The organism is Burkholderia sp. MSh2, assembly GCF_000731655.1.
Taxonomy (GTDB): domain Bacteria; phylum Pseudomonadota; class Gammaproteobacteria; order Burkholderiales; family Burkholderiaceae; genus Burkholderia; species Burkholderia paludis.
In genome coordinates this window covers 1-57,671 of record NZ_JPGM01000054.1, presented here as the reverse complement: position 1 = coordinate 57,671, position 57,671 = coordinate 1, and the positions used below count along the sequence as shown (strand labels likewise).

The window sequence follows — 57,671 nt, the reverse complement described above, 5'->3', positions numbered from 1 at the left end:
TTCGACGGGATGCAGCCGACGTTCAGGCAGGTGCCGCCGAGCTTCAGCGCGCCGGCCGGATTCTTCCACTTCTCGATACAGGCAACGGTCTTGCCCAGCTGCGCGGCGCGAATCGCGGCGATGTAGCCGCCGGGGCCGGCGCCGATCACGACGACGTCAAATTCCTTGGACATGGCAATCCTTTCTACTTGTGCGCCCGCACGGGCGCGCGTGTCGCGCGCCCGTGCGGAACGGGTCAATGCGGTGAAACTCGGCTTACAGGTCGAGCAGCAGGCGTGCCGGATCTTCCAGCGCATCCTTCATCGCGACGAGCGACAGCACGGCTTCGCGGCCGTCGATGATGCGGTGGTCGTACGACAGCGCGAGGTAGTTGATCGGACGGATCACGATCTGGCCGTTTTCCACGACCGGACGCTCCTTCGTCGCGTGCACGCCGAGGATGGCCGACTGCGGCGGGTTGATGATCGGGGTCGACAGCATCGAGCCGAACACGCCGCCGTTCGAGATCGAGAACGTACCGCCCGTCATTTCCTCGATCGACAGCTTGCCGTCCTTCGCCTTCTGGCCGAATTCGGCGATCTTCTTTTCGATCTCGGCAAGGCTCAGCTGATCGGCATTGCGCAGGATCGGCACGACGAGGCCGCGCGGCGAGCCGACAGCGATACCGATGTCGAAGTAGCCGTGGTAGACGATGTCGTTGCCGTCGATCGACGCGTTCACGAGCGGGAACTTCTTCAGCGCGTGCACGGCCGCCTTCACGAAGAACGACATGAAGCCGAGCTTCACGCCATGTTCCTTCTCGAACTTGTCCTTGTACTTGTTGCGCAGTTCCATGACCGGAGCCATGTTGACTTCGTTGAACGTCGTCAGGATCGCGTTGGTCTGCTGCGATTCGAGCAGACGCTCGGCGATACGCGCACGCAGGCGCGACATCGGCACGCGCTGTTCCGGACGGTCGTTCAGCCAGGTCGTCGCCGACGCCGGCACCTTCACGTCCGGCAGCGACGGCTTCGCCGCGGCCTTGGCCGGCGCGGCAGCCGGAGCGGCCTTCGGTGCGCTGCCAGCGGCCAGCGCGTCGCCCTTCGTGACGCGGCCGTCGCGGCCCGAACCCGTGACGTCGCCTGCCGACAGGCCCTTCTCGGCCAGCAGCTTCGACGCGGCCGGCGATGCGGCTGCCGACGATGCCGTGGCGGCAGCCGGTTGCGCTGCCGGTGCGGCTGCGACGGGTGCCGCGGCCGGCTTGACTTCGGCTGCGCCTGCCGCTGCTTCGGCCGCACCAGCCTTCGCTTCGGTATCGATCGTTGCGATCACCTGGTCGGCAACCACCGTGTCACCGTCGTGGTGCATCACTTGCGCGAGCACGCCCGCTGCCGGCGCCGGCACTTCGAGCACGACCTTGTCGGTCTCGAGTTCGATCAGGATTTCGTCCTGCGCGACTGCTTCGCCCGGCTTCTTCTTCCACTGCAGCATGGTGGCTTCCGAGACCGACTCCGAAAGCTGGGGGACTTTGACTTCTACGATAGCCATGTGATTTTCCTGGATGCTTAATCTGGGGTATGACGAGGTTCGTGCGATTCCTTCCGCCGGTACGGCGCGCAACGCGCCCGGCAGGCCGAAGGAGACGGGAAAGCGCACTGCGCCCTCCCGTTTCGCGTCCGTCGGTTATTTCGCGATCGATGCGCTCTTCAGGCGGCCGAAAGCACCTTCGATCAGGGCCTTCTGCTGCTCGTAGTGCTTCGCGTAGTAGCCAACCGCCGGCGAGGCCGAAGCCGGACGGCCGCTGTATGCCAGCTTCTGCCCTTCCTTCATGCCTTCCTTCAGGTGGTGCTCGACGTAGAACCAGGGGCCCTGGTTCTGCGGCTCGTCCTGCACCCAGACCACTTCAGTCGCGTTCTCGTACTTCTTCATTTCGGCTTCGAACTGCTTGTGCGCGAACGGATACAACTGCTCGATACGGATGATCGCGACGTCGTTCGCCTTCGCTTCGCGGCGATGTGCGACGAGGTCGTAGTACACGCGGCCCGAGCATGCCAGCACGCGCTTGACCTTCTTCGCGTCGATGCCGCCGTCGGTTTCGCCCAGCACCGGCTGGAACGAACCCTTCGCCAGTTCCGACAGATCCGACACGGCTTCCTTGTGACGCAGCAGCGACTTCGGCGTAGCGACGATCAGCGGCTTGCGGAACAGGCGGATCATCTGGCGGCGCAGCAGGTGGAAGATCTGCGCCGGCGTCGTCGGCTGGACGACCTGCATGTTGTGATCCGCGCACAGTTGCAGGAAGCGCTCGATACGCGTGGACGAGTGTTCCGGACCCTGGCCTTCATAGCCGTGCGGCAGCAGCATCGTGAGACCCGACACGCGGCCCCACTTCACTTCGCCCGACGAGATGAACTGGTCGATCACGACCTGCGCGCCGTTGACGAAGTCGCCGAACTGCGCTTCCCACAGCACGAGCGTGTTCGGCTCGGCGGTCGAGTAGCCGTATTCGAAGCCCAGCACCGCTTCTTCCGACAGCACCGAGTCGATCACCGTGAACTTCGCCTGGCCTTCGGCGATGTTCTGCAGCGGCACGTAGGTGCCGTCGTTCCAGCGCTCGCGGTTCTGGTCGTGCAGCACCGCGTGACGGTGCGTGAACGTGCCGCGACCCGAGTCCTGGCCCGTCAGGCGCACCGAGTAGCCCGATGCGACGAGCGACGCGAACGCGAGGTGTTCGCCCATGCCCCAGTCGAGCGGCTGGTCGCCACGCGCCATGTTGCGGCGGTCGTTGATCACGCGCTCGACGAGCGGGTGGACCTTGAAGTTTTCCGGCACCGTCGTGATGCGTTCGCCGAGGCGCTTCAGTTCGGCGAGCGGCACGGCCGTGTCGGCTGCGTCCGTCCACTTGCGGTTCAGGAACGGCACCCAGTCGACCGCGTACTTGCTCTTGTAGTTCGACAGGACCGGGTCGACCGTGTGGTGACCGTCGTCCATCGCCTTGCGGTACGCCTTCACGTAGTTGTCGGCGTCTTCCGCGGTGATCACGCCCTGCTGCACGAGCTTCTCGGCGTACAGCGCACGGGTGCCCGGGTGCTGCGCGATCTTCTTGTACATCAGCGGCTGCGTGACGGCCGGCGTGTCCTGCTCGTTGTGACCCAGCTTGCGGAAGCAGACGATGTCGATCACGACATCCTTGTGGAACTGCATCCGGTAATCGATCGCGATCTGCGTCGCGAGGATCACGGCTTCCGGATCGTCGCCGTTCACGTGCAGCACCGGCGCCTCGATCATCTTGACGACGTCGGTACAGTACAGCGTCGAGCGCGCGTCGCGCGGGTCGGACGTCGTGAAGCCGATCTGGTTGTTGATGACGATGTGCAGCGTGCCGTGCGTGCCGTAACCGCGCGTCTGCGCGAGGTTCAGCGTTTCCATCACGACGCCCTGGCCCGCGAAGGCCGCGTCGCCGTGGATCTGCACCGGCAGCACTTGCAGGCCGTCTTCGTCGCCGCGACGGTCCATCCGCGCCTTCGCGGAACCTTCGACCACCGGGTTCACGATTTCGAGGTGCGACGGGTTGAACGCGAGCGACAGGTGAACCGGGCCGCCTTCCGTCGACACGTCCGACGAGAAGCCCTTGTGGTACTTCACGTCACCGGCCGGCAGGTCGTCGACGTGCTTGCCTTCGAATTCGGCGAACAGGTCGGCCGGCATCTTGCCCAGCGTGTTGACCAGCACGTTCAGACGGCCGCGGTGGGCCATGCCGATGATGATTTCCTGCACGCCGCGCTTGCCCGCGTGCTGCACGACTTCGTCCATCGACGCGATGAAGCTTTCGCCGCCTTCGAGCGAGAAGCGCTTCTGGCCGACGTACTTGGTGTGCAGGTAACGCTCGAGGCCTTCGGCGGCCGTCAGGCGGTTCAGGATGTGCTTCTTCTCGTCCGCCGAGAAGTTCGGCGTCGCGCGGGTCGACTCGAGGCGCTCCTGCCACCAGCGCTTCTGCTCCGGATCGCTGATGTACATGTACTCGGCGCCGATCGTGCCGCAATACGTATCGCGCAGCCCCTTGACGATATCGCGCAGCGAAGCCTGGTCGAAACCGAAATACAGGTTGCTTGCGCTGTACGTCTGGTCGAGGTCGCCTTCGGAGAAGTCGTAGAACGCGGGCTCGAGTTCGGGGATGGCGGGACGTTCGCGACGCTTCAGGGGATCGAGGTTGGCCCATTGCGAGCCAAGGAAGCGATAGGCGCTGATGAGGGACTGCACGTGGACTTGCTTGCGCGCCGCAGCAAGATTGGTGCTGCTTTCGCGCGGGATGAAGGCATTGGCCTTCGCACGCTCGGCAAACGATTCGACGATCGGAAAGTGGGCGACGTCATTGGCATTCGAACCGTCCGTTGCAGGTACGTTCTGCAGCGCGTCGAAATACTCTCGCCAGTTCTCCGGCACGGACGCCGGATTGTTGAGGTATGCATCGTACAGTTCTTCAACGTACGAAGCATTGCCGCCGAACAGATAGGAGTTCAGCTGAAACTGCTTCATTACATCTGACATTTTACGCTCACCTTTCTTCGAGCTTCTCGAGAAATAGCGGGTTGCTCAACCTTCCGCGACACGGCCTGACCGTTTAGCGGATTGCGAATCAAGTCTTGCTTGGAAGGACCTAAAACTTGCGTGCGCGCAGCATATCACAGAACCGGTACCGAAGTTCATGGCGAAATGTGCCTGAAAGCACCGCGCGGCGGGGTTTTGCCGGATTGCCGCCACCCGCGGGAACAGTGTTTTGCAGGCTGCCCGATTGCATCTCGCGCGGACGCAAAAAAGGCTGCCCCGAGGCAGCCTTTTTCGTCATGCAGCCATCGACCCGAATGCTCAGTCGACCGCGCCTTCGCGGCTCGCGCGACGACGCTCGTGCTCCTTCAGGAAGCGCTTGCGCAGGCGGATCGACTGCGGCGTCACCTCAACGAGTTCGTCCTCGTCGATGAATTCGACCGCGTACTCCAGCGACATCTGGACCGGCGGCACGAGGCGCACGGCTTCGTCGGTGCCCGACGCACGCACGTTGGTCAGCTGCTTGCCCTTGATCGGGTTCACGACGAGGTCGTTGTCACGGCTGTGGATGCCGATGATCATGCCCTCGTAGAGCGCGTCGCCCGGCTTCACGAACATGCGGCCGCGATCCTGCAGCTTCCACAGCGCGTATGCCACGGCGGCGCCGTCGTCCTGCGAGATCAGCACGCCGTTGCGGCGCTCGCCGACCGAACCTTCCTTGACCGGTGCGTACGAGTCGAAGATGTGGCTCATCAGGCCCGTGCCGCGCGTCAGCGTCAGGAATTCGCTCTGGAAGCCGATCAGGCCGCGCGCCGAGATCTTGTATTCCAGACGCGTGCGGCCGCGGCCGTCCGACGCCATGTCGAGCATTTCGCCCTTGCGGCGACCGAGCTCCTCCATCACGCCGCCCTGGTGTTCGTCCTCGACGTCGACGGTCAGCAGTTCGTACGGCTCGTTCTTCACGCCGTCGATTTCCTGCATCACGACGCGCGGACGCGACACGGCCAGCTCGTAACCTTCGCGACGCATGTTCTCGACGAGAATCGTCAGGTGCAGTTCGCCGCGGCCCGACACTTCGAACACGGTTTCGTCGCCGGTGTCCTTCACGCGCAGCGCGACGTTGTGGTTCAGTTCCTTCATCAGGCGGTCGCGGATCTGGCGGCTCGTCACGAACTTGCCTTCGCGGCCGGCGAGCGGCGACGAGTTGACGAGGAAGTTCATCGTCAGCGTCGGCTCGTCGACGGTGATCATCGGCAGCGCTTCCGGCGTATCGACCGCGCAGATCGTCGCGCCGATGCCGACATCTTCAATACCGTTGATCAGCACGATGTCGCCCGCTTCCGCCGAGTCGACCTGCACGCGCTCGAGGCCCTTGAACGACAGCACCTGGTTGATCTTGCGGTTCAGCACGTCGCCTTCCGGGCCGAAGCGCATCACGACCGGCTGGCCCGGCTTGATGCGGCCGCGCGTGATGCGGCCGACGCCGATCCGGCCGACGTACGTCGAATAGTCGAGCGACGTGATCTGGAGCTGCAGCGGCGCTTCCGGGTCGGCCGGACGAACCGGCACGTGCGCGAGGATCGCCTCGAACAGCGGGCGCATGTCGCCTTCGCGCGTGGCCGGGTCGAGCGACGCGTAACCGTTCAGGCCCGATGCGTAGACGATCGGGAAGTCGAGCTGCTCTTCGGTCGCGCCCAGCTTGTCGAACAGGTCGAAGGTCTGGTTGATGACCCAGTCGATCCGCGCGCCCGGACGGTCGATCTTGTTGACGACGACGATCGGCTTCAGGCCGAGCGCGAGCGCCTTCTTCGTGACGAAGCGCGTCTGCGGCATCGGGCCCTCGACCGCGTCGACCAGCAGCAGCACCGAGTCGACCATCGACAGCACGCGCTCGACCTCGCCACCGAAGTCCGCGTGCCCCGGCGTGTCGACGATGTTGATATGCGTGCCTTCGTACTCGACCGCGCAGTTCTTCGCGAGAATCGTGATCCCGCGCTCTTTTTCGATGTCGTTCGAGTCCATCACCCGTTCCGCAATCTGCTGGTTCTCGCGGAAGGTGCCGGACTGGCGAAGCAGTTGGTCGACGAGCGTGGTCTTGCCATGGTCGACGTGGGCGATGATGGCGATATTGCGAAGGGCGCGGGTCATAGAAACCTGGAAATCGTTTGAACGCGCAAACGCGCCCGCTCGTTTTTCACGGGCGCGCGCATTGCAGCTTGGAAAGCCTCAAATTATAGCACGTCAGAGTGTCGAAAGCAGACCAGCATGGCGCGACGCAACACGCCGGCCGGGCCGCGCCCTCCCCCGAGCGTGCCAGTCGACCGACATCGCCGGCGTCGCCAGCCCCAAAAACCTTACCAATACCAGGGACTTTTGCGACGCGAAGCGCGCCCGTTGCCGTTCGATTAATATTTGCCGCGACAAACAACTGTGCCTATACTGCTGCCTAGTCAACTATTGCAGTCTCAGGGTTTTATGTCGGACTCTTCTCCCCAACCACCCGTCTCGCCACTGTCTACGTATCAGATGAACGACAGCGTCGGTTATCTGATGTCGCGCGTGAAATCGGTGATGACCAACCTCGTCACGCAACGCACGCAGGAAGAGCTCGGCATCACGGGCACGCAGGCAAGCATGCTGTTCATGATCGCGGTCGGCAAGTGCTCGACGGCCGCCGAGCTCGCGCGCGAGTACGGCATCGACGCGAGCGCGGTCACGCGCCTGCTCGACCGGGTCGAGAAGCGCGGCCTTCTGTCCCGCGTCCGCAGCGTCGAGGATCGGCGCGTGGTTCGCCTCGAGCTGACCGACGAAGGCCGTGCGCTCGCCGAACGGCTGCCGCCCATTTTCCGCAGCGTGCTCGACCAGGTGCTGGACGGCTTTACGCCGGAGGAAGTCGGGTTCCTGAAGAGCATGCTGCGCCGCATTCTCAGCAACTATTGCGAGACCACCGGCAGCAGCGTCGCGTAATAGTTGCCATAACAATTACTTTTGACAGATTAATGTAAGGAAATCCTTGCAGTGTCCATCATTCATTCCGAGTCAGGGATCAGCGCGATGAAATCCTCCCCGTTGTCCGTGCGCGCCGGGTCGTGCCGCGCCGCCGTCGCCGCCGCGGTTGCCGCGCTGGCGCTGGCTGGCTGCGCAAACTACATCGGCATCAAGAGCGACAAGCAGATCGCCCCCGCGTCGCAATTCGAATCCGCCCGCAGCCTGCCGGCCCAGGGCGGCCAGTGGCCCGCGCTCGACTGGGCCAGCCGGTTCGGCGATCCGCAACTGCCGAAGCTGATCGACGAAGCCCTGCTGGGCAATCCGTCGATCGCTCAGGCGCAGGCGCGCCTCGCCAAGGCGTCGTCGTACATCGAATCGTCGCGTTCGAACCTGCTGCCGAAGGCGGAAGCCAGCTATTCATGGACGCGCGAGCTGTATTCGTCGAACGCGCTGGTCCCGCCCCCGTACGGCGGCGAGTGGTATGGCGAGAACAACGCGCTCGCGAGCGCGTCGTGGGAACTCGACCTGTGGGGCAAGAACCGCGAACGCCTGCACACCGCGGTATCGCAGGAAAAGGCGGCCGAGGCCGACATGCAGCAGGCGCGCATCACGCTCGCGTCGTCGGTTGCGCGAACCTACAACTCGCTCGCGCAGCTCTATGCGCTGCGCGATATCGCGCAACGCGAGATCGCCAACCGCGAGACGGTCGGCAAGATCACCGACGGTCGCGTATCGGCCGGCCTCGACACCAACGTCGAACGCCAGACGGCCCGCGGCAACATCGCGACGACCCAGGCCTCGCTGTCGGATCTCGACGGCCAGATCACGACGGTGCGCTACCAGCTCGCCGCGCTGCTCGGCAAGGGTCCGGATCGCGGGCTGCAGATCGCCGCGCCCGTGCTGAATCCGGGCGGCGAAGTCACGCTGCCCGGCAACCTGCCGGCCGACCTCGTCTCGCGCCGCCCCGATATCGTCGCCGCACGCTGGCAAGTCGAAGCCGCGATGCACGACGTGAAGGAAGCAAAGGCCGAATTCTATCCGGACGTGAACCTCGCGGCCGGCTTCGGCTTCGATGCGTTCGGCTGGGGCAAATTCCTGAACTTCACGAGCCGCCAGGCGCAGTTCGGTCCGGCGATCCACCTGCCGATCTTCGACGCCGGCGCACTGCGCGCCCAGCTCAAGGGCCGCTACGCGGACTTCGACCTGTCGGTGGCGAACTACAACCAGACGCTGATCAGCGCGCTGAACGACGTCGCGACGCAGGTCTCGTCGATCCGCGCGATCGATCGCCAGATGGGCGACGCACAGCGCGCGCTCGATGCATCGACGCGCGCATACGACCTCGCGGTGATCCGCTACAAGGCCGGCCTGTCGCCGCAACTGCAGGTACTGACCGCGGACAGCAACCGCCTCGCGTCGGAGCAGACGGTGACCAACCTGAAGATGCGCCGGCGCGACATGCAGCTCGCGTTGATCAAGGCGCTGGGCGGCGGGTTCGACGCGACCGGCACGCCGCTCGCCGCGCCCGACGCCGACAAACCGACAAAACAGGCCGCCAACTGATCCGGCGCCACCACTACGCAGACACTCGAAACAACGGACGGAGAAAATCGCCATGAGCGACCCTCAACAAAACGCCGCCAGCGCCCAGTCGCAAAACAACGGGAAGCGCAAACGGATGATGACGCTGCTCGTCGCGGTCATCGTGATCGCGGCCATCGCGTACGGCCTGTACTACTTCCTCGTTGCCCGCTTCCATGAGGGAACCGACGATGCGTACGTCAACGGCAACGTCGTGCAGATCACGCCGCAGGTCACCGGCACCGTGATCGCGGTGAAGGCCGACGACACGCAGACGGTCAAGGCCGGCGATCCGCTCGTCGTGCTCGATCCGGCCGACTCGCAGGTCGCGCTGCAGCAAGCCGAAGCCAATCTCGCGCAGACGGTGCGCCAGGTGCGCGGCCTGTTCGTCAACGACGACCAGTACCGCGCGCAAGTCGCGCTGCGCCAGTCCGACCTGTCGAAGGCCGAGGACGACCTCCGTCGCCGCATGGCCGTCGCGCAGACGGGCGCCGTGTCGCAGGAAGAAATCTCGCACGCACGCGACGCCGTGAAGGCCGCTCAGGCATCGCTCGACGCCGCGCAGCAGCAACTCGCGTCGAACCGCGCGCTGACCGCGAACACGACGATCGCATCGCATCCGAACGTGATGGCCGCGGCCGCCAAGGTTCGCGACGCCTACCTGGCAAACGCGCGTAACGTACTGCCCGCTCCGGTCACGGGCTATGTCGCGAAGCGCTCGGTGCAGGTCGGCCAGCGCGTGTCGCCGGGTACGCCGCTGATGTCCGTGGTGCCGCTCAACGCGGTGTGGGTCGACGCGAACTTCAAGGAAGTCCAGCTCAAGCACATGCGCATCGGCCAGCCGGTCGAGCTGACGGCCGACATCTACGGCTCGTCGGCCGTCTATCACGGCAAGGTGGTCGGCTTCTCGGCCGGTACGGGCTCGGCGTTCTCGCTGCTGCCGGCGCAGAACGCGACCGGCAACTGGATCAAGGTCGTGCAGCGCCTGCCGGTGCGGATCGAACTCGATCCGAAGGATCTCGACAAGCACCCGCTGCGCATCGGCCTGTCGATGCAGGTCGACGTCGACATCAAGGACGAACGCGGCGACCAGCTCGTGAACGCACCGAACACCGTCTATGAAACCAGCGTGTTCGCGAAGTACGGCGACGAAGCCGACGCCGAAATCGCGCGCATCGTTGCCGAGAACGCAGGCGGCAACGCAGCGACGCCTGCCGCGGCGAAGTCGAATCCCGCCGCGAAAATGATGTAACCGTTCCGCCACCGGAAAAGCAACCGACATGGCACAGGCTCCTGTCTCTCACCCGCCCTTGCAGGGCGGGCAGCTCGTGATCGGGACGATCGCGGTATCGCTCGCGGTGTTCATGAACGTGCTCGACACGTCCATCGCGAACGTCGCGATCCCGACCATCTCGGGCGACCTCGGCGTGTCGTCCGACCAGGGCACGTGGGTCATCACCTCGTTCGCGGTCGCCAACGCGATCTCCGTGCCGCTGACGGGCTGGCTGACCGATCGCTTCGGACAGGTTCGCCTGTTCCTCGCGTCGATCATCCTGTTCGTCATCTCGTCGTGGATGTGCGGACTCTCGCCCAACCTGCCGTTCCTGCTTGGGTCGCGCGTGCTGCAAGGCGCGGTCGCGGGCCCGATGATTCCGTTGTCGCAGGCGCTGCTGCTCTCGAGCTATCCGCGCGCCAAGGCGCCGATGGCGCTCGCGCTGTGGGCGATGACGACGCTGATCGCCCCCGTTGCCGGCCCGATCCTCGGCGGCTGGATCTCGGACAACTACTCGTGGCCGTGGATCTTCTACGTCAACATCCCGGTCGGCATCGCAGCCGCCGCCGCGACGTGGGCGATCTACCGCCATCGGGAATCGGCCGTGCGCCGCGCGCCGATCGACGGCGTGGGTCTTGCGCTGCTGGTCGTCTGGGTCGGCTCGCTGCAGATCATGCTCGACAAGGGCAAGGATCTCGACTGGTTCGCGAGCACGACCATCATCGTGCTCGCGCTGACCGCCGTCATCGCGTTCGCGTTCTTCGTCATCTGGGAGCTGACCGCCGAGCACCCGGTCGTCGACCTGTCGCTGTTCCGCATGCGGAACTTCACCGGCGGCACGGTCGCGCTGTCGATCGGCTATGGCCTGTACTTCGGCAACCTCGTGTTGCTGCCGCTGTGGCTGCAGACGCAGATCGGCTACACCGCGACCGACGCCGGCCTGGTGATGGCGCCTGTCGGGCTGTTCGCCATCCTGCTGTCGCCGCTCACCGGGAAGTACCTGCCGCGCACCGATCCGCGCTATATCTCGACGGCGTCGTTCCTGACGTTCGCACTGTGCTTCTGGATGCGTTCGCGCTACACGACGGGTGTCGACGAATGGTCGCTGACGTTGCCGACGCTCGTGCAGGGCATCGCGATGGCCGGCTTTTTCATCCCGCTGGTGTCGATCACGCTGTCCGGCCTCCCCGGCCATCGCATCCCGGCGGCATCGGGCCTGTCGAACTTCGTGCGGATCATGTGTGGCGGCATCGGCACATCGATCTTCCAGACGGCGTGGGATCATCGCAACAATTTTCACCACGCGCAGCTGGTCGAACAGACGAACGTCTACAACCCGACCTTCAACCAGGCCGTCAACCAGATGGGCAACCTCGGACTGACGCAGGACCAGGCGCACGGGCTGATCAACAACATGGCCACGCAGCAGGCCGCGCAGCTCGGCGTGAACGACCTCTTCTACATCTCCGCGGCAATCTTCGTGCTGCTGATCGGGCTGATCTGGATCACGAAGCCCGAACGCACCGGCGGCGGCGATGCAGGTGCGGCGGCCTCGGCGGCACACTGAACCCGCGCAGCCTGCGCGCAAACAAAAAGCCCGGTCGACATCGACCGGGCTTTTTCCATTCCAGCGGGCGTACATCCCGCCGTTGCGTCAGGCGGCCGTGACGACGAGCCGCTCCGGCGCCAGCACTCCGTTCGCCTTGCGCGCCACGCCGAGCAACCGCGTCGCGTCGTAGACACGCACGCGCTCGCCGTCGGCCGCGTCGATCGCATCGAGCGCCGACAACGGCAGACGCTGCCCATGCAGGAATCGCTTCGCGCTGGTTTCATCGAGACGCACCAGCGGAAACGTCGACAGCAACGCGTCGACCGGCTGGAGCCACGCATCGCGCGACGCTTCGTCGGCATCGGACAACGCGTCGAGCGTCACCGCATGCTCGAGCGTCAACGCGCCGACTCCGGTCCGGCGCAGCATCGTCAGGTGCGCGCCGCAACCCAGCGCCTCGCCGATATCCTCCGCCAGCGTGCGCACGTAGGTGCCCTTGCTGCAGGTCACGCGAAACGTCACGTCGGGCAGGTCGCACGCGAGCAGGCCGAGCGCATGGATCGTCACGTTGCGGCCTTCGCGCTCGACGGTCTGGCCCGCGCGCGCATATTCGTACAGCGGCTTGCCGTCGCGCTTGAGCGCCGAATACATCGGCGGCACCTGCACGATCGGGCCGGTGAAACGCGCGAGCGCGGCTTCCACCGCCGCGCCGTCGCACTCGACGGGCCGCGTGTCGATCACTTCGCCTTCCGCGTCGCCGGTGGCCGTTCGCTGACCGAGACGCATCGTCGCTTCGTAGGTCTTGTCTGCATCGAGCAGATCCTGCGAGAACTTCGTCGCCTCGCCGAAGCACAGCGGCAGCAGGCCGGAAGCCAGCGGATCGAGCGTGCCGGTGTGGCCGGCCTTCTTCGCAAGAAGCAGGCGCTTTGCGCGGATCAGCGCATCGTTGCTCGACAGGCCGACCGGCTTGTCGAGCAGGAGGACGCCGTCCAGCACGCGCCGGGGCACGCGCGGACGTTGGGATGCTGCAGTCGTCATAGGCCGGTCGAGCTCAGTCGTCCTTGGCGGCCGCGTCGGCCTCGTCGTCGTCCTTCGCGCGCGTCGAGTTCGCTTCCTTGATCAGGCGGGACATTTCGACGGCCTTCTCGATCGTCTGGTCGTAGTGGAAATGCAGCGTCGGCACGGTATGAATGTGCAGGCGCTTGAACAGCAGGTTGTGCAAGTGACCCGACGCATGGTTCAGCGCTTCCTGCGTCTTGGCCGGATCGCCGGTCAACGCGGTGAAGTAGATCTTCGCGTGCGCGTAGTCCGGCGTGAGTTCCACGCTCTGGATCGTGACAATACCGATGCGCGGGTCTTTAACCTCGCGCATGATGAGTTCGGACAGATCGCGCTGAATCTGATCGGCGATCTGAACGTTGCGATTGGGGGAAGTACGTTTCCTGGACATGATCGATCCCTGATTCGTTTATCAGGATAATGCGGCCGCCTTTTGGCGGGCCGCCATGAAAAATGGGCGGGACAAGCCCAAGCCTGCCCCGCCCATGAGCCGATACGCGACGATTACAGCGTACGCGCGACTTCGGTCACTTCGAAGACTTCGAACTGGTCGCCTTCCACGATGTCGTTGAAGTTCTTCACCGACATGCCGCACTCGAAGCCTTGCTTGACTTCCTTCACGTCGTCCTTGAAGCGCTTCAGCGACTCGAGTTCGCCCGTGAAGATCACGACGTTGTTGCGCAGCACGCGAACCGACGACGAGCGCTTGACGATACCGTCCGTGACCATACAGCCTGCGACCGCGCCGATCTTCGGCACCTTGAACACCTGGCGCACCTCGACCGTACCCGTGATGACTTCGCGCTTCTCCGGCGCCAGCATGCCCGACATCGCCGCCTTCACCTCATCCACTGCGTCATAGATGATGTTGTAGTAGCGGATATCGACGCCATTGGCTTCCGCGAGCTTGCGCGCCTGCGCATCCGCACGCGTGTTGAAGCCGATGATGACTGCCTTCGATGCCGTTGCAAGGTTGACGTCGTTTTCGCTGATGCCACCCACCGCACCGTGCACGATTTGCACGCGCACTTCGTCGGTCGACAGCTTGAGCAGCGACTGCACGAGTGCTTCCTGCGAACCCTGCACGTCGGCCTTGACGATAAGCGGCAGGTTCTGCACTTCGCCTTCGCCCATCTGCTCGAGCATGCTTTCCAGCTTCGCGGCCTGCTGCTTCGCGAGCTTCACGTCGCGGAACTTGCCCTGACGGAACAGCGCGATTTCACGCGCCTTGCGCTCGTCCGGCAGTACGATCACTTCCTCGCCCGCGCCCGGCACTTCCGACAGACCCTGGATTTCGACCGGGATCGACGGGCCAGCTTCCTTCGTCGGCTTGCCGTTCTCGTCGAGCATCGCGCGCACGCGGCCGTAGGCCGAGCCCGCGAGCACGATATCGCCGCGGTTCAGCGTACCGGACTGCACGAGGATCGTCGCGACCGGGCCCTTGCCCTTGTCGAGCTTCGCTTCGATCACGATGCCCTTCGCCGGCGCCTCGACCGGTGCCTTCAATTCCAGCACTTCGGCCTGCAGCAGCACGTTCTCGAGCAGATCGTCGATGCCCGCGCCCGTCTTTGCCGACACCGGCACGAACGGCGAATCGCCACCGTATTCTTCCGGCACGACGCCTTCCGCAACCAGTTCCTGCTTGACGCGGTCGGGATTCGCGTCCGGCTTGTCGATCTTGTTGATCGCCACGACGATCGGCACGCCACCCGCCTTCGCGTGGGCGATTGCTTCCTTCGTCTGCGGCATCACGCCGTCGTCGGCCGCCACCACCAGCACCACGATGTCGGTCGCCTTCGCGCCGCGTGCACGCATTGCCGTGAACGCTTCGTGACCCGGCGTATCGAGGAACGTGATGACGCCGCGCGGCGTTTCGACGTGATACGCGCCGATGTGCTGCGTAATACCGCCCGCTTCACCGGCCGCCACCTTCGCGCGACGGATATAGTCGAGCAGTGAGGTCTTGCCGTGGTCGACGTGACCCATCACCGTGACGACCGGCGGACGCGGCAGTTGCTCCGCATCGGTACCGGTCTCGCCTTCGACGAGCAGCGCTTCCGGATCGTCCAGCTTCGCGGCAACCGCACGATGGCCCAGTTCCTCGACGACGATCATCGCCGTTTCCTGGTCCAGCACCTGGTTGATCGTGACCATCTGGCCCATCTTCATCATCACCTTGATGACTTCCGAGGCCTTGATCGACATCTTGTGCGCGAGATCCGCAACCGAAATGGTTTCCGGCACGTGCACTTCACGCACGATCGGTTCGGTCGGCGCCTGGAACGACGATGCGCTGTCCTGGTGACGGCCGCGACCCTTCGGGCCGCCGCGCCAGCCGCGGTCGACGCCGCCGCTCGAATCGCCGCGCGTCTTGATGCCGCGACGCTTCGCCGCGTCGTCCTGCCAGCCGCCCTTGCCTGCGCCCGGCTTCTTGTTGCGGTCGCCCGCGCCTGCCGGCGCCTGCGTCGTTGCCGGTGCAGCGCCGGCCGGCTTCTTCACGGCCGGACGCGCCTGCGCGCCTTCCGGCTTTGCCGGCTTGTGCAGCGTGCCCTTCGCTTCGGCGGGCTTCGGCGGCTCGACCGGCTTCGGCGGCTCGACTGCCTTGACCACGGCCTTGCGCGGCGTGTTCATCATTTCGCGAATCGCACGCGCTTCGGCTTCTGCCGCCGCACGACGCTTGCTGATCTCTTCCTGCTCGGCCCGCGCCTTGTCCGCCGCCTCGCGGGCAGCGTCTTCAGCCTTCTTCGCCGCTTCGCGCTGCGCCGCACGTTCGGCGGCTGCGCGTGCTTCGTCCTGGGCGGACTGCGCGGATTGCGCAGTCTCCGCTTTCTGTTCGGCCGCAGCAGCCTGCTGCGCGGCTGCCTGCTGCTGTGCCGCCGCAGCTTCAGCCGCGGCACGCTTCGCCGCCGCTTCTTCCTCGGCGCGACGGCGCTCGGCTTCGGCCGCTTCCTCGCGGGCGCGACGTTCCGCTTCCTCGCGCTCGAGGCGTTCCTGACGCGCGCGCAGTTCCTGCGCCTGCTGCTCGAGCAGCTCGGCCTCGCGGCGCGCCTCTTCCTCGCGACGCTTCAGTTCCGCATCGTCGTCCGCTTCGGCGACCTGCGCCTGACCCTGTTCCGCACCCTCGCTTACGTCGTCGCGCTTGACGAACGTGCGCTTCTTGCGGACCTCGACCTGAATGGTGCGAGCCTTGCCCGTCGCGTCAGATTGCTTGATCTCCGACGTATGCTTGCGGGTCAGCGTGATCTTGCGCTTGTCGCCGTCGGTTGCGCCGTGCGACTTGCGCAAATGATCGAGCAGACGCGCCTTGTCCGCTTCGGACAGCGCATCGTCTTCACTCGCTTTCTGGACGCCCGCTGCCTGCAGCTGTTCGAGCAGCACACCAGCAGGCATTTTCAGTTCCGCGGCAAATTGGGCTACGTTGTTACTCGCCATTCATTCCTCTTAGTGCAAGGACCGATTCCTTGCGGTTAGCATCGGGTCAGGCCATACGGCCGCCATCAAATCAGTGCGCCATGGTCATTTCTCACTGGAACCAATGTTCACGTGCTTTCATGATCAACGCCTTAGCGGCATCCTCTTCCACTCCGGTCAGGTCGACCAGTTCATCCACTGCAAGCTCGGCGAGATCGTCTCGCGTCTGCACACCGTGTTCGGCCAGCTTCGCGAGCAACTCCGGCGTAATGCCGTCGAGACTCTTGAGATCCAGCGCCGCGTTCTCGACTTTTTCCTCGTTCGCGATGGCCATCGTCAGCAGCGCGTCGCGTGCGCGGTTGCGCAGTTCGTGCACGGTGTCCTCGTCGAACGCCTCGATTTCGAGCATTTCGTTGAGCGGCACGTACGCGATCTCTTCGAGGCTCGTGAAGCCTTCGTCGATCAGGATGTCGGCAACCTCTTCGTCGACGTCGAGACGCGCCATGAACAGCGCACGCAGCCGGTCGCGCTCTTCGCCCTGCTTCAGCGCGGATTCGTCCGGCGTCATGATGTTGATCTGCCAGCCGGTCAGTTCACCGGCAAGGCGAACGTTCTGACCGCTGCGGCCGATCGCGACAGCCAGCTCGTTCTCGTCGACGACGACGTCCATCGAGTGCTTTTCTTCATCGACGACGATCGACTGGACAGCTGCCGGCGCGAGCGCGCCGATCACGAACTGGGCGGGATCCTCCGACCATAGCACGATGTCGATGTTTTCGCCACCGAGCTCGTTGCGCACGGCCTGCACGCGGGAGCCCCGGATGCCGACGCAGGTGCCGATCGGATCGATCCGCTTGTCGTACGCGATGACGCCGATCTTCGCGCGCACGCCCGGGTCGCGGGCAGCCGCCTTGATCTCGAGCAGGCCCTGCTCGATTTCCGGCACTTCCATCTCGAACAGCTTCATCAGGAACTCGGGCGCCGTACGCGACAGCTCGATCTGCGGGCCGCGCGCGGTGCGATCGACCTTCGCGATGTACGCGCGCACGCGGTCGCCCACGCGCAGGTTTTCCTTCGGGATCAGCTGATCGCGGCGCAGCAGCGCCTCGACACGGCCCGATTCGACGATGAAGTTGCCCTTATCCAGGCGCTTCACCGTACCCGTCATGATCTTTTCGCCGCGCTCGAGGTAATCGTTCAGGATCTGCTCGCGCTCTGCGTCGCGCACCTTCTGCAGGATCACCTGCTTGGCGGCCTGCGCGCCGATTCGACCGAATTCGATCGACGGAACGGGTTCCTCGACATATTCGCCGACTTCGACGTCGGCCTTCTGCTCACGCGCCTCGAACAGCAGGATCTCGCGATCCGGCTCCTGCAAGCCTGCCTCGTCGGGCACGACGAGCCAGCGACGGAAGGTTTCGTGCTCGCCGCTTTCGCGATCGATATGGACGCGGATTTCGGCGCCTTCGTCGAACAGCTTCTTGGAAGCGGACGCGAGCGCAGCCTCGAGGGCGCCCAGCACCACATCCTTGTCGACGTTTTTCTCGCGCGCCAGCGCATCCACCAGCATCAACACTTCGCGACTCATTATTTGCGGCTCCTAAAGTCAACTTGCGGAATCAGGCGGGCTTTGTCGATATCGGCCAGCGTGAAATCCAGCATGGCCGCCTCGCCCTTCTTCCTCTCAAATTCCAAACCGATCGTTTCGCCATTCGGCGCGTGCAGAATGCCCCGGTACGTCTTGCGCCCGTCCAGCGGCTTTTTCAAGGTCACGGAAACTTCGCTGCCGGCGAAACGTTCGAAGTCGGCCAGCTTCTTCAACGGGCGGTCGAGCCCCGGGGACGAGACTTCGAGCCGTTCGTAATCGATGTTTTCGACCGTCAAGACGTGCTGGAGCTGACGCGTGACCTTTTCGCAATCTTCGAGCGAGATGCCGGCAGGCTGATCGATATAGATGCAAAGCATGCCGCGCCCGGTGCGCTCGAGATCCACCAGCTCGTAGCCGAGCCCGGTGACCGTGGTTTCTATCAGTTCCGTCAGTTGCACTGTGTCCTCTCAGGTGTTCGCGCCCGCCGCTCGCGATTCACCCGCGGGCGCGCGCCTTAGCCGGCGCAGGAAGCGCTACCCGAGATGCCTAACCGTTTCAGCAAAAAAAAATGGGCGGAACGCCCATCTTCTTACTGGTGGTCGCACCTGAGCCGCACATTGAATCCGTACGCCCAGCGACTCCGCGATTATAGCGATTTTTGGCGCAAACGCCAAGCCAGCCGGTAAAAGCAGCGTGTCGCATGCCTTTACGGGCCCAAAATGCGGAATCGGCCGACCGATTGCCGGCGCCATCGTGGCGCGCCGCAGATCGGTCATGCCGGCGGCCAAGCAGCGCCGCGCGAAATATATACAGTCAGAAGCAATGTGCGCAATGCGTGACGCCGGCAAAACCGGCCGGCAGCACTGCGCCGCAGGCCCGAACGCTCAACGGCCGCGCGTTCGGCTGCGCTGCTGACGCTGGCCGCCGCGCGCAGCGCCGCCGCCATTGCCGGCGCCCTCGGCGCGGTTGCCGTTCGGGTTCCGGTTGCCGCCGCCGCCCTTGCCGCCGCCACGCTTGCCGCCCGCACCCTCACGCTTGGGACCCGCGCCATACGACGCGCGGTTGCCATCGACATCACGGCTGCCGCCCGCGCGATTGCCGTCGCGGCCGCCTCCGGCTCGGTTGCCGTAACCCGACGGCGCAACCGGCAGGCTGCCGTAGCCGCTCAGGCCTGGCAGCCCCGGCCCGCCGCGCCGGCCGCCGCCGCGACGCGGCTGGTCGAGCTGGCCGTGTGCGGTCAGCACCGGTTCGCGGCTGATGAAACCCATCGACGTCTGCATCGGATCGGGCTGACGGCGCTCGGCCGTGCCGGCGCTGCTGCGCTTGCCCTTCTCCTCCGACGGAGCCTTCAGGCCGACGGTCGCCATCAGCTTGCGCACTTGCGCGTCGTCGAGCTCCTCCCAGCGGCCGCGCTTCAGACCGCGCGGCAACGGGATCGGACCGTGACGCGTACGGATCAGCCGGCTGACCAGCAGGCCGACCGCCTCGAACATCCGGCGCACTTCGCGATTGCGGCCTTCGGCCAGCGCGACGTGATACCAGTGGTTCGTGCCCTCGCCGCCGCCATCGCGGATGCGCAGGAAATTCGCCGGGCCGTCGTCGAGCTCGACACCGTGCAGCAGCTTTTGCCGCGCACCCTCGGCCAGCTCACCGACCACGCGGACCGCATATTCGCGCTCGACGCTGTAGCGCGGATGCATGAAGCGGTTCGCGAGGTCGCCCGAAGTCGTCAGCATCAGCAGACCTTCGGTATTGAAGTCGAGGCGACCCACCGCGAGCCATTTCGCCGTCTTCATCGGCGGCAGGCGGTCGAACACCGACGGGCGGCCTTCAGGATCGGCGTGACTGACGATCTCGCCGGTCGGCTTGTGGTACAGCAGCACGCGCGGCGGCTTGTTCGGCAGCTTGCGCTTGACCGGCTTGCCGTTGATCCGCACCTGATCGGTCGGCATGATGCGCTGACCGATGTGCGCGGGTTCGCCGTTCACCGACACACGGCCGGCGACGATCAGTTCTTCCATTTCGCGGCGCGAGCCCATGCCCGCTTCCGCCAGCACCTTGTGAAGCTTCGGCGCATCGTCGTCCGGCGACAGCACGCGCTTGTTTGCCGGCTGGCTGCGGCCGCGGCGCAACATCGGCGCACGCACGCCGCTACCGCCCGCGGAGTTGTCCGCATCGAATGCCGGCGACGTCACATAGGCGAACAGTTCGTCCTGCGACTGCGACGCCTCGCCCTCCGCCTTCGCCGGGCCACCTTCGGCCTTCGGCGCGCCGCCGCGTCGACCCTGGCCGCCCTGGGCCGCCTTGGGTGCGCCTTCACGCTTGCCGGCCGGTTTGCGACCGCTCTTGGCCGCACCTTCCTTGCGCGGCGCACGCGGCGCCGGCTGCACCTCCGCGGCTTCCGCCGGCTGGGCCTCAACGCCTTCGCCGCCCTGCGGCTCGCCATCGGCGCCCTTCGACTTGGCCGCCGCGCGACGCCGTGCGATCAGGCTGCGCGGGCCGCGTCGCAGGCCGCGGCGGGGACGCTCGTCGCCACCCTCGGCCGAAGCGCCCTGCTCCGGTGCATCGTCGGCACGCGCTGCCTGAACGGCAGGTGCGGACGATTCAATATCGTGGATATCTGTCAAAACAACCTCAAAATGTCAGGTCTCGCGCCCGGCGCGGGCGCGGCAAGAAGTTGGCCGCGATCAGGCGCGACGCTGTTCAGGTTCTGCTTCGTCGTCCGGCAGCGCGTCGGCACCGATGGGCGCACTTGCGCTTCGTACGGCATCGGCAAGACTGTCGGACGTGTCGTCCAGCATCTCGCCGTCCGCAGGACGGGAACGGGAGGCATCGGCCTGGCCAGCCTCACCGGGCATGTCGCCGGCCGCTTCCGCTCCGCCTCCGGCAACCGCTTCGGCAGCCGGCTTGCGATCTTCCTCGCTCCAATCCGCGCGCAGCGACTCGGGCTGCACACCGGCTGGCGCTACTTCGGCACCAACCTGTTCCGTTTGTTCCGCTTGTTCCGTTTGCCCACGATCGCCGTCGAGCGCATCGGGGCTCTGGATTTCCTGCATAGAGACGACATCGTCCAGCACGCCGGCCGATGCCTCAAGCACCCGATCCTGCTGCGCGTCGCCGGTAACCGGCACATCGCCGTCGAAGTCCATCGCCTGCTGTGCAAGCAACGCCGCCTCGATGTTCGCGGCCGGCTCCTCGAGCGCAGGCAGATCGTCGAGCGCCTTCAGACCGAGATCGTCGAGGAACTGCTTGGTCGTCGCGTACAACGCCGGACGCCCCGGCACGTCACGATGGCCGATCACCTCGATCCAGCCGCGATCCTCGAGCTGCTTGACCACCTGCGTATTGACGGTCACGCCGCGAATCTCCTCGATGTCGCCGCGCGTAACGGGCTGCCGGTACGCGATGATCGCGAGCGTTTCGAGCACCGCACGCGAATATTTCGGCGGCTTCTCCGGATGCAGGCGATCCAGATAATGACGCATTGCCGGCTTGCTCTGAAAGCGCCATCCGGTTGCCAGCGCCACCAGTTCGACGCCGCGGCCGGACCAATCCTGTTTCAGATCTTCGAGCAACGTGCGGACCGTGTCAGCCGACACGCCGTCGGCAAAGAGCTTGCGCAAATCGCCGAGCTTCAGCGGTTCCTGCGCGCAGATCAAAGCAGTCTCGAGGACGATCTTCGCCTCTTGGGTATTCATGCAGCTAGGCCAGACCCTGTGGTCAAACGAACCGGATCAACAAACAGACGAAAGGAACGGAAGACGCGCTCGCCCGATTCTGATCGGTCATATTGATGGGAGCACGAACCGGGGGCGGCGAATTAATTCAGGCCAGTCCCAAACCGGACGGAACAGCACGGCTCAACGACGGAACCGCGTGACTGAGCGCCATATTACGCAAAATCGCCCGATGCGTAAAGATGAGCCGAACGAAGCGCCGTCAGCGTACCGCACCCGTTCCGGCCCCGTTTCAGCGGGCGGCTGCGGCGCTCGCGAGGAACCGACGCAGCCGTTCGACACCCGCGTCGAGCCGCGCCGGATCGCATGCGTAGCACCAGCGCACGAACCCTTCGCCCTCCGGGCCGAATGCGCGCCCGGGCGCCAGACCGAGCCCTGCGTCCCGCACCAGCCTCTTGCAGAACGCGAGGCTGTCGGCTGCGCCGGGCAGGCGCAGGAACAGGTACATCGCACCCGGCGGCGGCGGCACCTCGACGCCCGGCAGCGTCCGCAGGGCGGCGACCAGGTGATCGCGCGCGTCACGCAGCGACGCGACAAACGACCGCACGAACGGCTCGCCGTCGCGCAACGCGACTTCGCCCGCGGCCTGCACAAAGCCCGGCGCGCATGACGTGTTGTATTCGACGAGCTTCGACAGATCGCCCATCACCGCCGCCGGCGCGATGAGCCAGCCCAGGCGCCAGCCCGTCATCGCCCACGCCTTCGAAAACGAATTCACGACGACGACCTGCTCGTCGCGCGACGCGATATCGAGAAACGACGGCGCGCCGGCCGCGCCGAACGCGAGCCGTTCGTACACTTCATCGGCAATCAGCCAGATGCCGTGACGGCGGCAATGGGCCAGCACGGCCTGCTGATCATCGCGCGACATCGTCCAGCCGGTCGGGTTATTCGGCGAATTGACCAGCAGCACCCGCGTATCGGGCGTCAACGCCGCAAGCAACCGCCCGACATCGAGTTGCCAGCCCGCATCGCCGTACGCAAGCGGCACGCATTCGACCCGCGCGCCGAGGATCTTCGGAATCTCGACGAGATTCGGCCACAGCGGCGTGACCGCGACCACGCGCTCGCCCGGGCCGACCAGCAACTGCGCGGCCAGCATCAGCGCGCTCACACCCGAACTCGTCACGGCTACCGTATCGGGCGGCCGTCGCGCCGTGACGGGCGCTGACGTAGGTCGCGATCGCGTCGCGCAGCGGCTCGGCACCGAGGTTGTGCGTGTAGAAGGTCGCTCCATCGCGCAGCGACGCCGCCGCTGCGTCGCGAATGAAATCCGGCGTCACGCGATCGGATTCGCCGAACCAGAACGGCAACAGGTCCGGCACGCCGAAGCCCGCGTTCGCCACTTCACGGATCAGCGACGGACGCAACGCGCGCACCGTCTCGCGCGCCGCCGGCGCTCCGGTCATCGCGTATGAAGCTGCGGAATGCGTCATCGAGAGCCACCTTCGGGGAACACGATTCACGCAGTGTACCGGCACGTCATTCGAACCGTCGTGCGTCGGTGCCCGTCAGTCGAGATCCTCCGCCCTCGCCGGCATTTGCCGCACGAGTTCCCAGATCGCCTGCGCGGCGGGCGACAACGACCGGTCGCGGCGGCGCACGAGTTCGACCGTGCGCTCGGTGCGCGGCGTGAGCGGCCGTGCGACGAGCGTCGAGCCGGCCGGCAGCGGCAGCGACAACCACGGCTGCACGCTCACGCCGACCCCGGCCTCGACGAGCCCGAACACCGTCGCCGAATGCCCGAGCTCCTGCATCACCGTCGCGCTGACGTGATGGGCGGCCAGCGCGGCATCAATCAGCGGCCGGCTCCCCGACGCATGATCGAGGAGCACGAGGCGCTCGCCGTCCAACGCCGTCCACGGCACTTCGGCCCGTGCGGCGAGCGGATGGTCGGCGCGTGCGACAAGACAGAACGAATCGGTCATGAGCGGCTCGCAGACCAGATCGGCAACCGTGAGCGGCCCGATCACGACCCCGAAATCCACCTCGCTCGACTTCACCTTGCGCAACACATCGCTCTGCACGTCGTCACGCAACCCCAGGGTCACGAACGGGAACTGGCGCTCGCACGACGCCACCACGCGCGGCATCAGCCGGCATGCGATCGTCGGGCTCGCCGCGACGATCACGCGGCCGCGACGCTGCTCGCCGATTTCGCGGATCTCGCGCAGCGTGTCGTCGAGATCGTCGAGCAGGCGCGACACACTCGCGATCAAATTCGCGCCGACGTCCGTCAGCTGCACGTCGCGCGTCGTGCGGTCGATCAGTTTCAGCCCGAGCTCGGCCTCGAGTTCGCGCACGCAGCGACTGACCGCGGACTGCGTGAGCCCGATCTCGTCGCCCGCGCGACTGAAGCTCTTGAGCCGCGCTACCTCGATGAATACGCGAAGCTGGCGCAGCGTGACGTTCATCTCCTGACCTCATCAATCGTCGATATCGATGCGCGATTTTAATGCGCGTATCCGCCTGCGATGCGTGAATTCGGCACCCGTCGCTCATGTTTCGCTGCGGTGCAATATGCACGCGAACGCACGCGGGTCGGGCGAACTGCACAAGATTGGTGATTGTCCCGATTTGCTGGCGGGTTATTTTGGCGTCTTATACGCCCCTAGCTGACTTAGCCGTTAGCTCGCTGCCAAGCGGCTCTCGAGGGATTTACCTCCGACATGGCACGCTTCGTGCATTACCTGGCGCACAGGGCACAGGTTTCGTCGGACGGAAGAGCAAAAGCACCGCTGCCGGCCAACCGGACGCCCCCACCCGGCACTCGACAATCGAGTGCTTGAAGAGTGCGCGGCGCAGGGCAGCGCACCGGAGTTAGCTTCGCTGAGGTGAGGACATGATGCTGTTCGACGATTTGAGAGATAACGAGTGGGCGCTGGTCGAGGGTCTGTTTTGCTCGGAACCCGCACGGAGTGAGCGGCGCGGCCGCCCCCGCGTGGAGGCCCGCTCGGTGGTGAACGCCGTGCTGTGGGTGCTGTCGACGGGCGAAGGCTGGTCGAAACTGCCGGGTCGCTATCCTTCGCCGCCGACTTGCCGCCGTCGCTTCGACGAATGGCAGGCGGACGGCACGCTCGCCGAAATCGTGAAGCGACTCGGCACGAGCGGCCGGCAAATCTCGCTGCGCGGGCGCATCGGCGCAAGCGCCGCCAAACCGCCGGCACCGCCGAGCCGCGACCGCCTGCGCGGCGCCTTCTGGACCAATCCGGAATCCTGGCGCGCGCCCGTGAAGATGGCGTGACGAATGCTCGATCGGGCGGCTTCGGCCGCCCGGTTTCTTTCCGCGACGCAACCCCATCGCCGTGCGTGCGTTGCAATCGATTACCGCCGTCGTCCCGCGATACATCTATTTACCAATATTTACAGCAAGCCTGCACTCCCGCGCTTACCTTAGCGACATAGCAACAGGCCGCGTCGACGGCTTGAAGGGAGCCCCGCCATGAAACCAATGTCACTGCTCGTTGCATGCGGCATTGTCATTTCCGTGGCCCTATCCGCCGCAGCGCACGCCGACGATCGCACGAAACCGCCCCATCGCCAGCAGGATCACCGCAACACCCTCCGGCAGCCCTCGCCCGCCAACCCGCCCGCTCGGCAAACCGTGCCGAGGGGCGACCTGCGCGGCGACATCGCCAGCAACGCGCGCGCACGCAACGGCTCGCAGCCGTCCGACGCACCGCGTCATCCGTAGTCCTGCCGATCTCAGGGATTCGCCAAAGAAAATGCCCGCCGTCGGGAACTGCGCTGCATGCAACGAGTCACATCATTGCCATGAGCACAGCGTGGCAACAGCAAAAGTATCCGGTACGCCCGTATCCTCGCGATACGGGCTTTTTTTTGGCGGCGCATCGCCTTCCCGGGCAGCGATGCGCGGCAGGATGATCCGCCGCTACAGGCGGCTTTCGAGAATCGCCACGGCACCCGCTTCGCTCAATGCGTAGTCGTCCATGCGGCGATCGGTCCAGGATAGTAATTTCTCGGCGCGCTCGAGGCGCGAGAATTCGGCGCGACCGCTGTCGGTCAGCACGGCGATGTCGACCGGGGCATGAAAACCCGGTGCGGGAGCGACGGTTTTCTGCCTGACCGTGCCCATCAACCCGAGTGAACGGAGATACTCGAACACGCCCGGGCGGCGCGCCCACGGTACCTGGCGGTACTGCACTCGTCTCAATGCGTCGAGCACCGCTTCGTTGGAATACGTGGCCATCTCGATTCTTTCTTAAAGTGCAGCGACAATGCGAAGCGGCGCGCCGGGCGGGGGCTCCGCCCGCCGATACCGCCACCGATTCTGGAAGCCGACATTCGGCGTCGCGTCAGGGCCGGATCGTCAGCCGTCCATAAAAAGATACCTTACCCCAATCAAATTGATTCTGTTCGATTCATTTGTACTTCTCTTCATCTGTTTCATGCTCTGCCGCAAGCTGCGACGAGGGATCTCGATCGCCGCCGCCGCGCTGTTCTGGCTGCTCGCGACCGGCTGGCTGGCCGCACCGCTGGTCGCCTGGACCGAGGCGGGTGTCGTGCCGGTCGAGCATCCGGACATGCACGGGCACACCACCCTGATCCTCATCGGCGCCGGAACGCGCCGCACCGACACCGGACTGCGGCCGCCACCCGACGGAATCGCGCGCATCCACACGGTCGCGGCGCTCTATCGCACGTGCCGACAGCAGGCAGAGCGCTGCACCGTGGTGATGTCGGGCGGCGACCCGCAGCACCACGGCGAAACCGAGGCCGCCGTGTACGGGCGCCAGCTCGTCGCAGAAGGCGTCGCCCCCGCGGACCTCGTGCTCGAGCCGGACAGCCGTACAACCTACGAAAACGCGAAATTCACTGCGTCTATACTACGCTCACAGTATGACGACGCGCGCATTCTCGTCACGTCGTCGTACCAGATGCGCCGCGCGCTGCTCGATTTCCGCCGCTTCGGCATCGATCCGCAGCCCGTTTATGCGAATCGCCGCCGCGCGCAGACAGGCTGGCTGCCGCGCTGGCGTAATGTGGCCACCGCCGAGCAGGCGCTGCACGAACTGGTCGGCATCGCGCAATTCCACGTCTACCGCCGGCTTGGATGGTTCTGACGGCCGCGCGGCAACCGTTGCGGAAATGACGGTGACGCCCAGGATGGCAGACGCATGACGAAGTGCCCGAAGTGTTGCGCGACTTCAACGGGGCCTTGCATCGTGCTGCGATCCGATTCACATTGATCCGTCACTTTTGTTACACTCGACACGCACTCGTTTGCAGTCGCCAGACAAATCGGCAACATTCGGGTTCATCACCACTTAGCGGAGGTAAAGCAATGAAGAAGACGTCCCTGGCTATCCTGGTAGCGATGTCGGCGCTGACTGGCGCAGCGTATGCGCAAGAGAGCACGGAAATCAAGACGATCACCGATCCGGCCCAGATCTCCGAAATCGAGCAGCGCGCAGCAGCGCTGCAGCAGCAGCAAGCGGCCGAGGCCGCTCAGCCGGCGATGCACGAAGAGCATCACCACGGCAAGAAGGCTGCGCATCACAAGGCAGCAGCAAAGAAGGCCGGCAAGAAGGCTGCCAAGGCCGAAGACGCTGCCAGCCAGTAAGTTCGGCGGCACCGTACAAGCAAAAAGCCGAATCCGGGTAACCGGGTTCGGCTTTTTTGGTTGCGGTGCCCGTGCGCTGTGCTAAAGTCGCGCACCGAAATTTTCCACCCGTGCGCACCCCGGTGCGGAGGACAGCATGAGCAACATTCAACTCGACATCGAGTGGACCGAAGCCGCCACTCGCCAGATCAAGCAACTGATGCCTCGCGGCTCGGCCGACGCGTTCCTCGCGCTGCCGCCGATCGAGTGCCTGCCGATGGAAGGCGACGTGCTTTTCCTCGGCCCGCAAGGCAAGCAGCAACCGTTCATCGTCGCCGAGCGCCAGTATCATCACGACGGCGACGCCGACTGGACGATCATCCTGATCCTCGACGTACCCAACACGTCGCACTGACGCACCGGCGACCGGATACGTCCGGTCGCCGCAGCCGGCTCAGACGAGCTTCGACAGCACGCGGACTTCGGAACGCTCGATCCAGTCCGCGGCCGCTTCCCGATAAGCGAGAATGTGCGCGGAACGCGCATGGGCGGCAAGCGCCTCCTCGCTCTCCCAGCGCTCGACGAAGACGAACCTCGCGGGCTCCTTCAGGTCCCGGTGCAGGTCGTACTGCAATGCTCCAGCCTCGCCCCGGGTCGGCTCGACGATCGCTTCGAGCCGGGCACGCAACTTCTCCTCGGCACCCGGCTTCGCCACGATCAGCGCCACGACTGCAATTTCCGCCACTCCCGCCCCCTTCATCTCAAAACGTCCAAGAATACGCGAATCGGGTATCGGCCGCGCCAACGTGTTCCAACTCGTACCCCAAAAAAAATAGCCCGCGCTTCGAAGAAGCGCGGGCGAAACCGTCGCCCTACGAGGATAGGCGACGGGGCCATCGAGATCCGCACACCGGCGCGGATCGTCATCAGTTGCGCCGGCGCCTGTCGCACCGGCATTTGAAGGCGTCGATACCGTTGATCGGGCGCTCGAAGCGCACCCCCGATATCTGACGCCATCCTCCCTGTTCCAACTATTCGATCATATAAAGCAGATTGCGTGCCAGACATGAGCGGGCAGGCATTCCATTGATTTATAAGGATATTTTCTCGAACGCCGGCAATATGACAGGCGTTCTGCCGCCGTAACGCGTGGATGTTACGTAACGTCGCAAGGAGGGGCGGAACCCTTCGCCCGCCTGTGCGCGGACGAGCGGCAAAGAAAAAGCCCGCCGAATGGCGGGCTTTTCACTGGCACGGAGAACCGACGGGATCAGCGGAGCTGATTCACGAGCAGCCCCATGATCTGGCGAGCAGCCGACGACGTGTCGAGCGCGCCCGCGTCATCGACGACCGCGACGCGCGTCTGGTCAGCCGTCAGCGCCTTCACGTTGACGCGATACTGCTTCGCCTGCTTTTCCTTCTTGCCATGGAACAGCTGGCTCCAGAAGCCCTGCTCGGCCGAAGTCAAATCCTTCGGGTCGACATAGCGCACGAAATACAGGCCCTTCGAACGATCGCGATCGTCGACCGTGAAGTTCGCGCGATCGAGCGCGAGGCCGACGTGCAGCCACGAGCGGTCGTACGGCTCGCCCAGCGTGACTTCGGACGGTACGGCCGCGGCGGCCGCATCGTTGCCCTGCGCCGACGTGCGCGTGACGTTCTGCGCGGCAATCGCGGCCTTCGACGACGCATCAGCATCGGCGTCGGCCTTCTTCTCCTTCGGGACCGTGTTGTCCTTGATGTTCGCGATCGGCGGCTCGCCGTTCCTCGCACGCTGCTCGTTCTGTGCGAGCACGGCCATCAGCCGCTTCAGATATTCGGTCTCGAGCGCCGGATCGTTCGGCTTCGGCTCCCACTTGCTCGAATCGTTGTTTGCGCCCGTGATCGCCTCGCGCATCCCCTTCTGGCTGATGAACACGTAGGTGCCGCCGTTGGGCGCCGTATCGAGACGCGTGCGGTACTTGTTGCGCTCGGCCGTCACGTACGAGTTGCCCATCGCCTTCGAGATCACGCCGCGGATCAGGCCGTCGTTGATCTGCGGATGGGTTTCGTTCCAGTCGGTCTCCATCACGCCCTTGTCGCGCTGGTCGACGACGAGCAGGAAGCCCTGCTCCTGCCAGAAACGGCGGACCTGCGGCCAGATGTCGGCCGGCTGCTTGCCGTCGATCACGAGCCAGCTCTCCGTGCCGTCACGCTGGATGTGCATGCCGGACACGGCCGGAGCGACGGTGTCCAGGGCCGGTGCGACCTGCTGGACCTGCTGGAGCGCAGACAGGGAAGTCGCGCCGCCCTGCGGCGGCAGCGAACGCTGATCGGCCGTCTCGTCCAGCATGTTGGGCGGCACTGCGAGCGACGCTTCCTTCGATTTCGAATCGCTCTTGTAGTCCACTTTCGTGGGCGACGACGTACCGCAACCGGCGACGAGCGCGCCGGCGGCGAGCACTGCAGCGAACCGCATGGTAAGACGAAGATCAGTCATGTTCGGGGAATCCTCTTCCGCTAAATCACGGCGCTTTCCGTGGGTCAACCGTGCATTTTACCGGGGCTGCGCCACGATGTGCAAAAAAGCGACCGGCAAGAAAAAACCCGCGCCAGCCTGTGCTGACGCGGGTTCTTTGTCTGGTCGGGGCGAGAGGATTTGAACCTCTTCGAACCCACGATGGAACAAGGCTTTCCGGGCAGTGTGTCGGTCAAAACTGCCATGCCGATTGACACAGTTCGAAGCATTGTAGTTCGCGCGAGCGCAGAAGCCCGGGATAGCAGTCTGGCAAGTCTCTTACAAGGAGCGTTCGCCCTCTCAAGCGCGGGGCGCTTGGCTCCTCCCCAAGCGTAGACAATGTCAAGCAAGAAACAGGGACCCTACGCGTGCGAACCAAATTGAAGGCAGTCAATCGTTCGGCGCAGGCTGCGCAATCAGGACCGCACCACAAGTTGTTTTATGCCCCTCCAACGCCATCGGCTGCCCAAAATCCTCACACTCGTCCACCCCTTCGGCAATTTCAAACAGATGCGGCGCACAGAGCGGGCAGGTCACTTGATCCCCCTTGCGGGCAATAGGAATCTTCGCCGTGCCCCATGTCGAAGATGGACTACCCGAAATCACCTTGCCGCCGTGGCTTGTTGCATCACCAACCACAATCTGCGCCCGTCCGTGCAAATTTGCTCGCTGCATCAATTGCCCCTCCAGATCAATGAGCGGCACCCGCCCTGGCCGAAAAGTCCGGAGCCTCGAACGGCGGAGCCTGATACGTCGTGTCGATCGTGTAGCCGGAAGCTTTCAGTTCAGCCTCTTTCTTTGATCGCTCGCCCCCTGCCGGTATCAACTCGTTAGATATGAGTTTCTTCCAGTTTCTTCTGCGTTCAACACTATCTGTAAAGTATGGAGTGTAATGATCAGATGCGGTACTAACTTGAATGTCGGTCAAATAGTATCCCATTCCAGGGGATCCGGATGGTTGATGAGATAGCGACAAAGTAAGAAACACTCCATCAGCATAGAAAATCCATCGCGGCTCAACGGCAATCAAGCTCCTCCATTCTTCCATCGTCGGCATATAGGTGGAATCCAATGAGTAAAGAGTCCCGGATTCTGAGGTGGCATACTTCACAGCCTCTCTGCCAATGAGGCGAGGGGATGCGGCATATATATACCTTTTCCATCCGGCGGCTCGCAGTTTGCCAAGCAGGGACATGACTTTTTCGCGCCCCTCTTCATCCGAAATTGTTTTTGATGAAGAGATATTAAAATTGACATCCCAATTATCAACGCCATCCTCGGGGCTGTCTTTGTCGCCCAAGCCAGTTACAATCATGGCGTTGTCGATATCAAAGGAATATGGCCCTTGAATATATTTTACCGATCCAAGTTTCGTTGCGCCATCCCAGTGCATTTGGTATGCATACACGCCAGATGGATGATTCATTACTGAAAAACCTTGATTCTGGGCATTGGATTTTCCGTCGGCCCCGAACTTTATCGTGACAACTTGAGGGGTCATTGGCCCGTCCTTTTTCTCTTGAATGTTCATCAATGCAATAATTGCGAAGCATGCGGAAAGGGCCGCTAAAGCGCATGCAAACATTTTCATCGGCTTTCGCATGAATGACTCGAATAATAGTTCGCGATCAGTAAGCCAATTATGTCAAGCCACCCATTGCGGCAATTGCCTTTAGTTCGCTCAGCATGTAATTGCGCTGCTTTTGCATGAGAAAGTGAAATAATTTTCCGGTATCCTTAATCCACGCCATTCGTTGCTTGTAATCTTCAAGGATTAGATCCTTCGGGGCGTTGGAGCGATACTTCATGTCGGACGTTTCATCTTGAGCCGTGAAGCTCAGTTGCAAAGGTGGAATTAACGCGTGGAACGCACGCGCCGGCGCAGCCCACCATTTTTCCGAGCTGGTCGCTTGATCCATAGTTCGCTGAAATTTAAGCTTACCAATGAATTTCGCGTCATTATATATCAGCCCTTGCAACACTTCGCCCTGCTCATGCTGTGCCATTACCCAAAGATGATTGAAGGCAAAGTTGTTTTTAAAGGTGCTGTCGGTCGTTTCTTCCCATTGCTTGACCAAATTGAAGCCGATGGATACTCGTGGAGTCCATTTGAAATATCCCGGATTCTCCGAATTGGAGCCAAGGAATTTACCTGATCCTGCATCGTCCATTGAGGCGCTGGCTTCATTGATCACCGGGCACTTTGGAACCACGTCGCCCGCCCACTGCTGTCGCATCAGGTTCTTCTGCACGGTGGGATGGTATTGCCGACTGTCACGTTGCTTGGCGCAATCCTGGAACGCCGCTGGGTCCGCCGCATATCCGTAGCACCAGACGAGAAGATCGTTATAAATCCACAGATTACCTTTTCCCAATCCTTCGTGAACGATACCCATGCCGGGCATCTTGTCTACCTGCCAGCCTTCCAAATTAGCTGAAACCTGTTTGGCCGCAAACGCACCTAGACCAGTCCAATAAAACCGGCCAAGCTTGTCCTTTTCTCCGAGATGAAAATCCTCAAGAAACATGCGTGCGTAGCTTGATGCCACCCGACGGGCTCTTGCCCCATAGTTTTTTCCGACAAACGATGCATCACCGGGTTCAATCTTGGTTTCTGAAATGGAATGCGAACTGAATCGATAATCGGGCGTTCCATCCTTCAGGACGGGAGTGCGCGTATCCAGTTGGGCCATCGCATATTGATGGGCGAGCGACCAGATGATTTTGCAATCGCAACTCGCGTCAATGCACGTATTACTCTTCGGGTTGGTAGTATCTTCTGCAAGATTGGCCATTTTTTAACCTTTACTTATCTGCGTCCGTGAAGAGTTCGTCCCAGTGAATGCCAAATTTAACATTTTCTTCCTGAGCTGTATTCAAGGTTGCCGATCGGCCGAGATTATTGGTCTGAAAAACATGCTCTCCGGAGTCGGATGTCATTCGATAGGCAACACCCGGCAGAGATCGCCCTGAGGGGGTGAGCATTCTGAAAGTTTGGTCGTTCGCCTCGACGGCGGGTGTACCGTTCGACGCAACCCCCATCGGCTTGGGCGGCATGTTGCTTACTTGAGCGTTAACCTCATAAACGCCACCACCCACCGTAATCTTGCCGCTTTTCAGGCTGATATAGCTGTCGCCACCGTGCAACATCACCTCGTCAGTTGCCCTGATCGTGATGCGGCTCGCCGTCTGCGTGATTTCGAGCTTCGCCAGCAGATTAAGGTTTTTCTGCAGCGCCTTGAGATCAATGTCTCCAGCGTATGACACCATTCGAATGCCAAGCTTGTACGCAAAGAAGCGAATCGCGTTGCGGGCAGTAGCCAGCAGATTGCTGCCGCTGCTGACACTGACATGTGCGCCACTCGTGAACGCCATATGTTCACTGCTTGCAAGATGGGTACTGCCTGCTGTCGTCGCCTCAATTCCGGCCGGTGATGCGAAGACCAGATGGGGCTTCGACAATTCCGGAAACGCGTCGCCCCCTTTCCCACCACCCGCCCCTCTAATCTCGTCGCTCTGTTTCCGAAGTGCCTTGGCAACCTCGGGCTGGTCCTGCGCATCCTGCGCTTGCGCTTGGACGGCCGCATTGGCAAGCGTATCGTGCAAGTCTCTCGCTTGTACCAAACGCTGCACCGTCTCGCCCATGTCCTTCACTGCGGACGCCGCACCCGAGCGAGCTTCGGTTGTCACCAACATCCCTTGGTTCGCCCGCAGCACGCCCCACGAGTCGGTTGCTAGTTCCCAACCGATTCCGCGTGCTTCACCACGCCCTTCATTGCCTTCAATGCGCGTGTTGTACCCGACCACTAGGCGAGACCGCTCGTGATCGCTCGCGACTTGCACTTGAAGTTTGCCCGGCGTGTCGTCGGCAACGATATGGTTCGCCATCGTACTGGCCAAATCTCGCGAACGTAGGCCAGACAAGGCTTGGTTATCCGGGAGCTTCCATTGGACAAAATTGACGCCGTTCGGCACGCGGCCCGTGATAAGAGGGCGATCGGGGCATCCGTCCAAGAACGACACGACGACTTCATCGCCGATACGTGGGACATGGATCATTCCGAATCCCTGACCCGCCCACGGATGGCTCACACGCACCCAGCACGAACTCCGCGTATCGCGTTGCCCGATTCGATCCCAGTGGAATTGGATCTTGGTTCGACCCAACTCATCGGTATATATATTCTGCTCTCGCGGACCAACCACCGTCGCAGTCTGCATTTGCATGACGGGCTTGCGGTGCTCGAACGGGCTTCGGAAAGGCACGGATTTACGCTGCGCCTCTAACTCAACCAGAAAAAAGCCCTCGGAGCCATCATGATGGAGTACGCGGGATGGCCGTGCTCCGTCCTGATTCGCCGACGCCTCCGCCAATTGGCGTTGCAAACTGCCTGGGAGATTTGCGTGATGGTTTGAAACTGGGAGATTGTTCTCGATCAGCCAAACCACTTCGATAATGGCGAACTCGTTACGCTCGGCGGATTCAAGATCGTGTTGTGGATGCCCGACAAGTGTAAATGACCGTCCCGCATCAGCGCTGCGCAGTCCGCCAGTGCCGTAAAACCGCTTGGCACGAGACTCCCACTCTTCCATGCGAATTTTAGAAAGGTGATCCCCACGCTCCTGCTCAAGATACGTGTACGGGCCGGTGTATTCGTACATCTCCAACTGTTCCGGTAGTTCATGGGACATCGTCGGGATGTTGGTACCCTTCGGATTCGCGAGCGGTGAGGGACTCTTGTAGTCGAACGTGCGAGTGGTCAGCGCGGCGCTATGGAGGGTGCGCAGGCCGGACCAGTGGATCAACCCATCGACCTCGCTATTCACGCCGTCGCGCGAGAACTGCACTGAACTTGCGACAAGCGGCTCACACGAATCCAGGCGATCCGTGATGGTCAAGGTATGCGATTTACCGTCGCTGGCCTGCTTCCAGATGCTGAACAACCCCTCCTCTTCCATCAACCGATGAACGAAATTCCAATCGCCCTCGTACTGTGTGCAATATGATCTCGGCGGAAGCGGCTTCGAGAGTGCAAAATCGAATCTGCCTCTCGCCTGCGAATAAGCGTTGAATACGTCCCGGAGGATTTCATCCACCGGTTTGTCCTGCCAGATACGCTGATCGCGGCGAAATTTCAGGAAATGCATCCACGAGGCGAAGCTGATTTGGAAGCTGGTTAGTCCGCCTTCCGATCCCAGCCGCCTTACTGCGTAAACGTAACCGTGACGCGGGAGGTAGGAGTGGTCGGCCTGCTGGAGCCATAGAGTAATGGGCTGGCCAATCAGCCTCGTCAGCTTGAGATCGCTGCGCGTCGACGCCACATCGAGCGTGAAATCGTAATGTCGTCCAATTTTGGACCGGCCTACAGTACGCGTAGGCAGTAACACATTGTCCCCAAGCGGGGTGTCGAGTTTCAGCAAACGATCCTGTTGGATCGGCCCGCCTTGAATCGCCCTCATGATGTCTTGCACACTCATCCCGATCTCTTATATTACTTTTAGCCTACTTGTCACCAAGATAGCCCAGGTTCTCTCGCGGGGTATTCTACAGCCTAACAGCTAGTGCTTTCCCTTACTCGCGCCTCGCTGTCCGTCAATCAATGCAAAACCCATGAAAGGTTTTCGATAGCATCAGCACTGCCATCACCGATGCGTGCCTCTATGTCACTCCCGGCAGTTCCGTCTGCCCCTTAGAACCTCTCTCGGACTATTGGACGGGGGGACACGCCCATCCCGCAACGGAATGGCGGAAGGTGCCGAGGTCGAGGGGTCAAAGGCGATAGTCCCGCTGGCGCGGCAAACGCCAGCCATCAGCATTCCGAGGCCAACGCAAACCGCATTGGTCCGCAGTGACGGCTCTCGTCGGGATCTGTATTACCGTAACCCCGTTACGGCTCTGGAAATCCTCTTTCCGTAGTTGCGCAATCTCGCCAATGCGAGCCCCAGTGGGCAGGAGCAACAGCAGCAAGGCGCGACCATCAGACGGCTCCACGTCCTGCCAATGGGGAACCTCGGCCATACGGCCGGAGAACAGCAAATGACCGAACATTCGCCGCAGTTCATCGTCAGTCCAAGGCTCACGGGACTTCGCCCCGATTGTCTTGTCCAATGTGAGGTCGAGCGGATTTCGCTCCAGTAGATCAACCTTTACGGCTACGTTTGCAAGGGACGCGACACATGCAGCATGGTTTGCCGCCGCCTTACGGGACCATCCTCGCGCCAGATCCAATAAGAACTCAACAAATGCGGCCCCTTTGGCCTTCGTCAGTTCCGTAAGCGGCACGCTGCCGACGGCCTGCTCGAACAACGTCAGCGCCCTCTCCATGCGCTCAACGGCGTTGTTCTTAGGGGCATTGCGGCGATCCAGGACGGCACGACATCGCGCAGTGTGTTGGGCGGCTCGGCGGGTTCGGGCGACTCCATCTGCGCCAGGGGCAGCACCGGCGCAACCGGGGTATCAATTGGTTCGCCTTGCTTCCGCTTGCTCACGTCTTGCCAAGCCGTCACTGCTTCCCGTGCGATGCGGATCAGGCATTGGGTTCCTTCTGGCGTCACCTAGCCGATCCGAATCCGCCACGTCTCGGCAGTACGCTCCGCGCGGGCCTTTGCCGCCCGCAGATCGCTACGCTTCAGCGCCCCGTTACTATCTTCGGGCCCCGATAGTCTGGGCACGAAGATAGTAACGGGGGGTAAGCATCACGACCGGAGCCGGCTTGTCCCTGGACCTGAGGGCCTCAAAATCGCCGTTGCCATTCCGCGATGATCTCGTGCGCCCTTGTGCCGGCCTCGGCGCGATTGCCTGTCCTGAGACTCGCCCGGAACGCATCGACCTTCGGCTTGCCGGTCTTGGGATTGCGGAAGTGCTGTTGCAGGTCTTTGGGCACGCCGATCCGGCGGTGGAACACGGACGAGCCAGGGCGCAAATAGACCCCAGTAGGAAGAGTCGCCAAGCCAGTCATCTCCGCACTCTTGTATGGCGGGAGTGACACACCCGGAAAAAGGAAAGGCCTGGAAAGCTAAGCCGGAAAAGGAAACCCTTTACCAACAAGCCTTCCAGGCCTTGATTCCTGGTCGGGGCGAGAGGATTTGAACCTCCGACCACCTGCACCCCATGCAGGTACGCTACCAGGCTGCGCTACGCCCCGAAGCAAAAAATTATAACAGACAGTTTTCCAATTTAGAACGGGTCAAATGCATTTTGTCGAAATTCTTGTGAAATTTTTTGACGCAACGGCACCGTTGCAAGCGGCGGCATGCGTACCGCCCCGCGCTCACCGCTTGCGCGCGACACAGATGATCGTCAGGCCTGCGGCGCGGTTGAACCGGAACATCGGCAGTTCGACCCGACAGATCGTCTTGAGCAAACCGTTGACGAACGGATGGTGCCGCCGCAATTGCGACACCGGCTCGCGCGGATGCCGGCGAGCCCGTTCACCCAGCCGCAATGCAGCCGCAAGCGGAAACGTGAGGCCGAAGTAATAGGCGCCGCGTTCGACGTCGAGCCCTGCGCGGCGAACCACCGCCTCGAGACCGCCGAGCGTATATCGGCGCTTGTGCTCGAGAAAATCGTCATGGCCGCTCCAGAGAAACTGGAACGCGGGCACCGTGATCAGAAACCGGCTGCCCGAAGGCGCGCCCGCCACATACTGCGCCAGCAGCCCGACGTCGTCGTCGACGTGCTCGAGCACGTCCATCAGCAACACGAGATCGGCGTCGAACCGTTCAACGGAACGCCGGAAATGGATCGGCTTGCCCGCCGCCTCGCCATCGGTATCGTCGGCGTAGCTCGTATCGACGCACCACGCTTCCGACGCCCGCGTGCGCTCGAGCAAATGTTTCGAAAAGAAGCCCGAGCCCGCACCGACGTCGAGTATGCGGCTCGCACCCGCCGCGCCCAGGAACCGGCGAATCGCGCTCGCCTTCGACGCGTAGTACCAGTGATCGCCTACCCCCGCACCCAATACGTCGACTTCCTTCAGATCCATGACGCTTCCCCGTGATGGCGATTCTGCTTTGATCGGGACAGCCACCTGTACCGATCTTACCGCGCCGCCGCCGCTCCTACTCATCGGCCATGCGCCGCCGGCACCGGCAACCCGCATTCCGCCCTGATCGAAAGGGACGATGGCCGCATTGCCGCAAATCGCTACCGTGCGGGTACCCGGCCCGAGAACGACGCGTCCGGGCGAACCGTTCGACTGAACGTCGACCGATGGAGCGCCCCGGCCTTGCCGCATCGCGCATGACACCGAGGGGGGGTTCGGTCGCTACCGCAGTCGCGACATCTTGCAGCCGTCTCCGGCGAAGGGCATCGAATGCATCGGAAATATGAAATCTCCCGTCGACATTTTCTCCGGCCGGGCGCCGGAACGATAGGCGCGGCGCTGGGAAGCGTGCCGCTTCTGTCGGCGTGCGGAGGCGACACGATCGCGGTCGCACCGGTCACGACACCGCGGCTGAACTCGGCATCGAACTTTCGCGACACGGCCGGACCCGACGGAACCGGCTATACGATGACCGGCAGCGCGAGGATGAGGAAAAGCGTGCTCTATCGGTCGTCGGCGCTCGCGCTGTCGGCCGACGATTTCGCCGCCGTCGGCACGCTCGGCATCAAGCAGGTCTGCGACCTGCGCACACCCGCCGAAATCAAGACCCAGCCGGACACACCGCTGCCCGGCGCGACCTGGCAAAACCTCAACGTGCTCGGCGCCGCCAGTATCGATCCGATCCCGACCACCGGCCCGACCGCAACCGCGTTCATGCTGAACATGTACCGCGCGTTCGTCGCATCGGACAACGCGTGTGCCGGCTATCACGCACGCCTCACCGGCTTCGCCGCCTCGGACGGAAACCTGGTTTTCCACTGTACGGCCGGCAAGGACCGCACCGGCTGGGCGACCGTCATTCTGCACACGATCCTCAGCCTCTCCCCGCAGACGATACTCGCCGACTACCTGCTGACCAACACCTATAGCTCAGCGACAATTGGCGCCTCGGTCGCCCAGGCGCAGAAAGCCGGCGGACAAAACGCCACAGACATGATGACCGCGCTGCAAGGCGCGCGTGCCGACTATCTGCAGGCGGCATTCGATCAGGTGACTGCATCGTACGGCTCGATGACGTCGTACATCGCGAACGGCCTGCAACTCGACCTCGCGACGCTGAACGTCATCCGGCAGCGAATGCTGGTCTGATCGGCGGCGGGCGGCCACGACGAGGCGGAAACGCCCCCGCCCCGGTTCGGGCCGGCCGCCGCGTCGCGAACCCGGCGAAACCCGCATCGGCCAAGCCCGGCAGCGCGCTTGTCCCGCCGCCGTAGAAGCCCTCCCCGCCCACCGCCCCCACGAACCAAACGACCGTTTGATCCGGCGGCCCGATCACCCCGAATCCGTTGCCCCGCAGCCCGCCGGCGCGTCCGGCCCGGGCGCTCGTTGTTTGGTAACGCGGCTCTAGCGCGCTATGACACACTGCTGCGCATCGACGCTCGCGCCGTGCCGCGGTGCGCGCCGCCGTCGATCACGACAAGACATGGAGACAGACGATGCGGAATGCGGTCCGGCGCGGCCATCGCTCGCCTTTGGCAATTCTCGACTGGATGTCCGGCCTGCGTCGCGCGGCCGCTCCGGTTTCGCACGGGACATCCCGCGCGCTCGGGTGCGGCGCGCTGGCACTCGCACTGCTCTGCACCGGTTGCGCGGAATCGTCGGCGCAGCGTGACGGCGGCACGTCGGCCGCATCGACGAAGATCGAGCGAACCAAAGCCGAACGCCTCGCCCGCGAGCAGCAGATCGCGCGCACCGTGCCGTCGCTCGCATCGATCAATCTCACGCAACCGCGCCCGTTCACGCTGCGCGACTCGGGCCAGAACGGCGCGATGACATTCCTGCGCGACGTCGATTTCCGCATCGTCAACAATCTCGGCTTCTTCATCCATCGATTGTCGGCGACGCTCGTGCCGTCGCAGGCCGGCGCGCCGATCGTGTTCGACGATCCGACGAGCTTCGAGATCGACGTGCATGAAGGCACGGTCACGCTCGACAACGCGAAGCTGACGGCCCTCTTCAATACCTACATCTTCGGCTACCGCAACGCCCCGCTGCGCAAGCTCGCCGTGTCGGCCGGCGACGGCGTGATTCACCTGCAGGGCGAGATGCAGCGCGACGGCTGGGTGCCGTTCTCGCTGACCGGCACCCTCGCGATCCGCGACGGCAGCCAGCTCGTGTTCCATCCGACCGGCGTGCGCGTATCGGGCATCAACGCACAGCCGGTGATGCGCGCGGCCAACGTGAAGATGGCCGACCTGCTGAAGGTGCAGACGCCGATCGCGCAGCTCGCCGGCGACGATCTCGTGATGGCGGTCGACAAGCTGATGCCGCCGCCGCGCCTGAAGCTCACGATCACCGCGCTGCGCGTGAGCCCGGCCGGCCTCGACCTGACGCTCGACGACGGGACGCATGCGGGCTTCGCGATGCCCGCGAACGCGCCGCAGCGAGCGATGTACATACGCGGCGGCGACGTGAAGTTCATGCGCTCGATGCCGATGAACGCGGACATCCTGATCGGCCCGGTCGATCCGGCGAAGCGCGACCAGACTTTCGTGTTCGACCTGTATCACTATCGCGACCAGGTGTCGGCCGGGTACTTCAATTTCGACGAAAACGGCGCGATGGCCATCCGGATGCCTTCGTATGCCGGCCCGGCCAGCGGCGCCCTGCTCGGCAACGCGGCCGCGCGCCTGAACGACAGCTTTCTTGCCGCGCAGCAGAGCACGCTGCGCGACGTGCGACAGCACTGGGAAGCCTACGCACTCGCAGCGGACACCGCGCGACCGGGCATGCAGAAGGTCGCGATGCGACGCTCGTCGACGACGCCGTTCAACGAACGGCACGTGTCGAACCGCAACCCGACGATCCACTTGCGCAACGTCGATTTCAACCTGTCGGGCGACATCGGCTTCCATGTCGAGGACCTCGACGTCGAACTCGTGTCCAGGCGGCCCGGCGAACCCGTCGATCTCGACGATCCGAACCAGTACGACATTCGCATCCTGGGCGGCACGGTCGTCGAATCGTGGAAGGCGATGTCCGCGCTCTTCAACAACTATCTGCTCGACTACTCGCCGCGTTCGCTGAACAACCTGCAACTGAGCGCGGACGGCACGGACCTGCGCGTCCAGGGCGGCATCAAGCTGTGGAACCACGTGCCCGGCGTCTGGCTGCCGACCGACATGAAGGGCTCGCTCTCCGTGCTCGACGACCGGCACCTCGCGTTCAAGCCTTCGCAGGTGTCGGTGCTCGGCGTTCCGCAGGCCAAGCTGCTGCGCTCGCTCGGCATCGAACTCGCTTCGCTGACGCCGTTGCAGCGTCGCGGCGCGGCGCTGCGCGGCGACACGCTCGTGCTCGACCAGTACACCGTGTTCCCGCCGCCGGTGCTGGACGGCAAGCTGGGACAGGCAACGGTCGAACGCGACGGGCTGCGCCTCACGTTCCGGCGTGTGGCCGGCGCACCCGCGCCACAGCGGCCGCAGATCGATGCGTCGAGCTACATGTGGATGGAAGGCGGCGACATGAAGATGTTCAACGTGCTCGAACTGAACGTACGCGCGCTGATCCGGAATTCGGCCGAAGCCGGCCCGATGCGTTTCGACCTGTACGGCTACCGGAGCCAGGTCGCGCAAGGCTCGGTGCGGATGCTGCCGGACGGCACGCTGGTCGTCGACATGGGGCAGAAGAATCCGCTCGCCTCGCGTTGACGACGTGTGCCCCCCATGAAAAAAGCCCGGTGACGTGTCGCCAACCGGGCTTGTCCTTTCATCCTTCTCGCTCAATCGTGCTTCAATCCGTCGATCACGTCGAGCAGCGCCTGCCGCAATGCAATGACGTCGACGGTTGCGCCCGGCTTGACCGGCGCCCGCGCGTCGGCGGCGTGCACCTCCGGTTCGGCGGGCGCCACCGGAGCCCGCTCGCCGCCCGGCGAATCGAGCCGGTTGCGTGCACCGTTGATCGTGAAGCCCTGCTCGTACAGCAATTCGCGAATCCGCCGGATCAGCAGCACTTCGTGATGCTGGTAATACCGGCGATTGCCGCGCCGCTTCACCGGCCGCAACTGGGTAAATTCCTGTTCCCAATAACGCAGCACATGCGGCTTGACCCCGCACAGTTCGCTGACTTCACCGATCGTGAAGTAGCGCTTCGCGGGAATCGGAGGCAAGACGACTTTCTCAACCGTGGTGGTCATCGTCGGTTAACCGTCGGTAAAGGGTGCGCGGCGGCCGCGCGGGACGTCAGTGCGCGGCGATTTACTCCGCGCCGTTTTCGACCAGCGCCTTCAGCTTCTGGCTCGCGTGGAAGGTTACCACCCGGCGAGCCGCGATCGGAATCGCCTCGCCCGTCTTCGGATTGCGGCCCGGACGCTGCGGCTTGTCGCGCAACTGGAAATTGCCGAATCCCGACAACTTGACGCTTTCGCCGTTCTCGAGCGCGTCGCGGATCACTTCGAAAAATGCCTCGACCATGTCCTTCGCTTCACGCTTGTTCAGCCCGACGCTGTCGAACAGCAGCTCCGCCAGCTCCGCCTTCGTGAGCGTGGGCGTCTCGGTGGACGCCGGCGCCGAAGCGTCGCGGTTCATGGCGCTGCGTTGCGCCGTCAGGAGGGCTTCGAATTCACTCGAGGTCATGTCGTTCATATCTGCCATACAGCGCGTTAAATCAAAACTTACGATCGGAGCAAGCCGCCCGCGTGCGGGCGGCCCCTCTCCTTAGCCGCGCAGGCGCGCACCGGCACGAGCCATCCGCTCGACCAGCGTCTGGATCGCCTGATCGACGACCTCGTCCTGTAACGTGCCAGCCGCGTCCTGCAGCGTCACGCGGAAGGCAAGGCTCTTCTCGTGCGCGGCAAGACCACCGGAAGTATTTGATTTTGCACGAAATTCGTCGAAGAGTACAACCTTCTGAACGAATCGGCAGGCCTCTTCGGCAAGCGCCTTCTTCATTTCGTCGAAAAGTGCCTGAACCTCGACCGCCTGATCGACGACAACGGCGATATCGCGACGGACCGGCGGGAATTTCGACACGTCGGACGGCGCGGGCAGCGCACGGGCCATCAACGCGTCCGTGTCGATTTCGAACATCACGGGCGCATGCGGCAGCTCGTACTTCTGCATCAGGCGCGGGTGCAGTTCGCCGATCCAGCCGACCGCGCGGCCGTCGACCTCGATGCGCGCGCTGCGGCCCGGATGAAGGGCCGGATGTTCCGCCTTCACGAAGCGTGCGGACGCAGGGGCAAGCAGCGCCTCGAGATCGCCCTTCACGTCGAAGAAATCGACCGGACGGGTCGCCACGCCCCATTGCTCATCGACCGCGGGGCCGTACGCCAGCGCGCCGACACGCTTCGGCTGCGCATGACCTTCGACCGCCAGTTCGCCGGCCTTAACCGACGGATCGGCGAGGAACACGCGGCCCGATTCGAACACGCGAACACGATCGGCGCGGCGATTCAGGTTATGGCGCAGCACGGCAACCAGGCTCCCGAACAGCGTCGTACGCATGACCGAAAGCTGGCTCGCGATCGGGTTCAACAGCCGGATCGGGTTGTCGTTGCCCGCGAAATCGCGCTCCCACTCCGCATCGACGAAGCTGAAGTTGACGGTTTCCGCGTAGTCGCGCGCGGCGAGCGCATGACGGATGTCGTGGATCGAGCGCCGCGTCTCGTCGGTCGCACGCATTTCGCTCGTCGCGACCGGCGGGCGGGCCGGAATCTTCTCGAAACCGTAAATCCGCGCCACTTCCTCGATCAGGTCTTCCTCGATCTCGATATCGAAGCGGTGCGACGGCGGCGTGACGAGGAACGCATCGTCCTCACGCTCGAACGGCAGGCCGAGGCGCGTGAAGATGCTGGCGATCTCGTCGGCGCCGATCTGCACGCCGATGATGCGGTTCGCGCGCGACACGCGCATCTTCACCGGCGCCCGCTGCGGCAGGTTCACGGACTGATCGTCGACCGGGCCGGCCTTGCCGCCGCAAATCTCGAGAATCAGTTGCGTGATGCGCTCGACGTGCTCGACGGTCGTCGCGTAATCGACGCCGCGCTCGAAGCGGTGCGCCGCATCGGTCGAGAAGTTGTACTTGCGCGCACGGCCGCGGATGCTGTCCGGCCACCAGAACGCGGCTTCGAGGTAGATATGGGTCGTGTCGAGCGTGACGGCGGTGCTGTCGCCGCCCATGATGCCGGCCAGGCTTTCGACCTGCGCGTCGTCCGAAATCACGCCGACCGTTTCGTCGAGCTCGACCGTGTTGCCGTTGAGCAGCTTCAGCGATTCGCCACGCTTGCCCCAGCGCACCTCGATACCGCCGTGGATCTTGTCGAGATCGAACACGTGCGACGGGCGGCCGAGTTCGAACATCACGTAGTTCGAGATATCGACGAGTGCCGACACGCTGCGCTGGCCCGAACGCTCGAGGCGCTCGACCATCCACTGCGGGGTCTTCGCACGCGCGTTCACGCCGCGGATCACACGGCCCGAGAAACGGCCGCACAGATCGGGCGCCGCGATGCGCACCGGCAGCGTTTCCTCGAGCTCGACGCGCACCGGGCGGATGTCGACCGGCGTCAGCGGCGCGCCGGTGATCGCGGCCGTCTCGCGCGCGATGCCGAATACGGACAGGCAGTCGGCCTTGTTCGGCGTCAGCTTGACTTCGAAGATCGTGTCGTCGAGATTGAGCGTCTCGCGAATATCCTGGCCGACCGGCGTGTCGTCCGGCAGGATCAGCAGGCCGCTGTGGTCTTCCGACAGCTTCAGCTCGCGCGCCGAGCACAGCATCCCCTGGCTCTCGACGCCGCGCAGCTTCGACAGCTTGATCGCGAACGGCTTGCCGCCTTCTTCCGCCGGCGGCAACTCCGCGCCGACCAGCGCGACCGGCACCTTGATGCCGGGCGCGACGTTCGGTGCGCCGCAGACGATATTCAACGTCGCGCCGGTGCCGGCGTCGACCTGGCAGACATTGAGCTTGTCCGCATCCGGATGCTTGACGACTTCGAGCACGCGGCCGACGACGATCTTCGACGTCGGCGGCGCAGCCTTGCTCAGCGATTCGACTTCGAGCCCCGCCATCGTCAGCGCATGCGACAGTTCGTCGGTCGTCAGCTGCGGGTCGACAAAGGTTCTCAACCAGGATTCAGGGAATTGCATGGATGTCTACGTTCGAAACAGGTTAGATCGACGCCCGGGCCCCATCGGATCGTCCGTCAGGGCATGCGCGGGCACAGGTCGGCGCGGCGGCGGCGTTATGCGAACTGGCGCAGGAACCGCAGGTCGTTCTCGAAGAACAGCCGGAGATCCTGGACGCCGTAGCGCAGCATCGTCAGGCGCTCGAGGCCGCTGCCGAACGCGAAGCCGATATAGCGTTCGGGATCGAGGCCCATGTTGCGAATCACGGTCGGATGCACCTGCCCCGAACCGGAGATCTCGAGCCACTTGCCGGCGTTCTTGCCTTGCTCGAACATCATGTCGATCTCGGCCGACGGTTCCGTGAACGGGAAATACGACGGACGGAAGCGCACGAGGATATCGTCGCGCTCGAAGAATTTTTTCAGGAAGTCGGTATAGACGCCCTTGAGGTCGGCAAAGCTGATGTTCTCGTCGATCCACAGCCCCTCGACCTGATTGAACATCGGCGAGTGGGTTGCATCGCTGTCGACGCGATACGTGCGGCCCGGCGCGATCACCTTGATCGGCGGGCGGTTCATGCGCGCGTAACGCACCTGCATCGGGCTCGTGTGCGTGCGCAGCAGCAGCTGGCGGCCGTCGGCGTCCTTGCCTTCAACGTAGAAGGTGTCCTGCATCGAACGCGCCGGATGGTTCTCCGGGCTGTTCAGCGACGTGAAGTTGTACCAGTCGGTCTCGATTTCGGGACCGTCGGCCACGTCGAAGCCGATCGAGCGGAAAATCTGTTCGACGCGCTCCCACGTGCGCATCACGGGGTGCAGGCTGCCTGCACCGGCACCGCGGCCCGGCAGCGTCACGTCGATCGCCTCGGCGGCGAGGCGCTGGTTCAGCAGCGCATCGGCCAGTGCCTGGCGACGCGCGGTCAGCGCGGCTTCAACCTGCTGCTTCGCGACGTTGATGCGTGCGCCTTCGGTCTTGCGTGCTTCGGGATCGAGCTTGCCGAGGCCCTTGAGCAACTCGGTCAGCGCACCCGACTTGCCGAGAAATCGTGCTTTCTCGTTTTCGAGCGTGGTGATGTCGGCAGCCTGTTCGAAGGACTGCTGCGCGTCGGCGACAATCTGGTCCAGATCCATAGATCCCATCATTTCCAACGTCATTCGGTCTTGGCGAGCGAAACTACCTCACCAAACAAAAAAGGGGCTCGGAAGAGCCCCGTTTTCGCTGCAGCGGCCGAAACTACCGGAACGTCGCTGCAACTCACCACGCAGTGCTAATTTCTCAATTAGCCTGCAACGGCGGCTTTCACCTGCTTGACGATCGCAGCAAAAGCAGCCTTGTCGAACACCGCCATGTCGGCCAGCACCTTACGGTCGAGTTCGATCGACGCCTTCTTCAGGCCGTTGATGAACACGCTGTAGGTCATGTCGTGCTGGCGAACTGCCGCGTTGATACGCGTGATCCACAGTGCGCGGAACACACGCTTCTTGTTGCGGCGATCGCGGTACGCGTACTGACCAGCGCGCATCACCGCCTGCTTGGCGATGCGGTAGACGTTATTGCGGCGGCCGCGATAACCCTTGGCCAGGTTGATGATCTTCTTGTGGCGGGCCCGTGCGGTTACCCCACGTTTGACTCGAGGCATGTTTCTCTCCTTGGAGTATCGATTGAGGGGTTACGCGAACGGGAGCATCGCGCGGACGGAGTTCAGATCGGAATCATGAACTGCCGTGGCGCCGCGCAGATGGCGCTTGTTCTTCGTGGTTTTCTTGGTCAGGATGTGACGCTTGAAGGCTTGACCGCGCTTGACGGTACCGCCCGGACGCACCACGAAGCGCTTTGCAGCGCTCTTCTTGGTCTTCATCTTAGGCATGACGAACAACTCCAGTTTATTAGATGGCGATGGGTGTGCGGTTGGCTTGCGCCCTTGACCCGCCCTTCGAAACCCAGTCCACTTGTGTACGGCGAACCGCTTGCGCAGCCGCCGTTGCTGGCGCGCCGCCCTGACCGGGCAACGCGCCGAACCACTGCCAAACCCGCGCGCACGGCGCGCCGGCCCGGTTTACTTCTTTTTCTTCGGCGAGAGCACCATGATCATCTGGCGCCCTTCCATCTTCGGCATCTGCTCGACCTGGCCGACTTCCTCGAGATCCGTGCGCAGACGCTCGAGCATCCGCATACCGATTTCCTGGTGAGCCATTTCGCGGCCGCGGAAACGCAACGTGATCTTCGTCTTGTCGCCCTCTTCGAGGAAGCGCACGAGATTGCGGAGCTTGACGTTGTAATCCCCGTCATCGGTACCCGGGCGGAACTTGACTTCCTTGACCTGGATGACCTTCTGCTTCAGCTTCGCTTCGTGCTGCTTCTTCGATTCCTGGTACTTGAACTTGCCGTAATCCATCAGACGGCAAACCGGGGGAACCGCTTGCGGCGCGATTTCCACCAGGTCAACATCCAGTTCTTCCGATTTACGGAAAGCATCAGCGAGTTTTACGATACCGAGCGGTTCGTTCTCGATCCCGACCAGACGCACTTCCGGCGCAGTGATTTCACCGTTGATGCGATGCGACGACTTATCAGTAGCGATGTTACGTTTCCTCTAAAAATTAAAAAAACGAGCCGCGCTGCCAGGGCGGTTACTTGAACGAGCGCAGGTCTTCCTGCAGACGCTCAACGAAGGCTTCGACCGGCATCACGCCAAGATCGACGCCGCCACGGGCACGCACGGCTACCGTTTGCGCATCACGCTCCTTATCGCCCACGACGAGGAGATAAGGCACCTTTTCCAGCGTGTGCTCGCGTATTTTATAGCTAATCTTCTCGTTGCGCAAATCTGCCTCCACCCTAACCCCTTGTTTTTGCAACGATTGGGCCAGAGATTGCGCATATTCGGCCTGACTTTCGGCAATATTGAGCACAACTGCCTGGAACGGCGCGAGCCAGGCGGGCATTGCACCAGCGTGGTGCTCGATCAAAATGCCGAGGAAACGCTCCATCGAACCGACGATCGCACGGTGCAACATCACCGGCCGGCGGCGGCTGCTGTCGTCCGCCACATACTCGGCGCCGAGGCGCTCCGGCAGCACCATGTCGAGCTGCAGCGTGCCGCACTGCCACGAACGGCCGAGCGCATCCTTGATGTGGTACTCGATCTTCGGGCCGTAGAACGCGCCCTCACCCGGCAATTCTTCCCACGTCAGGCCGCAGGCGGTCAGCGCGTCGCGCAGGCCCTGCTCGGCGCGATCCCACGTCTCGTCCGTGCCCGCACGCTGCTCCGGGCGCAGCGACAACTTGATGTCGATGTGATCGAAACCGAAGTCCTTGTACACGCTCATGGCCAGCGTGTTGAACGCGATCGATTCCGAGATGAACTGATCTTCCGTACAGAAGATGTGCGCATCGTCCTGCACGAAGCCGCGCACGCGCATCAGGCCATGCAGCGCACCCGACGCCTCGTTGCGGTGGCACGAGCCGAATTCCGCGTAACGCAGCGGCAGGTCGCGATACGAGCGCAGGCCGTGCTTGAACACCTGGACGTGACCCGGGCAGTTCATCGGCTTGATCGCGTAGTCGCGCTTTTCCGACTCCGTCGTGAACATGTTCTCGCGATAGTTCTGCCAGTGGCCCGACGCCTCCCACAGCGAGCGGTCCATGATCATCGGCGTCTTGATCTCGAGGTAGCCGGCTTCGTTCACGCGGCGGCGCATGTACTGCTCGACCTGCTGCCACAACGCCCAGCCCTTCGGATGCCAGAACACCATGCCCGGCGACTCTTCCTGCATGTGGAACAGGTCGAGCTGCTTGCCGAGCTTGCGGTGGTCGCGCTTTTCCGCTTCCTCGAGCATGTGCAGGTACTGATCCTGGTCTTCCTTCTTCGTCCAGGCCGTGCCGTAGATGCGCTGCAGCTGCTCGTTCTTCGAATCGCCGCGCCAGTACGCGCCCGCGACCTTCATCAACTTGAAAACCTTCAGCTTGCCCGTCGACGGGACGTGCGGGCCGCGGCACAGATCGGTGAAGCCGCCGTGCGAATACAGCTTGATTTCGTCGCTTTGCGGAATCGACTCGATGATCTCGGCCTTGTACTTCTCGCCGATGCTACGGAAGTAACCGGCCGCCTCGTCGCGCGACACGACACGGCGCGTCACGGGCTCGTCCTTCTTCACGAGCTCCTGCATACGCTTTTCGATCTTTTCCAGATCTTCCGGCGTAAACGGCCGGTTGTACGAGAAGTCGTAATAGAAGCCGTTGTCGATCACCGGGCCGATCGTCACCTGCGCATCCGGATACAGTTCCTTCACCGCGTACGCGAGCAAGTGCGCCGTCGAATGGCGGATGATGTCGAGGCCGTCGGCGTCCTTGTCGGTGACGATCGCGAGCGACGCGTCGCGGTCGATCACGGCCGAGGTATCGACGAGCTCGCCATCGAGCTTGCCGCCAAGCGCAGCCTTCGCAAGGCCGGGACCGATCGAGGCCGCAACCTCGGCAACTGTCACCGGATGCTCGTATTGTCGAACTGAGCCGTCAGGCAAGCGTATCGAAACCATAGCAATCTCCGTGATGCCGACAGTGGGCGGCAGACCAGATACGCGACGAAAACCATCGCGCGAAATTTTGGAACAAAAAAAATGCGGCCCCGCTTTCGAGGGGCCGCATTCGATACTTCACTCAAACTGAAAGGGCGAAAGGGTTCCTCGACTAGCGTCGCTCCGAAAAAGTTTCGGTCAACGTTCGCGGTGTCATAACCGTATTCGCCTTGTTCGCGTTGAGTTATTTACTGCATCGAACACCCGGAGACCGGGCATTCTCAATTCGTTGGTAGGCTCGATTGGACTCGAACCAACGACCCCCACCATGTCAAGGTGGTGCTCTAACCAGCTGAGCTACGAGCCTAGAGAAGCTGAAATTATATGGAGCGATTACCCGTTTGGCAAGCGTTTTTATGCGGTCGCAGCAAAAAAGCTGGAATTCGACCCCATCACGCCTTCCGCCCGGCCCGCACGACGCCCTGCACCTCGCCGAGCAGCGCGCATGCGCGCTGCACCTGCGCCGAATTCGACACCTCGACGGTAAACTGCATGAACGCCGCATTGCGTCGGCTCTGCGTCTTCACCCCCACCACATTCATCTTCTCGCGCGCGAACACTTCCGAGATGTCGCGCAGCAACCCTTGCCGGTCGCTGGCCTCGATCATCAGGTCGACCGGATAGACGGACGCGCCACGGCCGCCCAGCACATCGGCCGACCAGGTCGTCTGCAGCACGCGCTCCGGCGCGCGCTCGACCATCCGGCGAAACGTCGGGCAATCGGTGCGGTGGATCGACATCCCCTTGCCGCGCGTGACGAAACCGCTGATCGGATCGGGCGGCGCCGGGCGGCAGCAGCGCGCGAGCTGGGTCAGCAGCGCGTCGACACCCACCACCAGCACGCCGGTCGACGCGCCGTGCGCGACGCTCGCGCCGCTGCTGCGCTTCTCGAAATCGGCGGGCGCCTCGGGCGCCGGCTCGGGCGGCGGCGCATCGGACAGCGCGTGCTCGACATTGCGCAGGCTGAATTCTTCCTTGCCGACCACCGAGAACAACTCCTCGGGCGACTTGAAGCCGAGCTTCGCAGCGAGGTTGTCGAGACTGACCGACGTCTTGCCTTCGCGCTGCAGCGTCTTTTCGACGAGCGCGCGGCCGTGCGCGATGTTCTCTTCCTGCTCGATCCCGTTGAACCACGCCCGCACTTTCTGCCGCGCGCGCGGGCTTTTCATGTAGCCGAGCTGCAGGTTCAGCCAGTCGCGCGACGGCCCGCCCTCCTTCACCGCGACGATCTCGACCGTCTGGCCGTTTGCGAGCGGCGTATTGAGCGGCACCATCGCGCCGTCGACACGCGCGCCGCGGCAGCGGTGGCCCAACTCGCTGTGCAGGTGGTACGCGAAATCGACCGGCGTCGCGCCCTGCGGCAACGCGATCACGCGCGCCTGCGGCGTCAGCACATAGATGTGGTCGTCGTCGAGCGACGTCTCGCGTAGTTGCGCCCACGCCTTGTCGCCCGACTTTTCCGCGCCGTCCTCGATGTCGTCCTTCCACGCCAGCAACTGACGGAGCCACGCGATCTTCTCGTCGTACTTGTCGCTCGCCGAGAACTGGCCGCCGTAGCCGCGCGCGCCGGCCTCCTTGTAGCGCCAGTGCGCCGCAACGCCGTATTCGGCGAAACGATGCATCTCCTGCGTGCGGATCTGCACCTCGAACGCGCGGCCGTCGTCGCCGATCACGACCGTGTGCAGCGACTTGTAGCCGTTCGGCTTGGGGCGCGAGATGTAGTCGTCGAATTCCTTCGGCACCGGCTGCCACAGGTGATGCACGATGCCGAGCACCGCGTAGCAATCCTTGATGTCCGGCACGATCACGCGAAACGCACGCACGTCGTACAGCTCGGAGAAGTCGAGCTCCTTGCCGCGCATCTTGCGCCAGATGCTGTAGATGTGCTTCGGCCGGCCGCTCACGTCGGCCTGGATGTTCGCCTCCGCCAGCTCGCGCTGCAGCCGCTCGATCGCCTGCGTGACATACGCCTCGCGCTCGATGCGCTTCTCGTCGAGCAGCTTCGCGATCCGTTTGTAGGTGACCGGATCCTCGAAGCGGAACGCGAGATCCTCGAGCTCCCATTTCAGTTGCCAGATACCGAGACGGTTCGCGAGCGGCGCGTAGATGTCGAGCGTCTCGCGCGCGACGTCGGGCGGCGGATCGATCTTCGCGGCCGCGTAGTAGCGCAGCGATTGCAGACGCGACGCGAGCCGGATCAGCACTACGCGGATGTCCTGCGCGAACGCGAGCAGCATCTTGCGCAGCGCCTCGATCTGCGTACGCCGCTCTTCCGCCGCGTCGCGCCCCGCTTCGGGCACCGCGCTCGCGACACGCAGGCTGACGGTGCCGAGCCGCAACAGCTTGCGCACGTCCGACACGAGCCGCGCCACTTCGTCGCCGAAACGCTCGGTGAGCTCGCGCTCCGGGTCGCTCAGATGCGGCGTCAGCACGAACAGCGCGGCCGCCTGCATCGCGGACGGATCGACGTTCAGCGTGCGCATGATCGACGCCGTGCCCGCCGAGTGATCGGCAAGCAATTCGCCCGACGACAGGCGCGCGTCACCCGCCCGTTCGCGCACGAACGCGAGCACGTCGTCGAACGACGGCGCCGCGACGGGGGAAGCGGAAACGGATTCGGTCATGGCTAGGCCTGGCGAAATGCGGTCATCTTCGGATTACGCCCGGTTCAGCTCCGCTGCGCGGCAACGACCACGATCTCGACGAGCAACGCGGGATCCGCGAGCTTCGCCTCGACGGTGGCGCGCGGCGGCGTGTTGCCCTGCGCGACCCATGCGTCCCACTCCGCATTCATGCCTTCGAAGTTCGCCAGATCCGAGATGTAGATCTGCACCGACAGCAGATGCGCCTTGTCGCTGTTCGCTTCGGCGAGCAGGCGGTCGATGTGGCCGAGCACTTCGCGCGTCTGGCCCTTGATGTCCTGCGTGGTGTCTTCGGCGATCTGGCCGGCCAGATACACGGTACCGTTGTGGATCGCGGTTTCGGAGAGACGCGCCCCGACGTGGTGACGAATGACTGCCATGGAATGTTCCGGTCGTGAGTGGGTAGGAATCGGGCGGCGACGCGGCCCGCGTGCCGCCGAACCGCATATTATGACGCGTTTATGCGCTGCCTTCGACGAAAAACCGCCGCGCGAGCGCAATCTGGCTGGCGTCGACGAATGCCGGCGCATGGCCCACTCCCGGAATCTCGGCCTCTGCCACATGCCGGCCGCGACGCATCATGTCGGCCACCGTTTCGCGCGACAGCAGGTCGGATATCTCGCCGCGCACGACGAGCAGCGACGCGTCCGTCGTCTCGACGGCGCGCCACAGCGCGGCCTCGCCGAGCGCGGCCAGCTCGGGCGTCGTCGCCTTGAACGGCTCGGCGATGCGCGGATCGTAGCGCATCGTCCAGCCGCCGTCGGGCAGTTCGCGCAGCAGCGGCCCGTTGATCTCGCGCCACTCGTCGCCGGTCAGCGCGCCGAACGGCAGCGACAGCGACGTCAGGTAGTCGATCCCCTCCTGCTCGGTCGCAAAGCGCGGCTGCACGCCGAGATATTCGCCGATACGCGTCAGCGAATCGGGTTCGATGCGCGGACCGACGTCGTTGACGATCATCCGGCGCAGCGGCGAACCCGGCAGCCCCGCGAACGCCATGCCGATCAGGCCGCCCATCGACGTGCCGAACCAGTCGACCGACTCGACGTCGAGCCGCGCGATCAGCGTCACGATGTCGGCCACGTATTGCGGAATCGCGTAGAGCCGCGGATCGGCCAGCCAGTCCGACCGGCCGCGCCCGACGACATCGGGGCACACGACGCGATACGTATCGGACAGCGCGGCGGCGAGCCGGTCGAAATCGCGCCCGGAACGGGTCAGGCCATGCACGCACACTAGGACGCGCGAATTGGCTGGATCGCCCCATTCGGTATACGCCATGTTGTGAAGACCGACGGCGCTGGCACATTGCACATGCCGCTGGCGGGGAGTCGGGGAATTCAGGGAAGAAGTGGGCATCGGAGGCATCCTGTCGACGGTACTGTGCGGCGCGATGGCATGCGTGGGCCCGGCCCGCCAGAGCCAAGCAGCCGGGGGATGCGATCGATTGTAAACCCGTTCCGGATCACGGGTCGCTTTGCCGCCGTCGCTGGCTATCGCTCGTGCGCGCATCCGCCCGAGATCGCGCGCCCTGTCGGAGCCGGTGCCGCATTCGGACGGCCAGCGGTCCGGGCAGCGCCCGGATCGACCGCACGCCGCGCGCGGCGAACGCACCGGCCAGGACAGCCGGGGGTTCCGCCATGCACGTACGACCGGGGCAACGTATACGCAAACGCCCCGCATGCCGGCAGGCATGCGGGGCGAACCGGAACGCAAAAACTCAGGCGACCGCGCTGACGTCGAGCGGCGCGCCGGTCTTCGTCTGGATCTCGTCGACGCTCACGCCGTCGGCGAGTTCGAGAACCTTCAGGCCGGACGACGTCACTTCGATTACGCCGAGATCGGTAATGATCAGGTCGACCACGCCGACTCCCGTCAGCGGCAGATTGCACTCGTCGAGGATCTTGTGCTGATCGCCCTTCGCGACGTGCTCCATCAGCACGACGACGCGCTTCACGCCGGCGACGAGGTCCATCGCGCCGCCCATGCCCTTGATCATCTTGCCCGGGATCATCCAGTTCGCGAGGTCGCCCTGCTTGCTGACCTGCATCGCGCCGAGGATCGCGAGGTTGATGTGGCCGCCGCGGATCATCGCGAACGAATCGGCCGACGAGAAGATCGACGAACCCGGCAGCGTCGTGACGGTCTGCTTGCCGGCGTTGATGAGATCGGCGTCGACTTCGTCTTCGGTCGGCGACGGGCCGATGCCGAGCAGGCCGTTCTCCGACTGCAGCCACACCTCGACGCCTTCCGGCACGTGGTTCGCGACGAGCGTCGGCAGGCCGATGCCGAGGTTCACGTAGAAGCCGTCCTGCAGTTCCTTCGCCGCGCGCGCGGCCATCTGGTCACGATTCCAGGCCATGTCAGTCTCCTTTCGCGCGTACGACGCGTTGTTCGATGCGTTTTTCGGGCGTCGCATTCAGCACGATGCGCTGCACGAAGATTCCCGGCGTATGGATGTGGTCCGGATCGAGCTCGCCGTTCTCGACGATCTCCTCGACCTCCGCGACGGTGATCTTGCCGGCCATCGCGCACATCGGGTTGAAGTTGCGCGCCGTGCGGCGATAGATCAGGTTGCCCGACTTGTCGGCCTTCCAGGCCTTCACGAGTGCGACGTCGGCCGTCAGCGACGGCTCGAGCACGTAGTGCCGGTCGCCGAACTGGCGCGTTTCCTTGCCTTCCGCGATCACGGTGCCGTAGCCCGTGTTCGTGAAGAACGCGGGGATGCCCGCGCCGCCCGCGCGCAGCTTTTCGGCCAGCGTGCCCTGCGGCGTGAATTCGAGCTCGAGTTCGCCGGCCAGGTACTGGCGCTCGAACTCCTTGTTCTCGCCGACGTACGACGAGATCATCTTCTTGATCTGGCGCGTTTCCAGCAGCAGGCCGAGGCCGAAGCCGTCGACGCCCGCATTGTTGCTGATGCAGGTGAGGCCCTTGACCGCCGAATCGCGCAACGCCGCGATCAGCGCTTCGGGAATCCCGCACAGGCCGAAGCCGCCCACCGCGAAGGTCTGCCCGTCGCGGACGATCCCTTCCAGCGCGGCAGCCGCGCCGGGATAGACTTTGTTCATCAGTTGTCCCTTCCTCTATGGAAACCAGCAAAACCGGTTCACGCGCCCGTGTGGCCCGCAAGCCCGCCGCATCATTCTATGCATGCGCGGCAATGCCTGCGTCGAGGCGCGCTTTTTTATGTCGCGGCACATCGCCGCGAGATGCCTGAAAGGGTACGATGCAGCGCCGATACGGCACAATACGCAAAAATACATAAGCGTTTGCCACTGCCTGCCCGCGCCATGCCCGCTCTCGACTACCAGACTGCCTTCCATCTCGCGCCGCTCGGCCTCGTCATGTCGCGCGACCGCGTGATCGAGGATTGCAACGACGCGCTCGCATCGATCTTCCGGTGCGCGCGGGCCGACCTGATCGGACAGTCGTACGCGGTGCTCTACCCGTCGACGGACGAATTCCAGCGCATCGGCGAGCGCATCTCGCGCGTGATGGCGGCGAACGGCGTCTACTCGGATGACAGGATCATGAAGCGGGCGGACGGCGAGCTGTTCTGGTGCCATGTGACGGGCCGCGCGCTCGACCGCAACGCCCCGCTCTCGGCCGGCGTGTGGACCTTCGAGGATTTGAGCGCGACGCGCCGGGTTGCCGTCGAGCTGACCCCGCGCGAGCGCGAGATCGCCGCCCAGCTCGCGACCGGCAAGACCAGCAAGCAGATCGGCCGTGTGCTGGACATCAGCTCCCGCACGGTCGACATCTACCGCGCGCGACTGATGCGCAAATACGGGACGAACAATACGCCGGAGCTGCTGCAACGCCTGCTCGGGCAGTGAACGGGCCGCCCGCGGCGGCCCCCTATGACGATCGGCCGCGCGAGGCGGCCGATTCGGGCGGCGACGGGCATCGCGGCCTCGACGTTCAGCCGATCCTGGTCGCGAGCGCGCGCTCGATCGTGTCGCGCAGCAACTGCGGCATTTCCACCGACTTGCCGAGCGCATAGTCGACCCACACGCAGCGCGCCTTGCCGCGCGCATAGACGTGCTGCGGATCGTCCGCGCGCGTGAGCTCGAAACCGGTGTCGAAGCTGCTCCGGCCGGGCTTGGCAGCCGACATCCTCGCGATCACGTCGCCCGGATAGTGCAGTTGCTTGAGGAATTCCATCGATGCCGTGACGATGACGGGCCCCTGCCCTTCGCCGTTGCCGCCGGCGATGCCGAGTTCCTCGAACCACGAGATCCGCGCCTGTTCCATGTAGCGGAAATAGACCGTGTTGTTCACGTGGCCGAATGCGTCCATGTCACCCCAGCGGATGGGCATCGACATCTCGAATACGAGGGAGTAATCGCTTGTTGCGCTCATTGCAGTCTTCTTCGTTGCTGAATGTCATCCACTCAGGCGAGGCCGAAGCCGTCGTCGGCGGAGATAATCGAGCCGTTGATGAACTGCGACTCGTCGGCCGCGAGCAGCAACAACAGCCCGTCGAGATCCTGCGGCTTGCCGACGCGCCGGCGCGGCAGCATCGACTGCAGCTTCTGGCCCTGCTCGGTTTCCCACAGGTAATGGTTGATTTCGGTATCGATATACCCCGGACAGATCGCGTTGACGTTGATCCCGTGGCGCCCCCACTCCAGCGCCATCGCACGCGTCATCTGCACGACCGCCGCCTTGCTCATCGCGTACAGGCCGATCTGCGGAAACACCCGCAGCCCCGCCACCGACGCGATGTTGATGATCCGGCACGGCGGCTTGCCGCTGCCGCTTCCGTTCGCGCGCATGATCATCCGCTTCGCGACTTCCTGGGCGACGAAAAATGCGCCGCGCGTATTGGTGTCGAACACGAACTCGAAATCGGCCGGCGTGACATCGACCAGCTTCTGCATCGTCGAAACGCCCGAATTGTTCACGAGGATGTCGATCGTGCCGGCTTCCGTCTCCGCATGCGCAACCGCCGCCTTGATGCTCTGGACGTCGGTGACGTCGAGCGATACGACGTGCGCGGCGCCGCCCGCCGCCTCGATCTCCGCGCGCAGCTCCTTCAGGCGCTCGACGCGGCGGCTGGCGAGCACGACCTTCGCACCGGCCTGCGACAGCACCTGCGCAAAACGCTGCCCGAGGCCGCTCGACGCGCCCGTGACCAACGCAACCTTGCCTTCCAGATTGATCGACCGACCCATTTGTCCTTCCCCTTTCAATGTCGTTTCGCCGCCACGGGCAGCATGACCCGAGCGGCACTACCCTAGCACATAAATAGAACGATCGTGCTAATCTGCCCGCGTGCTGTTGCGGCAAGCGTTTCGTTTCGCAGACAATACGCTCCCGAATAAAAGCATTCTAACGGTTAGAGGAACGCCAATGACCCCCGCAAACCTCATCGAGCAATACGGCCCGCGCGAATCGATGGAATACGACGTCGTGATCGTCGGCGGCGGCCCAGCCGGGCTGTCGGCGGCGATCCGGCTCAAGCAGCTGGCCGCCGAGAAAGGCGCCGAGATCGGCGTGTGCGTGCTCGAGAAGGG

General features: G+C 63.7%; 50 protein-coding genes, 2 tRNA genes and 2 pseudogenes (1 of these 54 running past the window's edge). 13 read left to right on the top strand and 41 right to left on the bottom strand.

The features are described 5' to 3' along the window. The 5 genes from lpdA to typA all read right to left on the bottom strand — a co-directional run. Window positions 1-173, bottom strand: partial view of a dihydrolipoyl dehydrogenase gene (gene lpdA, locus GQ57_RS28395; protein ID WP_034199632.1) — the 5' portion only. 1,258 nt of this gene lie to the left of the window's left edge; 173 of the gene's 1,431 nt are visible here — the first part of the coding sequence; it begins with the start codon at window positions 171-173; the stop codon falls past the left edge of the window. A gap of 82 nt (window positions 174-255) precedes the next feature. After that, entirely contained in the window at window positions 256-1,527 is a 1,272-nt protein-coding gene (gene odhB / locus GQ57_RS28390; RefSeq protein ID WP_031402215.1) for a 2-oxoglutarate dehydrogenase complex dihydrolipoyllysine-residue succinyltransferase, read from the bottom strand. A 135-nt stretch (window positions 1,528-1,662) separates the two neighbouring features. Continuing rightward, window positions 1,663-4,527, bottom strand: coding sequence for a 2-oxoglutarate dehydrogenase E1 component (locus tag GQ57_RS28385; RefSeq protein WP_031402214.1), 2,865 nt, complete (start codon window positions 4,525-4,527; stop codon window positions 1,663-1,665). 109 nt (window positions 4,528-4,636) lie between these two features. Further along, complete coding sequence (locus tag GQ57_RS40315) at window positions 4,637-4,825, bottom strand: hypothetical protein (protein WP_075123060.1); 189 nt, start codon at window positions 4,823-4,825, stop codon at window positions 4,637-4,639. Between the two features lie 20 nt (window positions 4,826-4,845). Then, window positions 4,846-6,672 carry a translational GTPase TypA gene (typA, locus tag GQ57_RS28380; RefSeq protein ID WP_031402213.1) on the bottom strand — a complete coding sequence of 609 codons (1,827 nt, stop codon included), beginning with the start codon at window positions 6,670-6,672 and terminating at the stop codon, window positions 4,846-4,848. A gap of 327 nt (window positions 6,673-6,999) precedes the next feature. On the opposite strand from typA, the gene GQ57_RS28375 reads away from it, so the two are divergent. The 4 genes from GQ57_RS28375 to GQ57_RS28360 all read left to right on the top strand — a co-directional run bounded on the left by GQ57_RS28375 (window position 7,000) and on the right by GQ57_RS28360 (window position 11,933). Further along, the gene (locus tag GQ57_RS28375) at window positions 7,000-7,491 is read left to right on the top strand and encodes a MarR family winged helix-turn-helix transcriptional regulator (protein WP_034199631.1); all 492 of its coding nucleotides are present in this window, start codon (window positions 7,000-7,002) and stop codon (window positions 7,489-7,491) included. An 87-nt stretch (window positions 7,492-7,578) separates the two neighbouring features. After that, on the top strand, window positions 7,579-9,075 hold the full coding sequence (locus GQ57_RS28370) for an efflux transporter outer membrane subunit (RefSeq protein ID WP_034199630.1): 1,497 nt from the start codon (window positions 7,579-7,581) through the stop codon (window positions 9,073-9,075). Between the two features lie 52 nt (window positions 9,076-9,127). Continuing rightward, window positions 9,128-10,345 (top strand): HlyD family secretion protein, encoded by a 1,218-nt coding sequence (locus GQ57_RS28365; RefSeq protein ID WP_031402210.1) that lies wholly within the window; start codon window positions 9,128-9,130, stop codon window positions 10,343-10,345. 28 nt (window positions 10,346-10,373) lie between these two features. Beyond that, window positions 10,374-11,933: a DHA2 family efflux MFS transporter permease subunit gene (locus GQ57_RS28360; RefSeq protein ID WP_031402209.1), complete on the top strand. Its 1,560-nt coding sequence runs from the start codon at window positions 10,374-10,376 to the stop codon at window positions 11,931-11,933. An 87-nt stretch (window positions 11,934-12,020) separates the two neighbouring features. Here the strand turns inward: GQ57_RS28360 and truB are convergent, their stop codons facing one another. The 9 genes and pseudogenes from truB to GQ57_RS28315 form a co-directional block, all read right to left on the bottom strand. Further along, a complete protein-coding gene (gene truB, locus GQ57_RS28355; RefSeq protein WP_034199629.1) occupies window positions 12,021-12,953 on the bottom strand; it encodes a tRNA pseudouridine(55) synthase TruB in 933 nt (310 codons plus the stop codon). A gap of 13 nt (window positions 12,954-12,966) precedes the next feature. Further along, on the bottom strand, window positions 12,967-13,365 hold the full coding sequence (gene rbfA / locus GQ57_RS28350) for a 30S ribosome-binding factor RbfA (RefSeq protein ID WP_031402207.1): 399 nt from the start codon (window positions 13,363-13,365) through the stop codon (window positions 12,967-12,969). A 113-nt stretch (window positions 13,366-13,478) separates the two neighbouring features. Beyond that, a complete protein-coding gene (infB, locus tag GQ57_RS28345; protein WP_031402206.1) occupies window positions 13,479-16,406 on the bottom strand; it encodes a translation initiation factor IF-2 in 2,928 nt (975 codons plus the stop codon). Window positions 16,407-16,497: 91 nt separating this feature from the next. Continuing rightward, window positions 16,498-17,973 (bottom strand): transcription termination factor NusA, encoded by a 1,476-nt coding sequence (nusA, locus tag GQ57_RS28340; RefSeq protein ID WP_031402205.1) that lies wholly within the window; start codon window positions 17,971-17,973, stop codon window positions 16,498-16,500. After that, the gene (gene rimP / locus GQ57_RS28335) at window positions 17,973-18,431 is read right to left on the bottom strand and encodes a ribosome maturation factor RimP (RefSeq protein WP_014897219.1); all 459 of its coding nucleotides are present in this window, start codon (window positions 18,429-18,431) and stop codon (window positions 17,973-17,975) included. Before rimP ends, nusA begins: the two co-directional genes overlap by 1 nt. Before the next feature lie 426 nt (window positions 18,432-18,857). Then, window positions 18,858-20,600, bottom strand: coding sequence for a 23S rRNA pseudouridine(2605) synthase RluB (gene rluB / locus GQ57_RS28330; RefSeq protein ID WP_034199628.1), 1,743 nt, complete (start codon window positions 20,598-20,600; stop codon window positions 18,858-18,860). A gap of 60 nt (window positions 20,601-20,660) precedes the next feature. Then, window positions 20,661-21,671, bottom strand: a complete 1,011-nt coding sequence (scpB, locus tag GQ57_RS28325; RefSeq protein WP_034199627.1) for an SMC-Scp complex subunit ScpB — start codon at window positions 21,669-21,671, stop codon at window positions 20,661-20,663. Window positions 21,672-21,942: 271 nt separating this feature from the next. Continuing rightward, window positions 21,943-23,146, bottom strand: a pseudogene (locus tag GQ57_RS28320) (pyridoxal phosphate-dependent aminotransferase). Between the two features lie 75 nt (window positions 23,147-23,221). Beyond that, complete coding sequence (locus tag GQ57_RS28315) at window positions 23,222-24,124, bottom strand: LysR family transcriptional regulator (protein WP_031402201.1); 903 nt, start codon at window positions 24,122-24,124, stop codon at window positions 23,222-23,224. Window positions 24,125-24,555: 431 nt separating this feature from the next. Here GQ57_RS28315 and GQ57_RS28310 point away from each other — a divergent pair. Continuing rightward, window positions 24,556-24,951 (top strand): annotated as a pseudogene (locus tag GQ57_RS28310) (transposase); the annotation flags it as partial. Window positions 24,952-25,152: 201 nt separating this feature from the next. Next, the gene (locus GQ57_RS40310) at window positions 25,153-25,404 is read left to right on the top strand and encodes a hypothetical protein (protein ID WP_081896787.1); all 252 of its coding nucleotides are present in this window, start codon (window positions 25,153-25,155) and stop codon (window positions 25,402-25,404) included. 198 nt (window positions 25,405-25,602) lie between these two features. On the opposite strand, the gene GQ57_RS28305 is transcribed toward GQ57_RS40310, so the two are convergent. Beyond that, window positions 25,603-25,920: a hypothetical protein gene (locus GQ57_RS28305; RefSeq protein ID WP_031402200.1), complete on the bottom strand. Its 318-nt coding sequence runs from the start codon at window positions 25,918-25,920 to the stop codon at window positions 25,603-25,605. A 157-nt stretch (window positions 25,921-26,077) separates the two neighbouring features. Here GQ57_RS28305 and GQ57_RS28300 point away from each other — a divergent pair, with 157 nt between their 5' ends. The 3 genes from GQ57_RS28300 to GQ57_RS28290 all read left to right on the top strand — a co-directional run bounded on the left by GQ57_RS28300 (window position 26,078) and on the right by GQ57_RS28290 (window position 27,688). Beyond that, window positions 26,078-26,794 (top strand): YdcF family protein, encoded by a 717-nt coding sequence (locus tag GQ57_RS28300; RefSeq protein WP_034199626.1) that lies wholly within the window; start codon window positions 26,078-26,080, stop codon window positions 26,792-26,794. A gap of 221 nt (window positions 26,795-27,015) precedes the next feature. Then, a complete protein-coding gene (locus GQ57_RS28295) occupies window positions 27,016-27,294 on the top strand; it encodes a hypothetical protein (protein ID WP_031402198.1) in 279 nt (92 codons plus the stop codon). Window positions 27,295-27,430: 136 nt separating this feature from the next. After that, window positions 27,431-27,688 carry a hypothetical protein gene (locus tag GQ57_RS28290; protein ID WP_021162409.1) on the top strand — a complete coding sequence of 86 codons (258 nt, stop codon included), beginning with the start codon at window positions 27,431-27,433 and terminating at the stop codon, window positions 27,686-27,688. A gap of 39 nt (window positions 27,689-27,727) precedes the next feature. Here the strand turns inward: GQ57_RS28290 and GQ57_RS28285 are convergent, their stop codons facing one another. The 10 genes from GQ57_RS28285 to GQ57_RS28250 all read right to left on the bottom strand — a co-directional run bounded on the left by GQ57_RS28285 (window position 27,728) and on the right by GQ57_RS28250 (window position 37,755). Continuing rightward, window positions 27,728-28,018 carry a putative quinol monooxygenase gene (locus GQ57_RS28285; protein ID WP_031402197.1) on the bottom strand — a complete coding sequence of 97 codons (291 nt, stop codon included), beginning with the start codon at window positions 28,016-28,018 and terminating at the stop codon, window positions 27,728-27,730. 525 nt (window positions 28,019-28,543) lie between these two features. Further along, a complete protein-coding gene (gene bamC / locus GQ57_RS28280) occupies window positions 28,544-29,752 on the bottom strand; it encodes an outer membrane protein assembly factor BamC (protein ID WP_034199625.1) in 1,209 nt (402 codons plus the stop codon). A gap of 408 nt (window positions 29,753-30,160) precedes the next feature. After that, window positions 30,161-30,445, bottom strand: coding sequence for a PAAR domain-containing protein (locus GQ57_RS40305; RefSeq protein WP_081896788.1), 285 nt, complete (start codon window positions 30,443-30,445; stop codon window positions 30,161-30,163). Window positions 30,446-30,461: 16 nt separating this feature from the next. Beyond that, a complete protein-coding gene (locus GQ57_RS42165; protein WP_152603372.1) occupies window positions 30,462-31,373 on the bottom strand; it encodes a hypothetical protein in 912 nt (303 codons plus the stop codon). A gap of 37 nt (window positions 31,374-31,410) precedes the next feature. Beyond that, on the bottom strand, window positions 31,411-32,565 hold the full coding sequence (locus GQ57_RS42160; protein ID WP_034199624.1) for a DUF2515 family protein: 1,155 nt from the start codon (window positions 32,563-32,565) through the stop codon (window positions 31,411-31,413). 10 nt (window positions 32,566-32,575) lie between these two features. After that, the gene (locus GQ57_RS28270) at window positions 32,576-35,248 is read right to left on the bottom strand and encodes a type VI secretion system Vgr family protein (protein WP_034199623.1); all 2,673 of its coding nucleotides are present in this window, start codon (window positions 35,246-35,248) and stop codon (window positions 32,576-32,578) included. Between the two features lie 292 nt (window positions 35,249-35,540). Next, complete coding sequence (locus tag GQ57_RS28265) at window positions 35,541-36,095, bottom strand: hypothetical protein (protein WP_052001511.1); 555 nt, start codon at window positions 36,093-36,095, stop codon at window positions 35,541-35,543. 409 nt (window positions 36,096-36,504) lie between these two features. Next, window positions 36,505-36,720, bottom strand: coding sequence for a DUF6538 domain-containing protein (locus GQ57_RS28260; protein ID WP_152603371.1), 216 nt, complete (start codon window positions 36,718-36,720; stop codon window positions 36,505-36,507). 118 nt (window positions 36,721-36,838) lie between these two features. After that, window positions 36,839-36,915: transfer RNA gene (locus tag GQ57_RS28255), tRNA-Pro, on the bottom strand. A gap of 126 nt (window positions 36,916-37,041) precedes the next feature. Then, window positions 37,042-37,755: a class I SAM-dependent methyltransferase gene (locus GQ57_RS28250; protein ID WP_034199621.1), complete on the bottom strand. Its 714-nt coding sequence runs from the start codon at window positions 37,753-37,755 to the stop codon at window positions 37,042-37,044. Window positions 37,756-38,163: 408 nt separating this feature from the next. Here GQ57_RS28250 and GQ57_RS28245 point away from each other — a divergent pair, with 408 nt between their 5' ends. Then, the gene (locus tag GQ57_RS28245) at window positions 38,164-38,964 is read left to right on the top strand and encodes a tyrosine-protein phosphatase (protein WP_268810890.1); all 801 of its coding nucleotides are present in this window, start codon (window positions 38,164-38,166) and stop codon (window positions 38,962-38,964) included. A gap of 347 nt (window positions 38,965-39,311) precedes the next feature. Then, on the top strand, window positions 39,312-41,522 hold the full coding sequence (locus GQ57_RS28240) for a hypothetical protein (RefSeq protein ID WP_034199638.1): 2,211 nt from the start codon (window positions 39,312-39,314) through the stop codon (window positions 41,520-41,522). Between the two features lie 71 nt (window positions 41,523-41,593). Here the strand turns inward: GQ57_RS28240 and GQ57_RS28235 are convergent, their stop codons facing one another. The 14 genes from GQ57_RS28235 to GQ57_RS28170 form a co-directional block, all read right to left on the bottom strand. Next, on the bottom strand, window positions 41,594-42,007 hold the full coding sequence (locus GQ57_RS28235) for a MerR family transcriptional regulator (RefSeq protein WP_031402192.1): 414 nt from the start codon (window positions 42,005-42,007) through the stop codon (window positions 41,594-41,596). A 61-nt stretch (window positions 42,008-42,068) separates the two neighbouring features. After that, complete coding sequence (locus tag GQ57_RS28230; RefSeq protein ID WP_006486093.1) at window positions 42,069-42,455, bottom strand: integration host factor subunit alpha; 387 nt, start codon at window positions 42,453-42,455, stop codon at window positions 42,069-42,071. Between the two features lie 72 nt (window positions 42,456-42,527). Then, window positions 42,528-44,957, bottom strand: coding sequence for a phenylalanine--tRNA ligase subunit beta (pheT, locus tag GQ57_RS28225; RefSeq protein WP_034199619.1), 2,430 nt, complete (start codon window positions 44,955-44,957; stop codon window positions 42,528-42,530). 95 nt (window positions 44,958-45,052) lie between these two features. After that, window positions 45,053-46,066 (bottom strand): phenylalanine--tRNA ligase subunit alpha, encoded by a 1,014-nt coding sequence (pheS, locus tag GQ57_RS28220; RefSeq protein WP_031402190.1) that lies wholly within the window; start codon window positions 46,064-46,066, stop codon window positions 45,053-45,055. Window positions 46,067-46,215: 149 nt separating this feature from the next. Then, window positions 46,216-46,575 (bottom strand): 50S ribosomal protein L20, encoded by a 360-nt coding sequence (gene rplT, locus GQ57_RS28215; RefSeq protein WP_031402189.1) that lies wholly within the window; start codon window positions 46,573-46,575, stop codon window positions 46,216-46,218. Between the two features lie 30 nt (window positions 46,576-46,605). Then, a complete protein-coding gene (gene rpmI, locus GQ57_RS28210) occupies window positions 46,606-46,803 on the bottom strand; it encodes a 50S ribosomal protein L35 (RefSeq protein WP_004191477.1) in 198 nt (65 codons plus the stop codon). A gap of 189 nt (window positions 46,804-46,992) precedes the next feature. Continuing rightward, entirely contained in the window at window positions 46,993-47,517 is a 525-nt protein-coding gene (gene infC / locus GQ57_RS28205) for a translation initiation factor IF-3 (protein WP_071734130.1), read from the bottom strand. A gap of 49 nt (window positions 47,518-47,566) precedes the next feature. After that, entirely contained in the window at window positions 47,567-49,474 is a 1,908-nt protein-coding gene (thrS, locus tag GQ57_RS28200) for a threonine--tRNA ligase (protein WP_034199618.1), read from the bottom strand. Between the two features lie 269 nt (window positions 49,475-49,743). Then, window positions 49,744-49,820: transfer RNA gene (locus tag GQ57_RS28195), tRNA-Val, on the bottom strand. A gap of 85 nt (window positions 49,821-49,905) precedes the next feature. Continuing rightward, window positions 49,906-52,137 (bottom strand): RelA/SpoT family protein, encoded by a 2,232-nt coding sequence (locus GQ57_RS28190; protein ID WP_034199617.1) that lies wholly within the window; start codon window positions 52,135-52,137, stop codon window positions 49,906-49,908. A 44-nt stretch (window positions 52,138-52,181) separates the two neighbouring features. After that, a complete protein-coding gene (locus GQ57_RS28185) occupies window positions 52,182-52,535 on the bottom strand; it encodes a RidA family protein (RefSeq protein WP_014897238.1) in 354 nt (117 codons plus the stop codon). Between the two features lie 79 nt (window positions 52,536-52,614). Beyond that, a complete protein-coding gene (locus tag GQ57_RS28180) occupies window positions 52,615-53,511 on the bottom strand; it encodes an alpha/beta fold hydrolase (protein WP_031402186.1) in 897 nt (298 codons plus the stop codon). A 361-nt stretch (window positions 53,512-53,872) separates the two neighbouring features. Then, window positions 53,873-54,514 carry a CoA transferase subunit B gene (locus GQ57_RS28175; RefSeq protein WP_031402185.1) on the bottom strand — a complete coding sequence of 214 codons (642 nt, stop codon included), beginning with the start codon at window positions 54,512-54,514 and terminating at the stop codon, window positions 53,873-53,875. 1 nt (window position 54,515) lies between these two features. Continuing rightward, the gene (locus GQ57_RS28170; RefSeq protein WP_031402184.1) at window positions 54,516-55,220 is read right to left on the bottom strand and encodes a CoA transferase subunit A; all 705 of its coding nucleotides are present in this window, start codon (window positions 55,218-55,220) and stop codon (window positions 54,516-54,518) included. A 222-nt stretch (window positions 55,221-55,442) separates the two neighbouring features. On the opposite strand from GQ57_RS28170, the gene GQ57_RS28165 reads away from it, so the two are divergent. Then, entirely contained in the window at window positions 55,443-55,988 is a 546-nt protein-coding gene (locus GQ57_RS28165; RefSeq protein ID WP_031402183.1) for a LuxR C-terminal-related transcriptional regulator, read from the top strand. 85 nt (window positions 55,989-56,073) lie between these two features. Here the strand turns inward: GQ57_RS28165 and GQ57_RS28160 are convergent, their stop codons facing one another. Continuing rightward, window positions 56,074-56,514 carry an acyl-CoA thioesterase gene (locus GQ57_RS28160; RefSeq protein WP_031402182.1) on the bottom strand — a complete coding sequence of 147 codons (441 nt, stop codon included), beginning with the start codon at window positions 56,512-56,514 and terminating at the stop codon, window positions 56,074-56,076. 32 nt (window positions 56,515-56,546) lie between these two features. Continuing rightward, on the bottom strand, window positions 56,547-57,329 hold the full coding sequence (locus tag GQ57_RS28155) for an SDR family oxidoreductase (protein WP_031402181.1): 783 nt from the start codon (window positions 57,327-57,329) through the stop codon (window positions 56,547-56,549). A gap of 178 nt (window positions 57,330-57,507) precedes the next feature. Here GQ57_RS28155 and GQ57_RS42155 point away from each other — a divergent pair. Beyond that, the coding region (locus GQ57_RS42155) for an FAD-dependent oxidoreductase (RefSeq protein WP_152603370.1) at window positions 57,508-57,671 on the top strand (164 nt) is incomplete at its 3' end.

Bases quoted from the DNA above. Each gene is read 5' to 3' on its own strand.
- odhB (WP_031402215.1), bottom strand. From the start codon at position 1,527: ATGGCTATCGTAGAAGTCAAAGTCCCCCAGCTTTCGGAGTCGGTCTCG.
- GQ57_RS28385 (WP_031402214.1), bottom strand. From the start codon at position 4,527: ATGTCAGATGTAATGAAGCAGTTTCAGCTGAACTCCTATCTGTTCGGC.
- GQ57_RS40315 (WP_075123060.1), bottom strand. From the start codon at position 4,825: ATGACGAAAAAGGCTGCCTCGGGGCAGCCTTTTTTGCGTCCGCGCGAG.
- typA (WP_031402213.1), bottom strand. From the start codon at position 6,672: ATGACCCGCGCCCTTCGCAATATCGCCATCATCGCCCACGTCGACCAT.
- GQ57_RS28375 (WP_034199631.1), top strand. From the start codon at position 7,000: ATGTCGGACTCTTCTCCCCAACCACCCGTCTCGCCACTGTCTACGTAT.
- GQ57_RS28370 (WP_034199630.1), top strand. From the start codon at position 7,579: ATGAAATCCTCCCCGTTGTCCGTGCGCGCCGGGTCGTGCCGCGCCGCC.
- GQ57_RS28365 (WP_031402210.1), top strand. From the start codon at position 9,128: ATGAGCGACCCTCAACAAAACGCCGCCAGCGCCCAGTCGCAAAACAAC.
- GQ57_RS28360 (WP_031402209.1), top strand. From the start codon at position 10,374: ATGGCACAGGCTCCTGTCTCTCACCCGCCCTTGCAGGGCGGGCAGCTC.
- truB (WP_034199629.1), bottom strand. From the start codon at position 12,953: ATGACGACTGCAGCATCCCAACGTCCGCGCGTGCCCCGGCGCGTGCTG.
- rbfA (WP_031402207.1), bottom strand. From the start codon at position 13,365: ATGTCCAGGAAACGTACTTCCCCCAATCGCAACGTTCAGATCGCCGAT.
- infB (WP_031402206.1), bottom strand. From the start codon at position 16,406: ATGGCGAGTAACAACGTAGCCCAATTTGCCGCGGAACTGAAAATGCCT.
- nusA (WP_031402205.1), bottom strand. From the start codon at position 17,973: ATGAGTCGCGAAGTGTTGATGCTGGTGGATGCGCTGGCGCGCGAGAAA.
- scpB (WP_034199627.1), bottom strand. From the start codon at position 21,671: ATGAATACCCAAGAGGCGAAGATCGTCCTCGAGACTGCTTTGATCTGC.
- GQ57_RS28315 (WP_031402201.1), bottom strand. From the start codon at position 24,124: ATGAACGTCACGCTGCGCCAGCTTCGCGTATTCATCGAGGTAGCGCGG.
- GQ57_RS40310 (WP_081896787.1), top strand. From the start codon at position 25,153: ATGAAACCAATGTCACTGCTCGTTGCATGCGGCATTGTCATTTCCGTG.
- GQ57_RS28305 (WP_031402200.1), bottom strand. From the start codon at position 25,920: ATGGCCACGTATTCCAACGAAGCGGTGCTCGACGCATTGAGACGAGTG.
- GQ57_RS28295 (WP_031402198.1), top strand. From the start codon at position 27,016: ATGAAGAAGACGTCCCTGGCTATCCTGGTAGCGATGTCGGCGCTGACT.
- GQ57_RS28290 (WP_021162409.1), top strand. From the start codon at position 27,431: ATGAGCAACATTCAACTCGACATCGAGTGGACCGAAGCCGCCACTCGC.
- bamC (WP_034199625.1), bottom strand. From the start codon at position 29,752: ATGACTGATCTTCGTCTTACCATGCGGTTCGCTGCAGTGCTCGCCGCC.
- GQ57_RS40305 (WP_081896788.1), bottom strand. From the start codon at position 30,445: ATGCAGCGAGCAAATTTGCACGGACGGGCGCAGATTGTGGTTGGTGAT.
- GQ57_RS42165 (WP_152603372.1), bottom strand. From the start codon at position 31,373: ATGCGAAAGCCGATGAAAATGTTTGCATGCGCTTTAGCGGCCCTTTCC.
- GQ57_RS42160 (WP_034199624.1), bottom strand. From the start codon at position 32,565: ATGGCCAATCTTGCAGAAGATACTACCAACCCGAAGAGTAATACGTGC.
- GQ57_RS28270 (WP_034199623.1), bottom strand. From the start codon at position 35,248: ATGAGTGTGCAAGACATCATGAGGGCGATTCAAGGCGGGCCGATCCAA.
- GQ57_RS28265 (WP_052001511.1), bottom strand. From the start codon at position 36,095: ATGGAGAGGGCGCTGACGTTGTTCGAGCAGGCCGTCGGCAGCGTGCCG.
- GQ57_RS28250 (WP_034199621.1), bottom strand. From the start codon at position 37,755: ATGGATCTGAAGGAAGTCGACGTATTGGGTGCGGGGGTAGGCGATCAC.
- GQ57_RS28240 (WP_034199638.1), top strand. From the start codon at position 39,312: ATGCGGAATGCGGTCCGGCGCGGCCATCGCTCGCCTTTGGCAATTCTC.
- GQ57_RS28235 (WP_031402192.1), bottom strand. From the start codon at position 42,007: ATGACCACCACGGTTGAGAAAGTCGTCTTGCCTCCGATTCCCGCGAAG.
- GQ57_RS28230 (WP_006486093.1), bottom strand. From the start codon at position 42,455: ATGAACGACATGACCTCGAGTGAATTCGAAGCCCTCCTGACGGCGCAA.
- pheT (WP_034199619.1), bottom strand. From the start codon at position 44,957: ATGCAATTCCCTGAATCCTGGTTGAGAACCTTTGTCGACCCGCAGCTG.
- pheS (WP_031402190.1), bottom strand. From the start codon at position 46,066: ATGGATCTGGACCAGATTGTCGCCGACGCGCAGCAGTCCTTCGAACAG.
- rplT (WP_031402189.1), bottom strand. From the start codon at position 46,575: ATGCCTCGAGTCAAACGTGGGGTAACCGCACGGGCCCGCCACAAGAAG.
- rpmI (WP_004191477.1), bottom strand. From the start codon at position 46,803: ATGCCTAAGATGAAGACCAAGAAGAGCGCTGCAAAGCGCTTCGTGGTG.
- thrS (WP_034199618.1), bottom strand. From the start codon at position 49,474: ATGGTTTCGATACGCTTGCCTGACGGCTCAGTTCGACAATACGAGCAT.
- GQ57_RS28190 (WP_034199617.1), bottom strand. From the start codon at position 52,137: ATGACCGAATCCGTTTCCGCTTCCCCCGTCGCGGCGCCGTCGTTCGAC.
- GQ57_RS28185 (WP_014897238.1), bottom strand. From the start codon at position 52,535: ATGGCAGTCATTCGTCACCACGTCGGGGCGCGTCTCTCCGAAACCGCG.
- GQ57_RS28180 (WP_031402186.1), bottom strand. From the start codon at position 53,511: ATGCCCACTTCTTCCCTGAATTCCCCGACTCCCCGCCAGCGGCATGTG.
- GQ57_RS28175 (WP_031402185.1), bottom strand. From the start codon at position 54,514: ATGGCCTGGAATCGTGACCAGATGGCCGCGCGCGCGGCGAAGGAACTG.
- GQ57_RS28170 (WP_031402184.1), bottom strand. From the start codon at position 55,220: ATGAACAAAGTCTATCCCGGCGCGGCTGCCGCGCTGGAAGGGATCGTC.
- GQ57_RS28165 (WP_031402183.1), top strand. From the start codon at position 55,443: ATGCCCGCTCTCGACTACCAGACTGCCTTCCATCTCGCGCCGCTCGGC.
- GQ57_RS28160 (WP_031402182.1), bottom strand. From the start codon at position 56,514: ATGAGCGCAACAAGCGATTACTCCCTCGTATTCGAGATGTCGATGCCC.
- GQ57_RS28155 (WP_031402181.1), bottom strand. From the start codon at position 57,329: ATGGGTCGGTCGATCAATCTGGAAGGCAAGGTTGCGTTGGTCACGGGC.